62 protein-coding genes, 2 tRNA genes, 1 pseudogene and 1 riboswitch (1 of these 66 only partly in view) are annotated in these 55713 nt (G+C 60.6%); of the genes and pseudogenes, 33 read left to right on the top strand and 32 right to left on the bottom strand.

All coding sequences use genetic code 11. From position 1 onward, the window contains the following. The 12 genes from ppc to CVS30_RS06435 form a co-directional block, all read left to right on the top strand. A protein-coding gene (gene ppc / locus CVS30_RS06490; RefSeq protein ID WP_110484522.1) for a phosphoenolpyruvate carboxylase crosses the window boundary here: on the top strand, positions 1-478 show its final stretch. The gene continues 2342 nt to the left of window position 1, outside the view; the window shows 478 of its 2820 coding nt (coding positions 2343-2820); its start codon lies beyond the left edge, outside the window; the stop codon is at positions 476-478. Positions 479-595: 117 nt separating this feature from the next. Continuing rightward, positions 596-901, top strand: coding sequence for a hypothetical protein (locus tag CVS30_RS06485; RefSeq protein WP_110484521.1), 306 nt, complete (start codon positions 596-598; stop codon positions 899-901). A 176-nt stretch (positions 902-1077) separates the two neighbouring features. Continuing rightward, the gene (locus CVS30_RS06480) at positions 1078-1566 is read left to right on the top strand and encodes an Asp23/Gls24 family envelope stress response protein (RefSeq protein ID WP_281268070.1); all 489 of its coding nucleotides are present in this window, start codon (positions 1078-1080) and stop codon (positions 1564-1566) included. Then, positions 1563-1754 carry a DUF2273 domain-containing protein gene (locus CVS30_RS06475; RefSeq protein WP_110484519.1) on the top strand — a complete coding sequence of 64 codons (192 nt, stop codon included), beginning with the start codon at positions 1563-1565 and terminating at the stop codon, positions 1752-1754. Before CVS30_RS06480 ends, CVS30_RS06475 begins: the two co-directional genes overlap by 4 nt. After that, a complete protein-coding gene (locus tag CVS30_RS06470; protein ID WP_110484518.1) occupies positions 1751-2131 on the top strand; it encodes a hypothetical protein in 381 nt (126 codons plus the stop codon). Before CVS30_RS06475 ends, CVS30_RS06470 begins: the two co-directional genes overlap by 4 nt. After that, positions 2128-2733 (top strand): hypothetical protein, encoded by a 606-nt coding sequence (locus CVS30_RS06465; RefSeq protein WP_146233364.1) that lies wholly within the window; start codon positions 2128-2130, stop codon positions 2731-2733. Before CVS30_RS06470 ends, CVS30_RS06465 begins: the two co-directional genes overlap by 4 nt. Beyond that, positions 2730-3341: a hypothetical protein gene (locus CVS30_RS06460; protein ID WP_110484516.1), complete on the top strand. Its 612-nt coding sequence runs from the start codon at positions 2730-2732 to the stop codon at positions 3339-3341. Before CVS30_RS06465 ends, CVS30_RS06460 begins: the two co-directional genes overlap by 4 nt. A gap of 20 nt (positions 3342-3361) precedes the next feature. Then, positions 3362-3589, top strand: coding sequence for a CsbD family protein (locus tag CVS30_RS06455; RefSeq protein ID WP_220033887.1), 228 nt, complete (start codon positions 3362-3364; stop codon positions 3587-3589). Between the two features lie 27 nt (positions 3590-3616). Then, entirely contained in the window at positions 3617-3874 is a 258-nt protein-coding gene (locus tag CVS30_RS06450) for a GlsB/YeaQ/YmgE family stress response membrane protein (RefSeq protein WP_110484515.1), read from the top strand. A 154-nt stretch (positions 3875-4028) separates the two neighbouring features. Continuing rightward, positions 4029-4547, top strand: a complete 519-nt coding sequence (locus CVS30_RS06445; RefSeq protein WP_110484514.1) for an RNA polymerase sigma factor — start codon at positions 4029-4031, stop codon at positions 4545-4547. After that, positions 4544-5152, top strand: coding sequence for an Asp23/Gls24 family envelope stress response protein (locus tag CVS30_RS06440; RefSeq protein WP_181419711.1), 609 nt, complete (start codon positions 4544-4546; stop codon positions 5150-5152). The genes CVS30_RS06445 and CVS30_RS06440 overlap by 4 nt, the downstream gene beginning before the upstream one ends. After that, entirely contained in the window at positions 5149-5487 is a 339-nt protein-coding gene (locus CVS30_RS06435) for a hypothetical protein (RefSeq protein WP_110484512.1), read from the top strand. Before CVS30_RS06440 ends, CVS30_RS06435 begins: the two co-directional genes overlap by 4 nt. 14 nt (positions 5488-5501) lie before the next feature. Here the strand turns inward: CVS30_RS06435 and CVS30_RS06430 are convergent, their stop codons facing one another. Together CVS30_RS06430 and CVS30_RS06425 are read right to left on the bottom strand one after the other, a co-directional pair. Beyond that, entirely contained in the window at positions 5502-6428 is a 927-nt protein-coding gene (locus CVS30_RS06430; protein ID WP_110484511.1) for a pseudouridine synthase, read from the bottom strand. Positions 6429-6473: 45 nt separating this feature from the next. Further along, on the bottom strand, positions 6474-6947 hold the full coding sequence (locus tag CVS30_RS06425) for a GNAT family N-acetyltransferase (protein WP_181419710.1): 474 nt from the start codon (positions 6945-6947) through the stop codon (positions 6474-6476). 40 nt (positions 6948-6987) lie between these two features. On the opposite strand from CVS30_RS06425, the gene CVS30_RS06420 reads away from it, so the two are divergent. After that, positions 6988-7452 carry an SRPBCC family protein gene (locus CVS30_RS06420; protein WP_110484768.1) on the top strand — a complete coding sequence of 155 codons (465 nt, stop codon included), beginning with the start codon at positions 6988-6990 and terminating at the stop codon, positions 7450-7452. On the opposite strand, the gene CVS30_RS06415 is transcribed toward CVS30_RS06420, so the two are convergent. Beyond that, a complete protein-coding gene (locus tag CVS30_RS06415; RefSeq protein ID WP_110484509.1) occupies positions 7449-7859 on the bottom strand; it encodes a hypothetical protein in 411 nt (136 codons plus the stop codon). The two genes, CVS30_RS06420 and CVS30_RS06415, sit on opposite strands and share 4 nt — an antisense overlap. Continuing rightward, a complete protein-coding gene (locus CVS30_RS06410) occupies positions 7856-8515 on the bottom strand; it encodes a DUF6226 family protein (RefSeq protein WP_110484508.1) in 660 nt (219 codons plus the stop codon). The genes CVS30_RS06415 and CVS30_RS06410 overlap by 4 nt, the downstream gene beginning before the upstream one ends. A gap of 265 nt (positions 8516-8780) precedes the next feature. Between CVS30_RS06410 and CVS30_RS06405 the strand changes: the two genes are divergently transcribed. From CVS30_RS06405 to CVS30_RS06385, 5 genes are read left to right on the top strand one after another with little or no spacing between them, the layout of a single operon-like run. Beyond that, positions 8781-9902 (top strand): Gfo/Idh/MocA family protein, encoded by a 1122-nt coding sequence (locus CVS30_RS06405; protein ID WP_110484507.1) that lies wholly within the window; start codon positions 8781-8783, stop codon positions 9900-9902. A gap of 38 nt (positions 9903-9940) precedes the next feature. Further along, the gene (locus CVS30_RS06400; protein ID WP_110484506.1) at positions 9941-10894 is read left to right on the top strand and encodes a DUF6807 domain-containing protein; all 954 of its coding nucleotides are present in this window, start codon (positions 9941-9943) and stop codon (positions 10892-10894) included. Positions 10895-10896: 2 nt separating this feature from the next. Next, on the top strand, positions 10897-11634 hold the full coding sequence (locus CVS30_RS06395; RefSeq protein ID WP_110484505.1) for a cupin domain-containing protein: 738 nt from the start codon (positions 10897-10899) through the stop codon (positions 11632-11634). A 40-nt stretch (positions 11635-11674) separates the two neighbouring features. Then, positions 11675-12697 carry a LacI family DNA-binding transcriptional regulator gene (locus CVS30_RS06390; protein WP_110484504.1) on the top strand — a complete coding sequence of 341 codons (1023 nt, stop codon included), beginning with the start codon at positions 11675-11677 and terminating at the stop codon, positions 12695-12697. Positions 12698-12750: 53 nt separating this feature from the next. Beyond that, complete coding sequence (locus CVS30_RS06385; RefSeq protein WP_110484503.1) at positions 12751-13467, top strand: polysaccharide deacetylase family protein; 717 nt, start codon at positions 12751-12753, stop codon at positions 13465-13467. On the opposite strand, the gene CVS30_RS06380 is transcribed toward CVS30_RS06385, so the two are convergent. The 3 genes from CVS30_RS06380 to CVS30_RS06370 form a co-directional block, all read right to left on the bottom strand. After that, positions 13460-14287: a DNA-formamidopyrimidine glycosylase family protein gene (locus CVS30_RS06380; RefSeq protein WP_110484502.1), complete on the bottom strand. Its 828-nt coding sequence runs from the start codon at positions 14285-14287 to the stop codon at positions 13460-13462. The two genes, CVS30_RS06385 and CVS30_RS06380, sit on opposite strands and share 8 nt — an antisense overlap. Positions 14288-14504: 217 nt before the next feature. Then, positions 14505-14577 (bottom strand) — tRNA-Val (locus tag CVS30_RS06375). Between the two features lie 110 nt (positions 14578-14687). Continuing rightward, complete coding sequence (locus tag CVS30_RS06370; protein WP_110484501.1) at positions 14688-19511, bottom strand: ATP-dependent helicase; 4824 nt, start codon at positions 19509-19511, stop codon at positions 14688-14690. Positions 19512-19606: 95 nt separating this feature from the next. Here CVS30_RS06370 and CVS30_RS06365 point away from each other — a divergent pair, with 95 nt between their 5' ends. After that, positions 19607-20254 carry a hypothetical protein gene (locus CVS30_RS06365; RefSeq protein ID WP_110484500.1) on the top strand — a complete coding sequence of 216 codons (648 nt, stop codon included), beginning with the start codon at positions 19607-19609 and terminating at the stop codon, positions 20252-20254. A 3-nt stretch (positions 20255-20257) separates the two neighbouring features. Here the strand turns inward: CVS30_RS06365 and CVS30_RS06360 are convergent, their stop codons facing one another. From CVS30_RS06360 to CVS30_RS06340, 5 genes are all read right to left on the bottom strand, one after another. Continuing rightward, complete coding sequence (locus CVS30_RS06360) at positions 20258-20911, bottom strand: DUF4232 domain-containing protein (RefSeq protein ID WP_110484499.1); 654 nt, start codon at positions 20909-20911, stop codon at positions 20258-20260. A 171-nt stretch (positions 20912-21082) separates the two neighbouring features. After that, positions 21083-21781 (bottom strand): YcnI family copper-binding membrane protein, encoded by a 699-nt coding sequence (locus CVS30_RS06355; RefSeq protein ID WP_110484498.1) that lies wholly within the window; start codon positions 21779-21781, stop codon positions 21083-21085. Between the two features lie 68 nt (positions 21782-21849). After that, positions 21850-22515, bottom strand: a complete 666-nt coding sequence (locus CVS30_RS06350; protein ID WP_110484497.1) for a hypothetical protein — start codon at positions 22513-22515, stop codon at positions 21850-21852. Between the two features lie 95 nt (positions 22516-22610). Then, positions 22611-24116: a sensor histidine kinase gene (locus CVS30_RS06345; RefSeq protein WP_110484496.1), complete on the bottom strand. Its 1506-nt coding sequence runs from the start codon at positions 24114-24116 to the stop codon at positions 22611-22613. Further along, positions 24113-24844 (bottom strand): response regulator transcription factor, encoded by a 732-nt coding sequence (locus tag CVS30_RS06340; protein WP_110484495.1) that lies wholly within the window; start codon positions 24842-24844, stop codon positions 24113-24115. The genes CVS30_RS06345 and CVS30_RS06340 overlap by 4 nt, the downstream gene beginning before the upstream one ends. Before the next feature lie 131 nt (positions 24845-24975). On the opposite strand from CVS30_RS06340, the gene CVS30_RS06335 reads away from it, so the two are divergent. After that, complete coding sequence (locus CVS30_RS06335) at positions 24976-25875, top strand: excalibur calcium-binding domain-containing protein (protein WP_245934469.1); 900 nt, start codon at positions 24976-24978, stop codon at positions 25873-25875. An 81-nt stretch (positions 25876-25956) separates the two neighbouring features. Here CVS30_RS06335 and CVS30_RS17935 read toward each other — a convergent pair whose 3' ends face one another. The 4 genes from CVS30_RS17935 to CVS30_RS06315 form a co-directional block, all read right to left on the bottom strand. Next, positions 25957-26097: a hypothetical protein gene (locus tag CVS30_RS17935; protein WP_181419709.1), complete on the bottom strand. Its 141-nt coding sequence runs from the start codon at positions 26095-26097 to the stop codon at positions 25957-25959. Between the two features lie 420 nt (positions 26098-26517). Further along, the gene (locus tag CVS30_RS06330) at positions 26518-28884 is read right to left on the bottom strand and encodes a S8 family peptidase (RefSeq protein ID WP_110484494.1); all 2367 of its coding nucleotides are present in this window, start codon (positions 28882-28884) and stop codon (positions 26518-26520) included. Continuing rightward, positions 28881-29705: an AAA family ATPase gene (locus CVS30_RS18545; protein WP_370800591.1), complete on the bottom strand. Its 825-nt coding sequence runs from the start codon at positions 29703-29705 to the stop codon at positions 28881-28883. Before CVS30_RS18545 ends, CVS30_RS06330 begins: the two co-directional genes overlap by 4 nt. A gap of 691 nt (positions 29706-30396) precedes the next feature. Next, the gene (locus CVS30_RS06315; RefSeq protein ID WP_146233362.1) at positions 30397-30588 is read right to left on the bottom strand and encodes a hypothetical protein; all 192 of its coding nucleotides are present in this window, start codon (positions 30586-30588) and stop codon (positions 30397-30399) included. A 288-nt stretch (positions 30589-30876) separates the two neighbouring features. Between CVS30_RS06315 and CVS30_RS06310 the strand changes: the two genes are divergently transcribed. Beyond that, entirely contained in the window at positions 30877-31746 is an 870-nt protein-coding gene (locus CVS30_RS06310; protein ID WP_146233361.1) for a hypothetical protein, read from the top strand. A gap of 103 nt (positions 31747-31849) precedes the next feature. Here CVS30_RS06310 and CVS30_RS06305 read toward each other — a convergent pair whose 3' ends face one another. Continuing rightward, positions 31850-32113 (bottom strand): hypothetical protein, encoded by a 264-nt coding sequence (locus CVS30_RS06305; protein ID WP_146233360.1) that lies wholly within the window; start codon positions 32111-32113, stop codon positions 31850-31852. 250 nt (positions 32114-32363) lie between these two features. On the opposite strand from CVS30_RS06305, the gene CVS30_RS06300 reads away from it, so the two are divergent. Genes CVS30_RS06300 through CVS30_RS06290 form a run of 3 tightly spaced genes read left to right on the top strand, consistent with a single transcriptional unit; the run spans position 32364 to position 34211 of the window. Beyond that, positions 32364-32936 carry a DUF4145 domain-containing protein gene (locus CVS30_RS06300; protein WP_181419708.1) on the top strand — a complete coding sequence of 191 codons (573 nt, stop codon included), beginning with the start codon at positions 32364-32366 and terminating at the stop codon, positions 32934-32936. Beyond that, a complete protein-coding gene (locus CVS30_RS06295; RefSeq protein WP_110484487.1) occupies positions 32933-33598 on the top strand; it encodes a hypothetical protein in 666 nt (221 codons plus the stop codon). Before CVS30_RS06300 ends, CVS30_RS06295 begins: the two co-directional genes overlap by 4 nt. Positions 33599-33626: 28 nt before the next feature. Beyond that, entirely contained in the window at positions 33627-34211 is a 585-nt protein-coding gene (locus CVS30_RS06290) for a hypothetical protein (protein WP_110484486.1), read from the top strand. Positions 34212-34214: 3 nt separating this feature from the next. Here CVS30_RS06290 and CVS30_RS18385 read toward each other — a convergent pair whose 3' ends face one another. The 7 genes from CVS30_RS18385 to CVS30_RS06260 form a co-directional block, all read right to left on the bottom strand. Then, positions 34215-34340 (bottom strand): hypothetical protein, encoded by a 126-nt coding sequence (locus CVS30_RS18385; RefSeq protein WP_281268069.1) that lies wholly within the window; start codon positions 34338-34340, stop codon positions 34215-34217. 183 nt (positions 34341-34523) lie between these two features. Then, the gene (locus tag CVS30_RS06285; RefSeq protein ID WP_146233359.1) at positions 34524-35021 is read right to left on the bottom strand and encodes a hypothetical protein; all 498 of its coding nucleotides are present in this window, start codon (positions 35019-35021) and stop codon (positions 34524-34526) included. A 334-nt stretch (positions 35022-35355) separates the two neighbouring features. Then, positions 35356-35832 carry a hypothetical protein gene (locus CVS30_RS17780; RefSeq protein ID WP_146233358.1) on the bottom strand — a complete coding sequence of 159 codons (477 nt, stop codon included), beginning with the start codon at positions 35830-35832 and terminating at the stop codon, positions 35356-35358. 1367 nt (positions 35833-37199) lie between these two features. Beyond that, positions 37200-38861: an AICE element replication initiation protein gene (locus CVS30_RS06275; protein ID WP_110484483.1), complete on the bottom strand. Its 1662-nt coding sequence runs from the start codon at positions 38859-38861 to the stop codon at positions 37200-37202. Beyond that, positions 38854-39453, bottom strand: a complete 600-nt coding sequence (locus CVS30_RS06270) for a hypothetical protein (protein WP_110484482.1) — start codon at positions 39451-39453, stop codon at positions 38854-38856. The genes CVS30_RS06275 and CVS30_RS06270 overlap by 8 nt, the downstream gene beginning before the upstream one ends. Positions 39454-39532: 79 nt before the next feature. Then, positions 39533-40051: a hypothetical protein gene (locus CVS30_RS06265; RefSeq protein ID WP_110484481.1), complete on the bottom strand. Its 519-nt coding sequence runs from the start codon at positions 40049-40051 to the stop codon at positions 39533-39535. A 200-nt stretch (positions 40052-40251) separates the two neighbouring features. Then, entirely contained in the window at positions 40252-40476 is a 225-nt protein-coding gene (locus CVS30_RS06260) for a helix-turn-helix domain-containing protein (protein WP_110484480.1), read from the bottom strand. Positions 40477-40651: 175 nt separating this feature from the next. On the opposite strand from CVS30_RS06260, the gene CVS30_RS06255 reads away from it, so the two are divergent. Together CVS30_RS06255 and CVS30_RS06250 are read left to right on the top strand one after the other, a co-directional pair. After that, a complete protein-coding gene (locus CVS30_RS06255) occupies positions 40652-41341 on the top strand; it encodes a helix-turn-helix domain-containing protein (RefSeq protein WP_110484479.1) in 690 nt (229 codons plus the stop codon). Then, positions 41328-42458 (top strand): site-specific integrase, encoded by a 1131-nt coding sequence (locus CVS30_RS06250; protein WP_110484478.1) that lies wholly within the window; start codon positions 41328-41330, stop codon positions 42456-42458. Before CVS30_RS06255 ends, CVS30_RS06250 begins: the two co-directional genes overlap by 14 nt. 57 nt (positions 42459-42515) lie before the next feature. On the opposite strand, the gene CVS30_RS06245 is transcribed toward CVS30_RS06250, so the two are convergent. Beyond that, a tRNA-Ser gene (locus CVS30_RS06245) sits at positions 42516-42605 on the bottom strand. 81 nt (positions 42606-42686) lie between these two features. Here CVS30_RS06245 and CVS30_RS06240 point away from each other — a divergent pair. Next, positions 42687-43859: a DNA glycosylase AlkZ-like family protein gene (locus CVS30_RS06240; RefSeq protein ID WP_110484477.1), complete on the top strand. Its 1173-nt coding sequence runs from the start codon at positions 42687-42689 to the stop codon at positions 43857-43859. Then, on the top strand, positions 43856-44320 hold the full coding sequence (locus CVS30_RS06235) for a hypothetical protein (RefSeq protein WP_245934468.1): 465 nt from the start codon (positions 43856-43858) through the stop codon (positions 44318-44320). Before CVS30_RS06240 ends, CVS30_RS06235 begins: the two co-directional genes overlap by 4 nt. Before the next feature lie 9 nt (positions 44321-44329). Here CVS30_RS06235 and tadA read toward each other — a convergent pair whose 3' ends face one another. Then, positions 44330-44827: a tRNA adenosine(34) deaminase TadA gene (gene tadA / locus CVS30_RS06230; protein WP_281268068.1), complete on the bottom strand. Its 498-nt coding sequence runs from the start codon at positions 44825-44827 to the stop codon at positions 44330-44332. A gap of 22 nt (positions 44828-44849) precedes the next feature. Here tadA and upp point away from each other — a divergent pair, with 22 nt between their 5' ends. Next, entirely contained in the window at positions 44850-45488 is a 639-nt protein-coding gene (gene upp, locus CVS30_RS06225) for a uracil phosphoribosyltransferase (protein WP_110484476.1), read from the top strand. 168 nt (positions 45489-45656) lie between these two features. Here upp and CVS30_RS06220 read toward each other — a convergent pair whose 3' ends face one another. Continuing rightward, positions 45657-46412, bottom strand: a complete 756-nt coding sequence (locus CVS30_RS06220; RefSeq protein ID WP_146233357.1) for an aggregation-promoting factor C-terminal-like domain-containing protein — start codon at positions 46410-46412, stop codon at positions 45657-45659. Positions 46413-46418: 6 nt separating this feature from the next. Beyond that, positions 46419-46607, bottom strand: a riboswitch (cyclic di-AMP (ydaO/yuaA leader). 200 nt (positions 46608-46807) lie between these two features. Between CVS30_RS06220 and CVS30_RS06215 the strand changes: the two genes are divergently transcribed. The 4 genes from CVS30_RS06215 (at position 46808) to CVS30_RS06200 (ending at position 50627) form a co-directional block, all read left to right on the top strand. After that, positions 46808-47314: a MarR family winged helix-turn-helix transcriptional regulator gene (locus tag CVS30_RS06215; RefSeq protein WP_110484764.1), complete on the top strand. Its 507-nt coding sequence runs from the start codon at positions 46808-46810 to the stop codon at positions 47312-47314. Continuing rightward, a complete protein-coding gene (locus CVS30_RS06210; protein WP_245934467.1) occupies positions 47315-48577 on the top strand; it encodes an MFS transporter in 1263 nt (420 codons plus the stop codon). A gap of 612 nt (positions 48578-49189) precedes the next feature. After that, positions 49190-50026, top strand: a complete 837-nt coding sequence (locus CVS30_RS06205) for a winged helix-turn-helix domain-containing protein (protein WP_110484474.1) — start codon at positions 49190-49192, stop codon at positions 50024-50026. Between the two features lie 79 nt (positions 50027-50105). After that, positions 50106-50627: a SixA phosphatase family protein gene (locus tag CVS30_RS06200; RefSeq protein ID WP_110484473.1), complete on the top strand. Its 522-nt coding sequence runs from the start codon at positions 50106-50108 to the stop codon at positions 50625-50627. A 6-nt stretch (positions 50628-50633) separates the two neighbouring features. Here CVS30_RS06200 and CVS30_RS06195 read toward each other — a convergent pair whose 3' ends face one another. The 5 genes and pseudogenes from CVS30_RS06195 to CVS30_RS06175 form a co-directional block, all read right to left on the bottom strand. Then, positions 50634-52676 (bottom strand): YhgE/Pip family protein, encoded by a 2043-nt coding sequence (locus tag CVS30_RS06195; RefSeq protein ID WP_110484472.1) that lies wholly within the window; start codon positions 52674-52676, stop codon positions 50634-50636. Further along, the gene (locus CVS30_RS06190) at positions 52673-53569 is read right to left on the bottom strand and encodes an ABC transporter ATP-binding protein (protein ID WP_181419707.1); all 897 of its coding nucleotides are present in this window, start codon (positions 53567-53569) and stop codon (positions 52673-52675) included. The genes CVS30_RS06195 and CVS30_RS06190 overlap by 4 nt, the downstream gene beginning before the upstream one ends. A gap of 191 nt (positions 53570-53760) precedes the next feature. Beyond that, on the bottom strand, positions 53761-54447 hold the full coding sequence (locus CVS30_RS06185; RefSeq protein WP_110484471.1) for an N-acetylmannosamine-6-phosphate 2-epimerase: 687 nt from the start codon (positions 54445-54447) through the stop codon (positions 53761-53763). A 28-nt stretch (positions 54448-54475) separates the two neighbouring features. Continuing rightward, entirely contained in the window at positions 54476-55408 is a 933-nt protein-coding gene (locus CVS30_RS06180) for an ROK family protein (protein WP_110484470.1), read from the bottom strand. A 114-nt stretch (positions 55409-55522) separates the two neighbouring features. Next, positions 55523-55713: pseudogene (locus CVS30_RS06175) on the bottom strand (dihydrodipicolinate synthase family protein); the annotation flags it as partial.

The following is a 55713-nucleotide window of genomic DNA, read 5'->3' as shown; positions in this document are numbered from 1 at the left end:
TCAGATCGTGCCGGGCTGGTTCGGTGTTGGCTCCGGCCTGAAGGCTGCCCGCGAGGCTGGCCGTGCGGCAGAGCTGAAGGAAATGCTGGGGAACTGGCACTTCTTCTCTTCCACGATCTCCAATGTGGAAATGACGTTGGCTAAGACGGACATGGAGATCGCCGCGCACTACGTGGCCTCCCTCGTGCCCGAACCCCTGCACCACCTGTTCGCCACGATCCGCGCCGAATATGACCTCACCGTGGCAGAAATTCAGCTGCTGACCGGCGAGGGTGAGCTCCTGGACAACCAGCCGTTGCTCAAGCGCTCACTCAACGTCCGCGACCAGTACCTCGATCCCATCTCCTACCTGCAGGTTGAGCTGCTGCGCCGCGTACGCGAGGCCGACATCTCAAATCAGGAAGTGGATGAACGCCTCCAGCGCGCCATGTTGATCACGATCAACGGTGTGGCCGCCGGCCTGCGCAACACGGGATAAGCCCCGCCGCTGCTCGGGAAAAGACGGTGCTTGCGCAAAAGGACGGTGGTAGAACGCCGTCTCTTTGCGCAAGCACCGTCTTTTTTGCGTTGCGCGCGATTCCCCTAGGCTGAGAGCATGCCTTCCTTCCGTGCCACCTTGCAAATCACCGGGCTGCGTCCTGGCAACGCCCCCGAAGCCGTCATGGACATGGCCGTCGCGGTGGTGGGATCCGCCCACGTGGTCGAGGCCAACCAGCTCGATATCGTGGCTGGCATCCCGCGCATCACCATCCGTTTCATGGTGGAGGCTAGCGAGTACGACGCCGAGAACCAGTTCGCGCGTAGCGCCGCCGCCGCTCTGGCCCAGGGAGTCAACGAGGTAGCCACAACAGGGGCGCTGCGTTGTTACCGCCGCTCCGCAGGCAAGTGGCTCACCGTCTAAACCGCACCCGCAACAGCTAAAGTTCCCTACAAAACCGTACCCAATTGCGTATGTGATCAGCGTCACACATAATAGACCGTGAGGAATCTACTGCTCAGTACGCCTTATCTATGTAGGCGCCAACAGGTGCCGAGCTAGAAGAAGTATCAACACGAACCATTACGGGAGTGATTATTTTGACTACTCAGCCTCAGAGCAAAAACCAGGGCACTACTAACAACCCCTCGGCCCAGACAGCGGTTTCTGGCCGCGGCACCACCACGGTGGCCGACGGCGTCGTCGCCAAGGTCGCCGGCATTGCGGCCCAAGACATTCCCGGGGTGTACGCCCTGGGTGGCGGCGCGGCACGTGCGCTCGGTGCTGTCCGCGAAGCCGTAGGTCAGAAGGACCTCACCCAGGGTGTCAGCGTCGAAGTTGGCCAGACACAGGTGGCGGTGGACGTCACCCTCGTGGTGGAATACCCGCACCCGCTGCAGAAGGTCGCCGACGATGTCCGTGACGCCATTTACGCAGCCGTCGAAGACGTCGTGGGCATGGAGGTCACGGAGGTCAACGTCTCCATCACCGACATCCACATCGCCACGGACGACGATGAGGAAAAGTCGGCGCCGAGCAAGCGCAGCGATGACGCTCAGACAGGTCAGCGCGAAGCCCGCGTCTCATGAGTGCCACCCTTGCCGGCATCGCGATAGCGGCAACACTGGCGATCTCGGCCCTGGCATTTGGCTTCTGGGCCATGCTGCTGGTGGCCCTCTTCATGGCCGTGGGTGCCGTGATCGGGCGCAGTCTTGACGGCCGGCTCGATCTGCGCGGTGTCCTCGACGCCCTGCGCGGCAAGCGAACCTCCTCATGAGCGCCGGCACGCTGAGGATTGACAAGCCGCACAACCGCTCAACCACGCGTGCCGGATACACCAGCATTTCCTCCGGCACGATGACGCAGTTGATCAGCGCCATTGCCTCCGATGCCTTCGACGTCCCGCTCAAGGATGTGCGGACGGGGATTCACAGCGGGCCAGGACAAGTTAGCGTCAGCCTCGCCGTTCCCGTGGCCCTGTCACTGGATCCGGGATCGAGCCATAAAACGGACGACGGCGGCACCTTGTTTGAGCGGGCCAGCTCGGCTCGTGCGGTGGTTATCTCTCGCATCGGCGAATTGGCCGGAACCAGCATCAACCGTGTGGACATTCGTTTCACCGGCATCCAAGCAACCGTAGGGAGGGTCCAATGAGAACCATGGAAGCTACTGCTCCGGCACTACTCAGGCGCCTCAACCTGCGGGAAACCCGATCCAGCAGGGCGGCGGTGTCCATTGTGGTGGCTTCCGTCTTGCTGCTGGTCATCGTGTGGCTGGGGCTGGAACAAGCATTGTCGCTGACCGGAAACGATCCTCTGGTGCTGGCTCCGGCCGAGTTGCTGGAACAGGCCGCCTCGCTGGGAACGGCGATCCTGCCCTGGGCGCTGATCGCCGCCGGTGTGGCTGTGGTGCTCTTGGGTATTGCGCTCCTGGCTGCCGCGGTCTTGCCCGGCACTAAGGCGAGGCATGTCCTCGAGAACTCACGCTCCGCCGTCGTGGTTGATAGTGAGGTTCTGGCTGCTGCTGTGTCGCGCACGGCACGCACCGTGGCCAGACTGGCACCGGAACAGGTGGCCAGCCGAGTTGGACGGACTCGGATCGAGGTGGATATTCGGCCGGATGCGGGCAGAACCGTGGACACCAATGCCATTCGCGAAGCAGTTGAACGCGATGTGAAAAGCTACCGGCTTCGGAGGTCACCGGCCATCATGCTCTCGACAGGATTGCAGGGAACACGCGGGGCGGTGGGGATATGAACGGAACCCATCGCGGCCTGAATCGCACCCTATTGGGGCTGATTGGCCTGGTCCTGATCGCATCCGGAGCTAGCTCAGTTCTCGCCGGGACCAGCAGGGGATTCGCCCAACGCTGGACCAACGGCGGAACCGGGCTCTGGGCCGGCATCCAGGAACGGCTGGATGCGGCCCGGATCCCGGGCACTGAAACGAGCTGGTGGACCCTCGCGGCGTTGGCACTCTTGGTGATTGTCGCCGTGCTGCTCGTGTGCTGGATCGCCTCCCAGGGGACGGGGCGCAGCAATCACGTGGCCCGGCTCGAGGGAAACGATGGCGAGACCGTCGTGGACACAGCCGTTGCCGCCCAGGCCATCAAGGCCGCACTCAGTGGGAATCCACAGGTTCTGGCGACGTCGGTGCAGTCGTGGCGGACCAAGGGCGCCGGACAGGGAACGGGGCTGAAAATCAGCGTCCAGACTCGAAAAGGTGCCTCGCCCGCTGAGGTAAGTGACGCCGTCGAACATGTTGTGGAAAGCCTAGATCATCTTCTGGGCGTCCAGCTTCCCGTGCTGGTCCGGATCCGGGCCGGGGCACGAAGTAAATTTGCCCGCACACAACGCGTGGCATAACGAGCAAATAGGAGAATACCGTGGGATTGAATGACAAGATGAGTAACAGCACCGAAAAGGGACTTGGCCAGGCGAAGGAAGAAGCTGGCAAACTCTTGAACGATGAGGAGCTGCAGCATGAGGGTCGAGCTGACCAGGCATCTGCCGGGGTCAAGCAGGCTGGCGAAAAGATCAAGGACGCCGCGTCTGAGATGGGCGAGAACATCAAGAGTGCCGCTCAGAAACTCAAAGACGGCTTCACCAACTAAATAATCTGAACGTAATAGGAGAACACCATGGGTTTCTTTGGATTTATCATTCTGGGTTTGATCGTCGGAGCCATTGTTAAGGCGATCATGCCGGGCAAGGTTGGCGGCGGCTGGGTGACCAGCATCGTCTTGGGCGTCGTGGGCGCCATTGTTGGTGGCTGGCTCGGGTCGATCATCTTCAACACCGACCTGGGCACGTTCTTCAACATCAAGACCTGGCTCTTATCCATCGGTGGCGGCTTGGTCGTCGCCGCAGTGTACGGCGCCATCCGAGGCCGCAAATAACACGCCCTCAGGGCTGGCAGACGCGAACGCTCTGCCGGCCCTGAGTTGCGATTACGCTCATTCGAGCTCCACACAGCCTTGACGAGAGAAAGGGCGTAAGCCGGTGACACCTGCGCAAGATTTGCCGCATAAACTCGCAGACGCCCCAGACCACATGCTCGCAGAACGCGCAGCTGATGGGGACGCTGCCTCCTTCGAAACACTGGCCCGCAGGCACGGGCCGCTCATGCGTGCCTATGCTCGCCGCCTGACCCGCTCGCATGATGAAGCCGACGATGTGGTCCAGGAAGCGCTGGTCACGGCGTGGAAAGACATCGGGACTTTGCAGGACGGTGCCGCAGTGAAAGCCTGGATGATGCGCATTGTCGGGCACCGCGCTATTGATGCCGGGCGCCGTCGTAAGAGTCATGACAACCTCGATGACCAGGCCGACCCTGCCGACCGAAAACCCACTCCCGAACAAGCCGCGGTGGCAAGCTCGGCGCGGGTGGCGCTGAACCATGCCCTCGCGAGGCTGCCAGAGGAACAGCGAAGATGTTGGGTTTTGAAAGAATTCGGTGGTCAGTCCTATGACGAGATCGCCGAAGCGCTGGGAATTAGCGCTGCTAGTGTGCGCGGTCGTTTGGCCAGAGCACGAACCATGCTTGTGAAGGAAATGGAGGAATGGCGATGAACCCCAAGCAAGATTGCGGAAGGCGCATCGAAGACCTCAGCGACTTCCTTGACAGCGGCATCTCCGCCGATGCCACACATATTGCACATTGTCCTCAGTGTCAGGCGCGGCTCGCCGGGCTCAGAATCCTCAGTACGGCCGCTCTTGATCTCATGTCCGACGACGAAGCCCAGGTCGTTGCCGAGGGTACCGGATGGCTTGACGGCATGTTGACGAACCTCCGTATGGAGACTCGCGCTGGACGTTCCATTCCGCTCAGCAGCGGTCCCTTCGAGGAGCTCTCGGAAACCGAAGGTGCCGTGATTGCCATGGTGCGCGCCGTGGGAGATTCCATGGGTGGTGTGTTGATTGGCCGATGCCGTTTAGTCGGTGATGTCACGGTGGCGGGAGCCGCAGTAGAGGTAAATATCAATGTTTCGGCACGCTATGGATATCAGCTGCCGTCGCTGGCTCAGGAGCTACGGGAAGCCGTAGCGGCTGAGCTTTTGGTGCATACGGAACTCAATATTTTGGCCGTGAACGTGGCCTTTACCGATCTGCGGCCGCCACTGGAAGACTCGGTAGAAGAGCTGGCAAACGACGTGAACAAGGACGAGCGGCCATGAGTCTTGAAGAGCAGATCCATCAGCGCGTGCTGGGCCTTGACGGCGTCGGCACGGTGTATTTAGCGGACCCTGTCTGGCTGACCGCAGTGAAGCAGTTGGGCACGCTGATAGCGTCTGGTGAGAGCAAGGCTCCCGCACCATTTGTGGTGTGCGTGGAGGAGGAAAGCGAAGGACGCTCCTTGCTGACCGTCAAGGTCAGGATCGGGACGGATGGTTCCGTCCCGGCCCCTGCCATTGCACGATCCGTGGCCAGCGAAATTCGATCCTTAGTGGGGGAAGCGCATCCCCACAAGGAAGTGAAGGCGATTGTCGAGCTCGCGGCGTTAGGCGTCTAACCCCTCGCCCGTGGCTACTTGTGGTTGGGGAACTCCGAAAGCTCCAACTGGGAGAAGAACTTCACGGGCTCACGAGTGAGCGGATCGTTGAAGGAAATGGTGTGCGCCAAAAGCTGCAGCGGCTTCGTGTAGTCGTCGGGAGCTTGCTCGTGCAGGACCGGATAGAACGGGTCGTTGAGAATCCCGATGCCCTGTGCGGCAAGGTGGACACGCAACTGATGCGTCTTCCCGGTGTGCGGTTGCAGATCGTAGAGGCCAAGGGTCTGTCCCGAGACCGGGTCCACCCGGGTGTCCATGAGCTCGATGCGGGTTTCGGCATTGGGCTCACCCTCGACCTCTTCGGCCAGCAGATACGTGCGGGATTTGATCATGCGGCTGCGCACCACGAGCGGAAACTCCAGCTCGTCGCTGACAGGAGCCACGGCACGGTACGTCTTTTCGATGCGACGCTTTTCAAAAAGGGTCTGATATTTGCCGCGGGTTTCCGGGTCAGCAGAGAACAAAAGAACACCGGCCGTCATACGATCCAGGCGGTGGATCGGCACCAGATCGGGTAGATCAAGCAAGACCCGCAGGCGAACTAGGGCTGACTCCTGCACATACATGCCGCCCGGAGTGGTGGGCAAGAAGTGCGGCTTGTCGACAACCACTAGGTTCTCGTCTTGATGAATGATGGACAGCTCCACCGGCAGACGCTTCTCTACGGGAAGCTCGCGGTAGTACCAAATGAACATGTGCTCGGTGAGTGGAGTCGTGGGTGTGACGATTTCGCCACCCAGCGCCTGGACCTCGCCGCGAACAAAGCGGTCGATGATTCCGGCGGGGTCAACATGGCTGAACTTCTCCAACACATAGTCCATGGCAGTGGCCCACGGGCCTTCGTCGGGCATTCGCACGCGGGTCGCATTGACGCCATTGCGCACGGGAAGGGGAGATTTCATCACCTTTCAAGGGTACCGAGGGTTCCACCTCGCGCAGACCAGCGGCTAGCCCAGCACCTTGACCATGCGGCGTTCACTTCGGCCTGAAGCAGCATCACGGTGCAGCTCACCGCTGTCGATGAAGCCCGTGCGCTGGTAGACGCTAATGGCACGATCGTTATCGCTGATGACCCACAAATCCACTGATGGTCGGGAGATCCCGTGTGCGAATTCTTCAACGCTGGCAAGCAAGACCGCGGCCACACCGCGACCCCAGGCATCGGGTGCCACCGCCAGATAAAAGATTTCCAAGCATTCTGCACGCGGCGCAAAAAGGGTGAAACCCACGGCCTGCCCGCCCTGAGATGCCACGATGAGCTCGGCACCTGGAACCCTGAGCCGGCGCTGAACCCCCGGCAAGACCTCCTCGGCAGAAGCCGGCGCGGTATCCTCATCACGACGAGCCTTCGCGAGTGCCCAGATCTGTGCGGCTTCATGTGCGGCCTCGTGGCCGGAGGTCAAGGTCAGTGCGGCGGTCACCTCAATATCGTGCCACAAGAATTGCTGACATACTCGGAGCATGACCGTCGTCTTTGAGTGCCGAACCCGGAGCGCCATCCCCAGAGCGCAGCTGTTCGACGCCTCTCGCAGCATTGATGCGCATACGGAATCAATGGCTCATTCGCACGAACAAGCCATTGCTGGCGTTACCTCCGGGCTGATTTCTCTGGGGGAAGAGGTGACATGGAAGGCCTGGCATTTCGGCCTCCCCCTACGCATGACAAGCCGCATCACTGAGCTGGACGCTCCCCACTCCTTCACCGATGAACAAATCAAGGGACCATTTCGGAGATTCAAGCACGTCCATGAGTTCAGTGACGATCCTGACGGGACAACGTTGATGACTGACCGCGTCGAGTTTCAGGCACCGTTTGGTCTCGCAGGACGAATAGTGGAACGGCTGTTCTTGGCTCGATATTTACAAAAGCTCATCGAGACACGAAACCAATATCTCGTGGAGGATCGCTCTCAGCGAGAAGCCTAGTTGGTGGCCTTCTTGAGGAGCTCAACGAGATGTGATTGATCAGCCTTGCTCAGCTTCGTGACGGCGAAGGACGTCGGCCACAAGTTACCCTCGTCGAGGCTCGCATCGGGCTGGAAGCCAATCGTGGCATAGCGAACCTTGAACTTGGCTGAGCTCTGAAAGAACACGATCACCTTGCCATCAGCGTTGGCATACGCAGGCATGCCATACCAAGTTTTCGCGCTGAGGCTCGTGTGCTCCTTAACCAAGTCATGAAGGGTTTGGGCAAGTTCTTGATCTGTGCCGCTCATGTCGGCGATGGCAGCCTCGCAGGCAGCCTGGAGATCGGCTCCTAACTTAGCGGCCTTTGCCTCGGCGGCAGCCGCGCGCATGGCGGCCTTTTCTTCTTTACTAAACGCGGTTGTCATGGGTTTGTCCTTTCGATGATTTTCTTGGCCCAGGGCAACCAGTGCCCCTCGTTTGGCAATGATGTTCGGGCGCGTTTCACGCGCTCCGCCGGAAGATCCTTAATGCGCCCGCGGCCCGATCTCATGCCAAATTCTTCTTCATTAAGTTTGTACTCGAGCCACTGCCCTGGCCAACGATCGAAGGTCTCGCTGTACCCGCCGAAGACGATGGTTCGTACTGTCCACTCGAGTTCTTCCGCCACGGAATCAACCCCTTCGTCGCAGGCGTCGCAGCCGCATGACGGGAAATGAAAATCATGCAGAACACCGGCATGAATGGCGACCCCCGGGAACTGCGTGAAGACGAAGGTCAGCGGCGCTGCACCTTGATTGCGCGGAATAAAGCGCACGGCTCGGGTCGCCGGAGATGCTTGACGGACGAGATCAGCAGCCAGCTCGAGGGACTCTTCCACCACGACATCGAAGCTCGATTCCAGCCAAGCAATCAATGCGTCGGCAACGTCGTGCAACGGGGCGAATCGGTGAAGATTACTGGTCACGGAATAGGAATCATCCGCCGGTGATCCCTCGCCCCAGCGATGCCCATACGTGATCGGGTCCCCATTCCCGTCGCGATAGTCCTCTTCGGGAAAGCTGGGACGCTGATATCCGCTCATGCCACTGAGCCTATCCGCCTCGTCTGGAATTCGGGAGGCAGCTGACGAGGCCTCTGCAATGCCTATTCTTTGGTTTCCAGAAACTATCAGATAGTTTTGTGTACTTCTTCGATCAAAGACCCTTGACTTTCAATGATGATTTTTCCTACCGTTGATCAGGATGAACACAACAAAGGCGAAATTTGTCTAGAAATTTCTCAAAGGATCTAGAAAGTTTCGTCAATTCTCATATACAAAAAGACGCTGCAATGACGGAGAGTATTTGATGAGGACGTACAAGATCGCCCTGGTGGGAACAGGTGGAATTGCCGCCATTCACGTTGCCAACGTGGCTCAGGCAGGGAGTCGGGCAGAAATTGTCGCTGCCTGTGATGTCGATGCAGCCCGACTCGACTCATTCAGTGATGAACACGGGATTGCCGGTCGCTACCAAAATCTAACTCAGCTGCTGGCCGAGGGGAAGCCAGATATTGTCCATCTCTGCACTCCGCCCATGATGCATATTGACCAGGCCATTGAGTGTCTTGAAGCGGGTGTGCACGTCCTGTCCGAAAAGCCTCCAGCACTCAGCCTTGCCGACTTTGACCGACTCGAAAACGCCCAGGCCGTGGGCGGTGCACAGTTCTCTTGCGTCTTCCAGCACCGCTTCGGTGATGCCTCGGCTGCCGCTCTATCGCTCATTGGTGGTCAGGTTTTCGGCCGGCCGTTGGTGGCCCGATGTGACACCCTTTGGTACCGCCCGGACGCATACTTTGACCTTCCCTGGCGGGGTACGTGGAGTGCCGAAGGCGGCGGACCCACGATGGGTCATGGAATTCATCAGTTTGACCTTCTCTTGCACCTCTTGGGACCGTGGCAGGAAGTCACCGCTATCGCCAGCCGGCAGGCTCGCGCCACCTCCACCGAAGATCTTTCGGCGGCGCTGGTGAAGTTCGACAATGGGGCCGTTGCCACAGTCATTAACTCACTGCTCTCGCCGCGGGAAACCTCAGACATCAGGATTGACTGCGAATTCGCCACCGTGGAGCTCAGCCACCTCTACGGTTACTCGACAGATAACTGGACGATCACGCCTGCCCCCGGACATGAGGAAGCCGTCGCAGCGGTATGGGAAGAACACTCACTAGCTCGCGGCAGCGGCCACTTGGCGCAGTTTATTGCCATGTACGACGCACTCGACGCGGGTCGACCGCTGCCGGCCGGGGCAGAATCTGCTCGCCAGACACTTGAATTCGCAGCCGCTATGTACGCCTCCGCCTTTACGGGTGCTTCCGTCCGTCGTGGCGAGATTGTTCCCGGGCATGCCTTCTATGCCGGAATGGACGGCGAAGGTCTAGGAACCCGTGTCCTAGATGAAACCGCGCTGACGCTCGCACTTCCCGCCTGATTCCCCATCACTGTCACTCAAATAACAGGAGACTGTCAATGACCAGCCCCGTAGCAACGATTTCTCAGGACACGAAGCTCAGCTACTCCGATGACGGTGCCGCGCTGACGTTCACCGCCGGCGGACAGCAGATCGCCAGCTATACCTACCGTCCCACCGATGCCCAGTATGAAAGCCCCCGACCGTACTTTCATCCACTCACCACATTGGGCGGCGACGAAGTAACTATTTTCCGACCGTGGGATCACGTTTGGCACAAGGGCCTCTCCTTGTCGTTGCCCAACGTGGGAAAAGACAACTTCTGGGGTGGAGCCACCTATACGAGGGCCACCGAATACGCGGACCTCGAGAACAATGGCGCCATGAAGCACCAGGCATTTAGCGCGATCGATGATGATGGCGTAGGGATTACGGCAGCAGAAGAGCTGGTGTGGAGTTCACAGGGCGGAGCACCCGTCATCGCTGAAAAGCGACGGTTCAACATTCAGCTCCTGGATGTTCCCGGGGTGCAGGCCTGGGCGCTGCTTTTCGAGACGGAGATGAGCAATATTTCTCCCGAGGACATTGTTATCGGCAGCCCCACCACCGAGGGGCGCGATAATGCCGGCTATGGCGGATTGTTCTGGCGTGGACCGCGCTCCTTCACCGGCGGCGAATTCATCTCCTCGGCAGGAAGCGGGCACGATGAACTGATGGGCACCCGCTCGGAGTGGATTGGATTCTCCGGCCGTCATGACGACAGCTGCAACTTCTCCAGCATCACCTTTGTCGAGGATGGCGCCAATCCGGGTGCTCCGAATCAGTGGTTCGCTCGCTCCTCCATGTTTGCCTGCCTCGGATCTGCGCCGTTCTTCAGCAAAGAAGTTGTTCTGAGCGAGGGCCAGCCGCTCACCTACCGCTACGCCGTCGTCATCTCCGACGGCCAGCTGGACGCGGAATCAGCCAGCGCTCTTTCTGCCGCAGCCAAGGCTGCCTTGGGCGACTGGGCCTAACCGTGACGGTGACCAACTTCCCTGGCGCAACCGCGCTCTCCGAGGTCAGTATTTACAACTGGCCTAGCTCGGATGGTGCTGCTGGCGGTACTCCGCATCTGCACACAGCGTCTGCTGAAGCCTATGTGGTGCAGCAGGGGAGAGGGCGCTTGGAAACCCTGGACTCCAGGGGCTTCAGCACCACCGCGCTGGAACCAGGCGTCGTTCTGTGGTTCACGCCCGGCACGATTCATCGCGCCATCAATGACTCGGGCGATCTACGCGTTCTGGTGGTGATGCAAAACGCGGGATTGCCGGAGAACGGAGATGCTGTCATGACATTTCCGCCGGAGCACCTCGCCGACGCCACAAGCTATCACCGTGTGTCGGCCTTGGAACAACACAACGCCGACGTCGAAGACTCCTCTGCCGAGATGGCCGCGCGAGGTCGGCGAGACTTGGCGCTCGAAGGGTACTTTGCGCTGAAGCAAGCCGTCATGGAATCGGGCCCCGGTGCCTTGACGGCATTTCATGAGGCGGCCGCAAAACTTGTCAGCTGGCAGACCTCGGATTGGCAGGAGACCTTAGCCCAAGGAGCCGAGCGACAGTCCGCGGTAACACGGCAGCAGTTACAGTATCTAGAATCGGCCGAAAGTCATTATTTGCAGGACGGGCGGATTACGATGGGGCAGCGGCAGCCGAATAGGATTTATGGCATGTGCGGACGAATCCAAGCATGGGGACTTTCCGAAAACTTGTAAGGCTGGGGGCGAATCCCCCGGCAGAAAATAGGGGTCCAAGGTGACTAAGCAGGGCACAGGGCGGGCAACGATCAGCGAGATTGCTCTCGAGGCTGGCGTATCCGTTCCTACCGTTTCCAAGGTGCTCAATGGACACGCCCACGTGGCGGCGGAAACGCGCGCTCGTGTGGAAGAAATCATTGCTCGGCGCGATTATGCGCGACGGCCAGCACGCCGCCGCAAAAAGGCCGGACTGATCGACCTTGTTTTCCCGGGCCTGAAATCGGAATGGGCCCTTGAAATCATCGAGGGTGTTGAACGAGTCGCTCAGGATGCCGGATACGGAACCGTGGTCAGCAGCCTTTCCCTCGACGGTTCTAGGATTCAGCCGTGGCTGGCCAACATGGCAGAACGTAAATCCGACGGGCTGCTCATGGCCGTGTACGAGCTCAATGCCAAGCAGATCCAACGCATCAAATCGTTGGGTATTCCTGTTGTCTTGATCGACCCGGTGGGTCAGCCTGGCCCGGATCTCATGACCGTTGGTGCCGCGAACTGGGAGGGCGCTTTCTCGGCAGCCGAGCATCTTTTGGCCTTGGGACACCGCAGGATCGGCATGATCGGTGGACGTCCGGATCTGCAGTGCAGCAGCGCCCGAGAAGACGGGCACCTCGCCGCATTGCGTCGAGCGGGCCTGGTCATGGACCCGGAACTGGTGGTCCCGGGTGACTTCTCCCGCGAGGCAGGTGAAGCTGGAGCCCGCAAGCTCCTTGAGTTGGCCGATCCGCCCACGGCAATTTTTGCTGGAAATGATGAGCAGGCTTTGGGTGCCTACCGTGCGGCCCGAAAAGCCGGGCTGCGTATTCCCGAAGACCTGAGCATTATCGGCTTCGATGACATCCCCGCGGCGGATTGGATCGAGCCCGGACTGACTACGGTACGCCAGCCCGTGGTGCACATGGCAGAAACAGCGATGCGGGCACTCCTTAGGTACCTTGACGGGGATGAAGAGCTCCCGCAACGGATTGAGCTGGGCACGGAGCTTGTGATCAGGGGCTCAACGGCACCGCCCGCGAAGGCCTGACCGCCACCAGCGCAACGAACTGAATTAAACGACGAGACCCTGGACGGCAGATCATGCAAGTAACAGAGGGCCACCGCGCCACCTGGCAACCCACACCTGACCCACTGTTCGTCCCCGGAGGCGCTCACAACCCCACGGCGGAGCCGCTCGCTGCGGCCCGCGGTGAGGGGAACGTCATGGCCTTGACGTTCGACGACGGCCCCAACCCGGGTGCGACCGAGACACTTTTGGACTTCCTCCAGGAGACAGACATCGTCGCGACCTTTTGCGTGGTCGGGGAGAACATTCTGGCTCCCCACGGGATCCCGTTGCTGCGGCGCATCATCTCCGAGGGGCACACGGTCTGCAATCACGGAACCTCCTACGCGGATATGGGTTCGTGGTCTCACGAGCAGGTCGAGCAGGACCTCAAGGAAAACCTGCGGATCATCCGGGAGGCTGCGGGTGAGCCGAAGCTGCCGGTGCCGTACTTCCGCGCACCCAACGGTAGTTGGGGCGTCACGGCAGAGGTGGCGGCGGCCCTGGGAATTCAGCCGCTTGGCATTGGCAATGTCATCTACGACTGGGATGGCAACGATCTCAGCCTTCCCACCCTGACGGAGCAGCTGCGGGCCGCCATTGCGCCCGGCGCCGTCGTTCTGGCACACGATGGCGGAGGAGATCGGACAAATACCGTAGCGGCCGTCATCGCCGTCATCACCGAGAAGCAGGCAGGCGGCTGGCGCTTCACCCTTCCCCAAGGCGGTCTGGAAAGCCCCGAGGCTAGCTAGCCGGCTGCTCGGAACCACCCTGGCATCGCGGACACCAATATATATCGCGGGCGGCATGCGTCGGAAATACCGGGTCAGCCAGGGTGTCGTGGCGGATGAGCGAACCGCAGCGTTTACACGGCTTTCCGGCGAGCCCATAGACCCACATAGCGGCCTCACCGCGGGCAGGACCGCCCGTCGTCGACCGCTGCGGGCGGTCCTTATTCGCCTCTAACAGGCGTTTCGCCAACTCCACCAACCGAGGCAGCTCGGGAACATCCGCCACCCTCGTGGCCGGGTGAACTCGGGCGAGAAAACACAGCTCATTGCGGTAAATATTGCCGATTCCCGCGAGATTTCGTTGATCCAGCAGCGCCACTCCAATGGCTCGCCCGGGCTCTGCCAAAAGGCGGCGGAGAGCTTCCTCCGCATCCCAATCGGGCCCCAGGAGATCCGGGCCAAGATGTCCGACGGCGTCACTGACCAACTCTTCCGGCATGACCTCCAGCGTGCCCAGGGAGAATCCGACGGCGGTGGCCGCCGCAGTTTCCAAGACGACCCGTGCCGTGAAGGCCGGGCGCCGCCATCGTGCCCGGCGGTCTCCGGGGAGCGCCGGATAAATATCCCAATGACCCTCCATGGACAGGTGCGAATGAATGACGTGGCCTGCCACGAACATGAGCAGATGTTTGCCGCGCGACTCGACCCGGGAGACGAGCTGCCCGCTGAAGTCCACGGTGGCAAAGGAGGGCACCCGGAAATCACTGGAGAGCAAACGCTGCCCCTCGAGCACGGCACGCAGGTCACGGGCTTGGCGCCAGACAGTATCGCCCTCAGGCATGGAAACGTCCCTTCGTCTCGGCATTCTCGAGCGGCAGGGTGGCTGCGCGGGGGCTCACCCCGTTGACCTGTCACATAACGCCCGAAAGATCATTCTAAAGGGCATTATGTGACCACTCGACGAGGAAAGAGGCGCAGCGCCGGGCATCCTAGATCCGCGAGCTCTGGGAAAGCAAGAAGCCTGCATCGCAGCTGCGATACAGGCTTCTTCTTTGTAGTGGGTCCTACCGGGATCGAACCGATGACATCCACGGTGTAAACGTGGCGCTCTACCAGCTGAGCTAAAGACCCTCATCCATATTGGCGGGAGGTTTTTCTCCGTACCAACAGGCAATGACTATACAGATACTGGTACATCAGCACAAATCCGCCCAGCGTGTCGGCAGGTACGGCCAGAGTTTTTAGGAGCGGATCCGTACGCCTCGCGGCGAACTATAGGCGCCGGAGGACATGAGCGCCGCGGCCAGGGGCGTGCCCAAAATCTCTGCCCCGTTGACCTTTTCCATGGCCAACTTGTCGATCGCACCGCGCTTGACCACCTGCACGAGCGCCGCCGCGGCAAGGGAAACGTGGGATTCATCGTCGCTAAAGCACAACAGCGTACGGCCGCCGCGCTCCACATACAGGACCAGTACGCCGTCGACCATCACGACCAGGGCTCCAGCCTTGCGCCCCGGACGATGCCCCGAATCCAGCGGGGGCCAGGGCAGCGCCGCGCCATAAGGGTTCGCCGGATCCGTAGCGGCCAGCGCCAAGGCCTGCGGCGCGCGTACTTGCAGGGCGGCGTCCTCGCTGAAGGTACGCAGGCGGTCGACCGTGGCGGACACGGCAAATTGGGCCGCGCCCAGATGCTCGATGAAGTAGCCGCGGCGGCACTTTCCGCCTTCCTCGAGCCGCGCCAGCACCTTGTACATGAGCCCGAAGCCGCCCGGCAGTCCGTGATTCATGACGGAGCCGCGCGTCACGACCCCGTAGCGATCCAGAAACAGCTCGGCGAGAGCATGGCTACGGAGCGTGGTGTGGGCGCTGGTGAGGGTCTCCGCATCAGCGAGCGGCAGCAGGCTCCAACGCCCGGCGCCCAGAGGCGGGGCGCCACGTTGGACCCCGGCGGCGCGGCCCGGCAGCCTCCCATAGCGACCGGAACGCGCGGGGCGCAGCCGCGACGGGGGAGCCTTTTGCTTGTGCGCCGTATGCCCGCCCGCCAGAAGCGCCCGGACCGGTGCGAAGGTGTCGTTGCCGATCCGGCCAGCCCAGAACAGCTCCCACAGCGCGGCGGTGAGTTCGTCGTCGGTGGCCAGCGCGTCGAGCCCCGTGGCCGTCATTTCCCGCAGCTGGTGGAAGAAGTACGCGCCGCCGGTACCCAAGGCATCCAAGAGCTGCTGTTGGAGTTCCGTGGCCGTGAAATCGGGGCTCGGATTGAGCGTGAGCTCGGCCGATTCGGCGATGTGCAGGCTCAGCCAACCGTCGTTAGAGCCCAGCGGCCCGGCGCCGGACACAATGACCTCGCCCGTGGCCGTCAGCTCATCCAACATGGCGGGGGAGTAGTCGGCCACGCGCGCGGCCAGCACGAGCGGCTCCCACGCGGACGCCGGAATTGGCACCCCGGCGAGCTGATCCACCACAGTCAAAACGCCATCCAAACCGCGCAGTGCCGGGGCGTTTGAGGCGGCCGTGATGTGCTGCCACGCCGGCAAGAACCGCGCAAAGGTACTCGCATCGACGGGCTCCACCTCGGCCCGCAACGCCGCCAACGACCGGCTACGTAATTGCCGCAGAACCTGAACGTCGCACCATTCCGAGGCGCCGTTTTCCGAGCGCTGTGGCAAAAATTCACCCTCGGTCACGCGCCGATCGGCTGCCAGCCTGGCCAGCCCGGAAAGGACGACGGCGACACCTAGTCCCAACCTCGCGGCGAGTTCTGGTGCGGTGAAGGGTCCGTGCGTGCGCGCGTAGCGTCCCAACAGATCACCCAGCGGATCGGCCAAGGGCCCGATGAACGCCAACGGAACGCCCATGGGCAGGGGGATGCCGAGGGCGTCCCGCAACCGTGCCGCGTCCTCGATCGCGGCAAAGCGTTCCTCCCCGGCCATCTTGATCCGCAGCGCCCGGTTTGCGGACAGCAGCTGCTCTAGGTGCGCCGCTGACTCAGCCAGATGCTCAGCCGAGCTGGCCGCATCAGGTGCGGGGCCGGCGTCGTCCGTCTTAGGGAGCTGGGAGGGCAACGTGGTGGGGACGAGGCGGGCGGCAACCTCGGCCACCGTGAGTGGGCCCAGCAGGCGCAGCAGATCGGCCACGCCTTCCATGCCGCGGGCGCGACGATCGGGAGTTAGCCGCTGGAGCTGGGCCTGCGTGGTGGCGATAACGGTGGGGTCAAGGAGCTCGCGGAGCTCGGCCCGGCCCAGCAACTCGTCCAGCAGTGCGGGGTCGAGGGAGAGGGCAGCGGCGCGGCGCTCGGCCAGCGGCGAATCGCCCTCGTACAGGAAGCTCGCCACGTAGCCGAAGAGCAGCGAACGGGCGAAGGGCGAGGGCTCGTTGGTGGTGGTCTCCACGATCCGCAGCTCTCGCCGCTCGATCGAGGAGGCGATGGCCTTGAGCGCGGGCAGGTCGTACACATCCTGCAAACATTCACGCACGGTCTCGAGCACGATGGGGAACTGCGGGTACTTCCGGGCCACATCGAGCAGCTGGGCCGAACGCTGACGCTGCTGCCACAGGGGTTGACGCTTGCCCGGATTTTGCCGCGGCAGCAGGAGCGCACGAGAAGCACACTCGCGGAAACGGCTGGCAAAGAGCGCGGAACCGCCCACCTCGGCCGTGACAATGCCGTCGAGCTCCTCGGGGTCGAAGAGGAAGAGGTCCGCGCCCGGCGGCTCGTCATCCATGAGGGGAACACGCAGCACGATGCCGTCGTCGGAAGCCATGGCGGAGCCGTCCAGGCCATAGCGTTCGTGGAGCCGGGCGGCGACCGCGAGGGCCCACGGGGCATGGACCGGCATGCCGAAGGGACTGTGGAGGACCACACGCCAATCGCCGAGTTCGTCGTGGAACCGTTCCACCATGAGGGTTTTGTCGTCGGGGACCTGGGTTGTGGCGGCCTTTTGCTCGTCGAGGTAGCCGAGGAGGTTATTGGCTGCCCACTCATCCAGCCCGGTGGCCGTGCAGCGGGCGAGTGCCTTCTTGCGTGGGGCGGCACTGACCTCGCGGATGAAGGCGCCGAGCGCGCGGCCCAGCTCGACCGGACGGCCCAGGGAATCACCCTTCCAGAACGGCAGCTTTCCGGGCTGGCCAAAGGCGGGGGAGACGAGGACCCGGTCAAAGGTGATGTCCTCGATTTTCCAGCTCGTGGCGCCGAGGGCGAAGACGTCGCCCACGCGGGATTCGTAGACCATCTCCTCGTCGAGTTCGCCCACGCGGCGCCCGCCCTTGTTGGCGGTTCCGGTCGCGCCCGGCTCCTCCGACCCAACGATGAAGACGCCGAACAGGCCCCTGTCCGGGATGGTGCCGCCGGAGGTCACGGCGAGCCGCTGGGCGCCGGGCCGGCCCGCGATGGTGTTGGCGGTGCGATCCCAAATGATGCGGGGGCGCAGCTCGGCAAATTCGTCGGAGGGATAGCGGCCAGCGAGTAGATCCAGAGTGGCGTCGTAGGCCGAGCGGGGCAGGGCCAGGAAGGGGGCGCTGCGCCGCACGGTCTCAAACCAGGCGTCAACATCCAGCGGTTCCAGCGCCGTGGCCGCAACGGTTTGCTGCGCCAGAATGTCCAAAGGATTCGCGGGGATGGCGAGCGGCTCAATCTGCCCGGCCAGCATGCGTTCCACCGTGACGGCAGAATGCAGCAGATCCGCACGGTGTTTGGGGAACAGTAGGCCCTCGGAGATTTCGCCTACCTGGTGTCCGGCGCGACCCACGCGCTGCAGTCCGCTGGCGACGGAGGGTGGAGACTCCACCTGAATCACGAGGTCCACGGCACCCATGTCGATGCCCAACTCCAGACTCGAGGTGGCCACCACGGCACGCAAGCGCCCCGACTTGAGATCGTCCTCGATCAGCGCTCGTTGCTCCTTGGATACCGAGCCGTGGTGTGCCTTGGCCAGAACATTCGGGGCGCCCGCGGTAGATCCCGCCTGCGCCATCATTTCCGCGGGTTGCCGCTTGGGCGTCTCGACCGGCTCGACCCGCGGGACCTCGCTCGGCGGTGTCTGAAATTCGAGCCGCTCGACATAAATTTCGTTGAGCCGGCCCGTGAGGCGCTCGGCCAGCCGCCGAGAATTGGCGAAGATGATGGTGGACTTTTTGGCCAGAATCGCGTCGACTATCTTTTCCTCGACGTGCGGCCAAATGGAGGCATTGGGCGCTAATCCGGACGCGGGGCCGAGGTCATGCGCGCTGGCCAGGGCAGGCAGCTCGGTCATATCCGCAACCGGCACCGTGACGGTCAAATTCCACGTCTTTGTGCTGGCCGGGGCCACAACAGTGACAGGGGCATTGCCGCCCAAGAAACGGGCCACGGTGGAATGCGGTTCCACGGTTGCCGAGAGCCCGATGCGTTGCGCCGGTGTTTCCAGCAAGGCGTCCAGGCGTTCTAAGGACACGGCGAGATGGGCGCCGCGCTTAGTGCCGGCGACGGCGTGCACCTCGTCGATGATGATGGTGTGCACATCGCTGAGGGTTTCGCGCGCCTTGGAGGTCAGCATCAGGTAGAGCGATTCCGGCGTGGTGATCAAAATGTCCGGCGGATGACTCAGAAGCCGGCGGCGTTCATTGGCCGGGGTGTCGCCGGAGCGAACCCCCACACTGATCTGTGGAGCGGAAACGCCCAGCTGGGCCGCCATTTGCGTGATGCCGATCAAGGGTGCCCGAAGGTTACGCTCCACGTCGACACCCAAGGCCTTCAAGGGGGAGATATAGAGCACCCGGGTACGGCTTTTCGTCGCCGTCCTGGACCCACCGCCTGTGGGGCCGGCGGGTGCGGAGGAGGTGTCCGGCGTCGTACCGGGGGATTTGGCGATGAGACCGTCAAGGGCCCACAGGAACGCGGCCAGGGTTTTTCCGGAGCCGGTGGGGGCAACGACGAGCGAGTGCGCGCCGCCGGCGATGGCCTCCCAGGCGCCGAGCTGTGCCGGGGTGGGCGAGCCGAACGCGCCAAGGAACCACTCGCGCGTGGGGGCTGCGAACGGGCTCATTGCGGTTGCTGCTGATGTTCCTGCCACGGCTCCATCATGCCGCATACCCACCCACATTGTTGCGCCGCGGTGAGATCAACGCCGCCGCGGTAGGAGAGTGTCAGTGGCAGGCGGTAATCTATCGGTAGGAGCGGCAAAGATTGCCGAAGCTGGTCCGGTGGAAATCGCGCGCCTCGCTGCACTCCGAGTTGGTCGTTTTTTGGGGGAGGGCAGGCACGGTGCAGACACGGCATATTGGGAATAACTGGGTTCCACTGCTGTACCTAGCGTTGCTCTTTTTGTTCAGCAGTGCCGTGAGCATGATGACGCTGCGCGGGAACGGGGCCTCGGCGCTGTTCTTCGTGCTCAGTTCCGTGCTGGTGGGCGGGCTGAGCGCATACTGGCTCTGGAAGAATCCTTCGTGGTGGCTGGCCCCGCGCAATCACTATCTGTATCTGCTGGGTGGCATCGCCGCCGGCATTCTCCTGACGGCCATCGCGCCATTTCTCAACGGCGCAGGACCCTGGTTTATTCTGGGTGCGGCGCTGGGCGTCTACGGCTACTTTGAACGTCTGCGTTTGCTCATGACAGTGGGCGGCGCCGTGGCCGTGACGGGAATCCTGGCCATGGTGATTCGCGCTGATGTGTGGGGCGGGGTGCTGCAGTTACTTTCGGCCGCCATCTTGGCTTTTGGCGCCAACAAACTCTACGTCCTGCGCAATGGCCGACGTCGCGAGGCCCTGGACAGCGATCCAAACTTCATCGGTTCCTTCGAGGAATTCGATCCCGAGGAAGCACTCCGCCCCTAAACCCTAGGGTTGAAAAGCGCCGATTGTCAGCAGCGTGATCTCGGCATTGCTGCACGCCGTGAGCTCCCGCGGGATCTCTAGGCTGTCCGTTGCGCTCGGTGGATAGACCAGCACGGCACCCGTCTCCACGCGTTGGCAATCCTGATAATTACCCGCCTGCGTGTAGCGCAGCGTCGCGGTCGCGCTCTTGCCGGGAGTCAGCGTGATGGGCCCGTTTGAGGGCAACTTGGCATCCCTGACCGCCGGCGCCCCAACAAACTCGGTGCTGCCCGCCGGGACGAGCGAAACGCCCGGGTAACCATCCAAAATACATGCGGCGCCCGAAGTATTGCTCAGGACTAGGGACATATAAATACTCCCAGCCGCTCCACCTCCGGTACTGTCCAGGGCACCCGTGAGCGACGCCGCGGTGCAAAGCGGCGTTTCCTGCGGCGTGCTTGCCGTGGTTTCCACGGCCGACGGCGTCACCTCCGTCGGTACCGCCGCGGAAGTTTCGATGGGGCTTGGCTGGGTAACGGCGGGCGCGGTAGTTGCCGCCAGCGGTTGGTCCTGGGCCCCGCACGAGACCAACGACGCGCCCACTCCGAGCAAGGCCACCATGGTGAGGAGCGTCCCTCGGTGGATGCGCTTGGCCGGGGACCGCTGCTCAATAGTCATGCCCCCACTTTTGCGTGCATGGAATCCGGAGTCAATCCCCCTCGCCGGGCCGCTCCCATTCCCGCACCAGCCGAGGTAGCCGGTCACCGCCGAGAATACGGTCAACACGATTCTCGGCGCTAACCGGCTACTTCAGCCCTATGAACGGCGCACTGCGCACCGCCTTCGGGGTTAGGCCTTGCGCGAGGAGCGCATGAACGCCAGCCCGCCAAGGATCAGCCCAGCCAAGCCCGCACCCAGGCCGAGCCATGACGCCCAGGAGGTTCCGGCGTCGGCCGTTTCTTCAGAAGCGACGGCCATTGCACCGTGGCCGTCATGACCGTCGCCCGCAACTGCCGGGGTGATGGTCAGCTCCGGGGCGGGAGCCTCAACCGAGTCGTGATCGGCGCCGGCTGCCGGGATTTCCTTCCAATCGGTCTGCCCCACTTCGCAGTTCTGCAGGGTGGGGAAGTGGAGGGTGGTGCCGGCCGCGTCGGGGAGCTGCAGGGAGAGCGTGAAGGTATCGCGCTGCCCGTCCAGAAGCGGGGTCTTGGCCGTGTACGTGATGGAGGCGGTACGCTCGCTGACCTTGCTGCCGTTGGCGAGGGTGCGCGGGGTATCGAGCTTCTGCGTTGCCTTGCTGATGGTCCAGTTCGGGTTGACCGTGGGGGTGGCGTCATTGAGCTCGTCCGGCAAGGTGATGGTCAGCGACTTGGTGGCCGATCCGTCGCAGCCATGACCCACCGCGAAAGTGACCAGGGAGTACGCTCCGGCGGCCGTTTCGCTGGGGGTCGCGGAGACGTGTGCGGATGCGGCGCCGAGGCCAAGAAGCATCAGTCCGGCGGTGGTGCCGAGGGCTGCGGAGGTCTTGAGGGTACGGGAAAAACGCATGGGGTAGTGCCTTTCGAACATGCAAAAAATTACAGGGAAATGGCACCCTGCGAGGAGTTCGAAGGGTGCTAAGCGAAGATTGCTGTTCGGAAGGGAGGACCCCGACGCGTATCGGGGCGTAGATTCCGCCAGGGCAGGCGGAGGAGTGGGCGCGGGATGATGCCGATCCCGGTGCTTTTCACCGGAACAATAAGCACGACGGCGGCACATCGGAAGAGCGGTCGGAGCCAGTGGGCGAGGGACCAGAGGGCGCTTTCGCCGTGGGCCAGCAGGGCAGCGGCGGCGAGGGTAGCGACGATATGCGCGACCATCATCCAGCCCGAGATGGCGCCGGTATGACTCAGAGTTGCCAAGGCGTCGACGTCCGGGGTCCCGGTCGCAGCAGCCTGCGCCAACATGGCTGAGGCGTGGGCCTCGGCCGACATGGCGTGGTGGCTCAGCGCCAACGATGTGGCTGAGCCAGCCGGCTCCGCCGTAGGCATGCCATGAGAGAGGAAATCGAACGCTTTATGCAGCACGATTTGGCTGCTGCCCAACAAGGCGAGCATGACGGGCAGTGTCAGCTGAAACTTCGTGACGATCGTGGAGCACATGATGTGCAAGGCCAAGATGGCCAACATGATGGGCCACAGCGGCAAGGTGCCGCCGGCCACGACGTGCGCCCCGGCCGCGAGGCCCAGAACGGTCGAACCCACCAGCGTGGTTCGGAGCAGCCTAAAGGGAGCGGGTGTCACGGGGCTCCCTTCGCATCAGCTAACGGAGCAAGCTTATCGAGGAATATGGGTCCCGCGCACCTTCGGCCCGTCCGGCCAGAAACCCTCCGGCTGGACTATTTTGTTTCAGGCGGCGGCGGTGGGCCGGGGATCCGTGGGCGTCCCGGGAGTCTCACGGTGAAAGTGGTGTTGCCTAGGGTGCTGCTCATGCTGACGGATCCACCATTGGCCTGCACGAGTCCTTGCACAATGCTTAGCCCCAGCCCGGTGCTGCCGGTGGTGCCCGTTCGGGCGGTGTCGGCGCGGGAGAAACGGTCGAAGATGATCTTTTGGAACTCCGGATCGATGCCCGGGCCGTTGTCGCTGATCTCAAGGAGACACGAACCATCGGCCTCCTTGGACAAGGTGGTGTGGACGGCCGTTCCGGGCGGCGTGTGCTTGGCCGCGTTGGAGAGCAGGTTGAGTAGGATCTGCCGCAGCGTGCCGGCATCGGTGCAGCTGTCCACGGCTTCATCGGGGACGCTAAACGTCCATTCATGATCCGGTGTGGCAACCTGGAGATCGCTGACGGCCTCCATGACGAGCGGGCTCACATTGCTGGTTTTGGTTGCGGGGGTGTTTTGCGCGGCCCCGTTGCGGGTCTCATCCAGCCGTGCCAGCGTCAGCAGGTCCTCCACGAGGCGGCTCATCCGGATCGACTGATCCTGCACCCGGCCCAGGGAGAGTTGCCCGTCCTCGCTCAGCGGCTCGGTCATCGACAGCAGTTCGGCGTAGCCCCGGATGGCCGTCAAGGGTGTGCGGAGCTCATGGCTGGCGTCGGCCACGAAGCGCCGCAGCTTCGTCTCGCTGAGTTGCCGCGCTTCCAAAGCGTGCGAGACGTTATCGAGCATGGCGTTAAAAGCGCTGCCCACATTCCCCACCTCGGTGCCTGGGTGGGCCACCGTGTCCGGGACGCGGGCGCTCAAGGCGACCTCTCCGGCGTCGAGCCTGAGCGTGGAAACCTTGGTGGCGGTCTCGGAGAGCTGCGCGAGGGGGCGGAGATTGCGGCGGATGATGGCGGTTCCGGCCCAGCCCAGCGCCATGAGTCCGGCCAATGAGACGAGCCCGATCGAGAGCACGAGCGTCGAGAGCGTCTGCTCCGTGGCGGTGCGCGGAAGGCCGGTGATGAGGATGCTGCCATCGGGGGCGGCCTGCGCTTGCAAGCGGTAGTCGCCCAGAGTCAGCGTTTTGTCGACGAAGCTGCCGTCGGTGGGGAGTGCGGCCAGGACAGTGGCGTCGGCGAGGGTCAGCTGTTTGCGAGTGCCGTCGGAGGCCAGGATTCCCGCGTAATGGACGACGGCGTCACTCAAGACCGCGCTCAACTGGCCAGCGCTGGTGGCCCGGGCATCGAGGGGGTCGCGCTGGGTGGGCGAGCCCGTGTAGTAGGCGGCGGTGCGGACGGAGGCCTGCTGGACAGCGGTGTCGAGCTGGCTATTGGCCGTGACGCTCAGGGTTGTGTAGGCGACCAGGCCCACGAGGGCGCAAATGACCGTCAATAGCGCCAGCATGACCACGACGAGCCGGGTGCTCAGATGCCAGGTACCGGGGTGCAGGACCTTGAGCTTGGTGAGCGCTGGGGTCATGGCTTGATCACGTAACCGGAACCCCGGACCGTGTGGATCATGGGTTCGCGATCGGCGTCGATCTTCTTGCGCAGGTAGGAAATGTAGAGCTCGACGATGTTGCTTTGGCCGCCGAAATCGTAGTTCCACACGCGCTCGAGGATGCGGGCCTTGCTGACCACATGGCGGGGGTTTTCCATGAGGAATTTCAGCAGCTCAAATTCGGTGGCCGTCAGTGAGATGTCGACGCCGTCGCGTTGCACACCCTTGGTGTCCTTGTTGAGCGTCAGATCACCCACGCTGAGGTGGGCAAATTGTGGGGCCGTGACGCCGGAACGCTGCACGATGCGGTGCAGGCGCAGGATGACTTCCTTCATGCTGAAGGGCTTACTGACGTAGTCGTCGCCGCCGGCTTGCAGGCCGAGCACCTTGTCCGAGACCTCGTCCTTGGCCGTGAGGAAAAGCGCGGGCACCTCGGGGAAGATGGTGCGGATTTTTTGCAACAGTTCGACGCCGTCCATGCCGGGCATCATGATGTCCAGAACCAAAACATCGGGAAAGAATTCGCGGGCCTTCTTCAGCGCCGCGAAGCCGTCGTGGGCGGTTTCCACCCGCCACCCCGTCATCTCCAGGCCACGACGCATCAGATCCGCCAGCTCGGGCTCGTCGTCAACGACCAGGGCTCGGATGGGCTGACCGTCAGCTCGAGTGAGCTTGGGCAGTGCTGATGCAGGAGTCTGAGATGCCATACGTTCATTCTCTGCTATCCAACCCGAGGATTGCTGGATGGTTCCCGAACGTTGCCTGTGTCTTAGACTGTGCGAATGCCGACCATGGCAGTTCTCAATGAAAGCTAGAGAACCTTGTGTGGAGGAGAATCGTGGCTACAAATTTTACTAGGCGGACCAGCAAAGTTGCTTGGCGTCCGACGAAGTCGTTTTGGATCGTCTCGGCGATTTGGCTTTTGTTCCTGATCATCGCCATCTCCACCGGTGGGTTTGGTGCTTGGCTGGTCATGTTCGCACTGTTTTTCGTTGTGACGGCACTGTATTCTCTTCTTTCTGGTCGCCGCTCGTGGCTTGGGTTGCCACATCGGAAGGGAGCAGGTGGCGCGATCGGAGGCGGTGTCGTTGCCTTGATTATTGGTGCGATGTTGGTTCCGCCGGCAGCCGTGGAGACCAGCACCATTCAGCCTCTTGTCGCTCTCCCAGCTACGACCACAAGCAGTGCTTCCGCGTCTCCCAGTCCAACGCCGAGCCCGACGCCGAAGTATGTGCTGCTCGAAGAGTGTTTCTCTGGCGGACAGGCTGTCACAGAACTGTCGGTGAGCTATGTTTGCACGCTTGATGACAAGGGTGTTCTCGTCTGGATGACGGAGAAGGATTCCAAGGTTCTCGTTGCGCAGCGAGCCGACGATAAGAAACGCGCGGATGAGAAAATCGTCGCAGAGAAGGCTGCCGCCGATAAAGCTGTGTCAGACAAAGTCGCAGCCGATCAGCTCGTAGCCGAGCAAGCTGCGCAACAGCAAGCCGCCGCGGCTCAAGCCGCACAAGTTGAGGCCGACCGAGTCGCTGCCGAGCAGGCTGCGCAACAGCAAGCTCCCGCGATTCAGCCGCTCGTCCAGGTACCTGCAGAAGTTCCGGTTGAGGCCCCTGCAGCTGCTTACTATCCAAACTGCGATGCGGCTAAGGCCGCTGGTGCGGCACCCATGTATGTGGGTCATCCGGGGTACCGGCCCGGACTGGACCGGGACAAAGACGGCATTGCCTGCGATAAGTAGCTAGGCACCATGCCGGTCTGAAATGCAAAGAGGCGCCCATCGAAATCTCGATGGGCGCCTCTTATGCGTTGTGTCGCGTGATTACACGACGAAGAAGATCAAAAGGCCAAAACCAACGACGCCGATGATGGTTGAAGCAACGCCAATGATGCCGCCAGCCAATGCACCGGGAGTGCTCTCAGAAGAATGCGCTGACGTCTGTGTTTTGGTTTGAGTACCCAATGGTTTCCTTTGTTCAACGTCCGGGTGGACCGGGCCGGGAGAATGGATGCGGAGCCATCACGATTTGGCGGCACGCAAAAAAGTTCGCCGAAGGATCGGCGCTTATCCAAGCTTACCAAGTCTGGCCGCACTAGGGCCGAGTGAGACCTTCGGTGCCCGGGAAATGCGGTCAATGACCCGAACTATTAAAGAGGAAAGGCGCCTACCTCGCTGATAATTCAACGATGTAGGCGCCTTCCACATTGGCGGTGACGGTGGGATTTGAAACCCTTAGTTCGCGCAGGTCACGGTCATGATCCGCGAAAACACGACGTTTTCAATCATCCTCAGTCACTCTAAATCAGATCAAATCATGGGCAAGTGTGGGCAAAATGTGGGCAGAATCGGTTCCCGAAAGCAAGTAGGCAGGTGGCGTCGGGTTTACTCTTGCCAGATAGAAGCTTGATCCGAACGTAAGCCAAGTCGAGCGCGTGCGCGGCCTGCCGGTTGAAGCGACTGAAATTGGACAACAGCATCGTCATAGAGCTTCCCAGCTCCAGATGTATCGGAAACCGTGATCAGCATTGCAAAAGGCAAGGTGCTGGGCGACTTATCCAGTTGACCTCGGCTGCGAGTGAGGTAGTTCAGCTCGATACGAGGGTCTTCAACTTCGCCAGGACTTAGACTGAATCGGTAGTGCCTCAGTGTTTCCCATTTTCCGCTCTCTCGCAGATTCACTTCCGACGAACCTCTGGAAGCGCCCAATGTCTTCGTTACTGGTTCTTGGCTCTCACGCCAGCCCGCCTGGATCAGTTGGAGGGCTTCTTGGCTTCGCCTATCCAGTGTTCTTCCGTCGCCGTTGTGGGGCGAAGTAAACCTGTGCGTAAACGCATGTGGCCGCAATGCGAGGTCAATTGATGCGCTCGTGTATTCAGTGGCTTCGGTAGGTTCCACCGGTGACAAATAGGCCAGCGTAATTCGCACTTCCAGTTTCCCGACCATACCTCGCGGTATGGGGAGCTTGTATGCCGTAAGTTCCCCTCGTTCAGTGGAATCCTTGTAGAGTACGTGAGTCTCATCGGCTGAGCAGGTTAGGACGTCCAGGAAGTCACTTGGAATTCGTCCGTATCCAACTTCGCTCTGAAGCTGTAGATGCCTTGTCTTAGGACGTTCGGCAAAATGTACTCCGAAAGCCCTCAAAACATTGGCATTTACTACCGGCAAATTGATTGCCAATTCGGACATGGCATGTGTAACCAAGGGTGCTGCGAAGCTAGTACCCGTCGCCTCCAGGAAAGTGCCATCGGCGGCCAAAATTGGGAATTTCTGCGCTTCCGAACCGCCAAATTGGAGCCCTAGTGGCTGAATCCTACTTCCCCAACGGCCTGGCCCGACAGACGAGTATGAGGCTCGTTTCCACGGAGCGGTCGGTGTTGGGGAATCACAAGCTCCTACAGAGAATCCGTTCACCATATCGCCCGGAACTTGGACCCGGTCGCGTCCGGAGGCTGAATCTAAGTGGCCGTCATTGCCAGCCGCAACAACGAAAAGTACGTCACGTTCCCAAGCCAGAGTGTCCAATTCGCTGGTCCACCTATTGGGTTCCGAATCGTCTTGAACGGGCAGAGTCGGTCCTAGACTTAGATTGATGATTTTGTGCTCGTCAAGTGACACAACATCCTTGATTTGATCAAGGACCCAGTATCCGAACATATCGTCTGGAATTGGCGGTGGAGGCAAAACTCGGAAGCTATCAAGCGGTAGAGGTGGAGTTGCAGCATGTTGGCCGTGTTGAATAAGACCATAGAGTGCAGCGCCAGTAACGGCGGTTCCATGCAAAAGAGAATCTGGGTCAGCAACTTGTCCGGTCAGGTCAAATGATGCTGCAACCATGTGGCCATTGATGTTTGCCACATCATTCAACCCGCCATCAAATACCGCAACTTTGAAAGAGTCGTCCCTCGTTGCGGTGGTTTTTGGTCCATGCCAGGCAGCGGAGGACCTCAAACCGAATAGCGGCCGTGGAGGAATGGCTGGCATTGGCCTAACGATCCTCAATGCATTGAAGGCGGATAACTCTTCCATTGAGCGTTTTGAAGCTCGCACGGGAACGAATGTCAATCCACCAACTCTTCGAACGAAGTCGAGTTCAATTTGACCTCCAAAACTCTCTACAGCTGACCGCCATTGAGCCACTGTTTCTTCAGTAGCTGCTTCGAGGGCGTTACCGCGCAGGCCAATGGGATTTAGTACGGTCTCCCACAGAATGACCTCGTCCAGGTCTGTTTCGACGGCTTCGACTGCACGCGTTAGGACCTGCGAGGGGAGCGAAAACTCGTCGAGTTTACGAATTTCTTCGAATGCGGCCCGTTCTGTTCTTGTTTGTCCCCGTGATTCAACGAGGACTTCAAGCGCGGCTAGTGAATCGTTCGGCACGGCTAACACTAGCCGGCGAGTGATCGCTTCTTTGGATGTCGACGACGTGCGGTAGATACCTTTTTCTGCTCTTGATCCGACCGGCATGGCCCCGAGCTGGTTCAGTAGCTGGCCTGGAAATGACGAGGCAGCCAAGTAATTTGGCAGCAACTTCGCTTCGATAAATGTGTGTCCTGGTAAGCGCATTTCAGGGCTGAGGCCCCCAACCTTGGCTCGAACCGATTGAACCTGTGGGAGAAGTATTTCGCGGGCTTCACCTGCGGTTTGGGGCTCGAACTTATCTCCACCGCCGGTTGGTGGCTTTTCGACGGGCGTTCGCAAGGCTTCGCCTTTATATAGAAGCGGGCGTCTCGGCAGGTTTTGTTCAGTCATTTAGGTTCCCCACTATCTAGGCGACGGACAGCATTGGAGACCGTAGGATGACTCACGCCTGACAGGTCTGCAATTCTTCGTAACGATAGCCCATATTCTCGGTAGAGCCTGTGCCAGAGTATGGTGCGTGGTTCCCCGCCATTAGGCTGTTGCTTTAAGAGTTCCGTAAGCAGGACTTTTTCGAAAGACGTATTCTGGAGAACGCTTCTCCTCGCGGCCCTTTCCGCAAGTCTGACCAAGTCTGACGGGGAGCTTCCCTCTGTAATGTCGGCCACGGCACGCACCATGGTTTGAGCAAGTTCACCGTTAGTCGCACTATTAATTAGTACCTCCCGCTCGGCACGGCCTGGTAGTGGGAAATTCACGATTCGATCGAATCGCCGCCCAATCGCTGGATCCAATAGTTGAGGATGATTAGTAGCGGCAATCAAGAAGCTTCGGTTGTCCCATCTATCCAGCTCTACGAGCAGTACATTGACGATCCGTTTGAGTTCACCCACGTCACCGTCGTCGTCGCGTGCCTTAGCGAGGGCGTCAAACTCATCAAGTAGAAGTACGCAGGTGTTGGACTTTGCAAAGTCCAACACGGACCTAATGTTTCGCCCGGAGGTTCCCAGATAGCTCGAAAGTACAGAGGCTAAGTCCAGAGAAACCAGTGGCAATCCGACCTGGCTGGCAATCCACTGACTGGCAAGGGTCTTACCCACGCCAGGGGGGCCTGAGAATAACACTGAACGAGAGGGCTCGAGCCCTCTTAGTGCCAGAAGAGTCTCGTTTTTTCGTTCGAGTACAATTTCGTCAAGGTCTTCCTGTACAGACATTGGCAAGACTAGGCTCGCTCCGTCAGGTGACTCGTCCAGTTGGACCAACGCGCCTGCACCTCCAGCTTCCATCGGTAGCGTATCTGCCGAAAACTGGAGGCCCTGGCTGCGGGTAGAACTGATTGCCGAGTGCAATTCGCGGCGAAAAGCTTCAACGTCCACGATACCGTCCGGGACTCTTCGTATGAGTTGGTTTGCCATCTTGCGGACAGCGCTGGGGCTCCCTTTCATGCCCACCCTGGCCAAGTCCACCAGTGCTGCTTCGATGGAATCGCTAGTGTGGAAAGAATTGCTAGGGAGAGTCTGCATGCTTACCACCTTACGTCTCTAGTAGCTCAGAATCAGCATTCTTCGATGGTAAGAGACGGGTCTGACATTGGGTGGATCTAGTGTCAAGCGTGATTCTACTCGCTGCTCGGCATCTAGGTCTCAGCCGCACTATCACTAGAGACAGAGCCGCCGGCACCAGCGAGAGTCAGCGACAGCAACAGTTCCAGCAGCAGGAGAAGGTCCCTTGGTGCCAGGGCTGGGGCCAGATCCAGCAGGGCTGGAGCATGACCAGGGCAGCCGGCAGCGTCATTAGCGCGGGCAACGCCAGTAGTGGCGCGGACACCGGCCGAAAATTGAACAGCGGTCTAGGATCTTACCCTCGGAACTGACAAGTGCGGCATCAATGCGGCGCCAGTTACTATCAGGATTGATGGGCAGAGTGTTGGAGGAAGGCGGAGGGGCTTTGTGCTGCCAGAATGGTGCGATGAGCGAAAGTTACGTCGGTGCCCCGCGGCCCCGTGTCCTTGTCCTTGGGCTTACCGATGACGAAGTCGAAAGCCTCCGCCCACTCGCTGGCAGTTTGCGAGTAACGAATAGTCTGTACGATGTCCATGCAGAAGAGCATGATGTCCTTGTAATTACAGATGCCAATTTCAGCGAGGGCTCACATAGCTTCCACCGGCGCATTGTATTTGCGGCAGCGCCGGAATTAGAACCCACAGGAACGTCTATTGTGCCGTCGTCGGGAACCAGTGGAAGCTATCGAAAACCCACGAAGAGTCGCACACAATTCAAACCGAGTCTCGACATAGAGGTCACGGCATTCTCGCGCCAGCATGGCATAGAATCGCTCGTTGACCGGAGTTGTGTCCCAGAAGCCGGGGCGTCCTACACGGGGTTCATGACACCGGTATGGCCGGCGTACACGACGCATGAGCTGGTGAGGGAACGTCTCTCGACGCCTCTCGTTCTCGCGGCTGTCCTTGAAAAGGATAAAGATGGCGCTGTGCACGACTCGGCCGTCTGGCTGCCTGATTGTGCCAGGTCAGCATTGAATGAATGGGTTACCTTCGCTTTTTCCCGCTGGCGTCTTGCCGAACCTGCCGTATTTCCGGAGTCGGCCGAATGGACAAAATCAAATGACTGGGCAGCAATGGACGAGATTGAATCGCGGCGCCGGCTTGCTGAGTTCGACGAAGTGCAGGCGAGCCTTCGCGAGCAAGCTGAGAAAGAACGTCTACGACTGACAAATGCCATCGCAACAGCCGAGCAAGATGGTCAGTCCTGGCGGGATCTTGTCTCTGAAACCGGTGACCCGCTCGTAGCCGCAGTCAAACATGCCCTGGAACTTTTCGAATTCACGGTAATCGACTCGGACGATCTCCCTCAGCATAAGGGGAAGAAACGCGAAGATCTGCGCGTGTTGGACGGGGACTGGGTAGCGCTCGTGGAAGTAAAAGGATATGGGCGCGCTGCAAAGTCCAATGATTTGCAACAGGTTTCCAGCGCGAGCGTAGCGTTTGCAGTAGCCGAGGGCCGTGCACCGGATGCCCTCTGGTACGTGCCAAATATCTATCGGGACGTTGATCCCGCTCAGCGTGAAGTGGCCTTGGTCGGGCGTGAGGATGACCTTGTGACATTTGGCGAGAACCACAATGGGTGCCTTATCGACACTCGAGATTTGTTCGTGCTGCGACAGGGCGTCGTACTCGGCCAGATCACACCGGCGGCTGCGCGTGAACAGCTCAAAACTGCTGTTTCACGATACTAGATCGACGCTGGGGCATCGGCTCTAACAACTACGGCCAACACCAACAAGGCCAGTAGAACCATGCCAACGGCTGCAACGCTGATCGGAACCAAGAACCTTGGCGTCAACATTCCGACACCAGCTCGACCACGGCCACCATTATGGCCAGCTCGGCAACGGGCACGAAGGCTAGCAGCTCCGTCAAACGCGGGCGTAGCACTGCAGGGGCGCCAGCACGGCCAAGGTAATGGATCGCGGCCAGAAGCAACAGGGCGCCAACAATTGCAGTACCGTCACGATCACCCGCACGACCAGCTCCGCCATCAACCAAGGCGGGGCCAGCAACGGCACGGCACCAACAACAGCTCCCCACCAAGGGTTCTGCCAACGACGGTGCCGCCAACAGCAGTGGTGGGGCGGCGAAGACAGTTAGTTCGGTCAGAATATGCGCGGGTGACCGGCATTCGTCCCCCTAGCTAGGCATCCCTAAGATAGGGGAACGGGGTCGTCCCGTGGAGTATGAGGGGACTTTTATGGCTTCGCGTGTATGTGGTTATTGTGGGGTTCACGCCCACTTCACTCCCGCTGGGGAAACGTCAGTTGTACATGATGAGGAGACCGAAGGTGCAATCATCTACGTGCAAGCAGCTTTCAGTTGCGCCGCTTGTAAACTGCTCAGCCTGGGATCAACAGATATCTTCGCCGGGTCTTCAGAATGGGCCTACGAGCTTGTAGCGGGAGAAGAGGTCAAGTACTGGTCCGCGATTGGTGTAGAAAGCTGGCTCCCCGACAACGGCGGGCCAAAGATCGCCAATCTACCAGCTACCGTCCAGAAGGCCTCGGAGGAAGCCTTCAAAAGCTTCAAAGCTGGACAGCACATGGCGGCCATCCTGATGGCGCGCACCACGATTGAAGCTACGGCTAAAGCGCACGGAATCGACAAGGGAACGCTTGCATCAAAGATCAAGAAGATGCATGACCAGCACCTAATCCTTGTCTCCACCAAGACTGCTGCTGATGCGATCCGGGACTTCGGAAATGACATGGCTCATGGAGACCTTGACGTGGCCGTGGCTTGGAGCGACGCCCGCGACTGCGTTCAGCTCATGGAACTCATCTTGCGCGAGGTCTTTGAATTGCCTCACTTGGCGTCGCAGCTCGAGGCTCGCGCTGCCAAACGCAAAGCCCAGTCAGTACCGGCAGAGCAGTGAACAGCGACGAGACGTGGTTGCTCTACCTCTTCAGTGGACTTTTCGGTGCGGTCATCAGCGGAGTTGTGGCTGCCATAGTGGCAGTACTTCTGTTGCGAAAGACGAACCAACATGTGTCCAGCGAAGCCGTCAAGAACATAACGGAGCAGCGACGACTGGCTGCATTGGAGACCAAAGCGGCAGAAGCGCGCGCTGACAAAGCTCTCACTGCACAGCGGGAAGGGCTTGAGCTTCAATTGTCAGAGCAGAAACGGCATTCCAGTTTGGCTCGCAAGGTAGATGCGGCGGCAGAGCTTGCGAGCACGATCAGGGCCATACCCACCCTTCTCGATGGGAGCACTACAGCCTCAAACGCGATCAACCGTTCTGGCCTCCAGGCAAGATCAGCGGCTTTGCGGTGGATCATTGAGGACGATGACATCGACCTTGCATTGTGTATCGAGGAATTCATAGTTGAAGTCGTCACGGCAACACTCAAGCTTGACGCCATTCGCCCCGTCGAATACTCCGCAGGTTCCCGATTTCACCATCTGACAGTGATGTCCAATGATTTTGCAAACTGCATTGTTCACGTGGCAAAGACGGCGGTGAGAGACGATCAAGCGCGACCGATTCGGTATCTGGAAGAGCTAATTGAGAAAATGCGGCAGGAACTCGGATAACGACCAAGACTAGGGGTTGAAGACAAGAGTGTTTTGGAACATCACAGCAGACAACTGGGCAATACTTTGGGGCGCCATCATCGCCGGCGGATCAGCAGCCCTCGTGGCAATGATCGTACTTTGGCGCACGAATGCCCATCAGGCAAAGCTCTCTCGTAGGCAATTGGATGAACAGCGAAATCAAGGCCAGCTAGCGCGGCGAATTGAAGCGCTGTCCGAGGTGTCAGCAGTCCTCACCTCCATGGTGATGCAACGGGACGCTGACTTCCACCAGCTGGCCGCCCTGGGCACGGAGGGGAATGCCGCCGTTATGCGTTGGCGCCTAAACAATGGCGATGCTGGTATTGCCGTTTCGCTGGGGCGCCTAGTTGGAGATGTTTCCGTAGCCAGCATGTACTACTCCGGGCACGCGACACCTGGCGGCAAGCTCCCTGGAGCACTTCTCAACGTAGGGGTAACGATTCACGACCTGAATAAGCTTGTAGTGACCTTGGCGACGGAACAGGAACCGACCGAAACCGTGGCGGACGGCCTGAAGGAACTTTCGGCCGATTTTCGAGAAGAGCTCCGAAAGCATGGAGTGGCAGGGCGAGCCGACGAATCGTTGCAATGACGCTCAGAACAGGGCCAGCTGCTGTGGCGGTGCGGTGATATCGATGCATTCGATGGGTGTGTTTTCCATGAGCATGGTGTAGTCGTTGGGCCCCAGGATAGGGAGAAGCCGGTGCGGGGTGTTTTCCATCCAGGATGCGCGACGGTTGGCCGCCCTTGATGTCGCGGTACGGGAACAGGCGGGGGACGCCAACTGCGGTGCGGCCGTCGATGCGCCATGGGAGGTAGTCCATGGCGGCTGGTCCTCCGGTTATCCAGTTGCCGTCGTTGCGGATTCGTTCCACGCGGGCCGGCATATCTGTCGTTTGTGCCATCAGAACAACCTGGCTTCAATCTCGTCCCGTTGCGCCGTTGCGCCGTTGCGCCGTTGCGCCGATGCGGCCACCAGGGCGGCCCGGACCGCAGCGTCCAACGGGCACCAGCTTGACCAACAGCACCAGCGACCACGGTGACCAACGGCGGCGACTGACCAGGGCCAGCACCTCAGCAACGGCAACAGCTCGACCAGAGCCAGCAGGACCATGACAGAGCAGAACCGTTGGCACCAGCACCAGCACCAGCACCAGAGCGAGAGCAGGGCCAGCACCAGCAGCGGGAGCAGGACCAGCGTCAGCAGCGCGAGAGCCAGCAAAGCCAGAGCCAGGGCGGGAGCAGGACCGCCGGCACCAACAGCGAGAGCCAGCAAAGCCAGAGCCAGGGCTGAGTCAACAGAGCCAGCAGGAGGGCAGAGCCGGCACCAGAGCGGGAGCCAACAGATCCAGCAGGACCAGGGCAGGACCAGCGCCAGAGCCAGGGCCAGCAGGTCCAGCATGAGCAGGACCAACAGCGAGAGCCAGAGCAGAGCAGGGCAGAGCCGGCATGACCGTTGGCACCAGCAGCGGGAGCCAACAGATCCAGCAGGACCAGGGCAGCGAGAGCAGGACCAGGGCAGAGCAGGACCGTTGGACCGCCGGCACCAGAGTCAGCGGGAGCCAACAGATCCAGAATGACCAGAGCCAGCACCAGAGCAGGGCAGAGCAGAGCGGAACCGCCGGCACCAGAGTCAGCGGGAGCCAACAGATCCAGCACGACCAGGGCAGCGAGAGCAGTACCAGAACCAGAGTCAGAATGACCAGAGCAGGACGGTTGGACCGCCGGCACCAGAGTCAGCGGGAGCATGACCGCCGGCACCAGCAGCCAGCAGCCAGAGCCAGCGGGAGCAGCGGCCAGAGCAACAGCGCCGGCATGACCGGGGCAGAACCGTTGGCACCAGCACCAGCAGGAGCAGGACCAACGGCGAGAGCCAGAGTCAGAGTCAGAGCGGGGCCGTTGGCACCAGCAGATCCAGAGCAGAGCAGCCGGCACCAGCAGCGGAGTAACAGTGCCGGCGCGACCAGGACAGGACCGTTGGCACCAGAGCCAGCAGCCAGAGCCAGAGCAGGGCAGAACCGCCGGCACCAGATCCAGCACCAGAGCGGGAGCAGAACCGCCGGCACCAGATCCAGCACCAGAGCGGGAGCAGGACCAGCAGCCAGAGCAGGGGAGAGCAGCCGGCACCAGCAGGACCAGCGGGAGCAACAGCGCCGGCGTGACCAGGACAGGACCGTTGGCACCAGCACCAGCACCAGCACCAGCACCAGCACCAGCAGCGAGAGCAGGACTAGAGCCGCCGGCAGGAACAGAGCGTGACGGCACAGTAGCCGAGTGGTGACGGCAAATCCATAGCACTGTCACGGTATAACCGCAGGTCAGAGCCACGCCATGACTCACTGACGGCAATGACGGCGATTTAGGGAAAGTCACTAACCGGGGCTCCGCTGGTCCTGCCCTGCTCCCGCTGGTCCTGCCCTGGCTCTGGCTCTGCTCCGCTGCTGCTGCCGCCGCTCTGCCCTGCTCCCGCTCCGCTCCACTAAAAGCATCCAAATACGGCAAGCGTCCAAAAAGTTTTCCTGTAGTGGATTGTTCGGTTGCATGAAAGTCCAAAGAAAGCCCGGTTTGCGTTTTGAACTGATCGTCGCCTACTATGAGTGACGTTGCCGAACTTGCGTTCGGTTGGTTTGTCATGCCTAAAAATAAAAGAAGAGAAAGGCCGAAACCCTCTACATTCTCAGTGTTTCAAACCCCTTTTTTTATTTCACCCTGGCTCTGGATTCGGGTTTTTACTGGGGTTTACTTTTTTCTTTTTTTGCAGTAGGGGAGGGAACGAAGGTGGGCACCGGGATTTCCATTTCGGATCGAATCAGAAAAAGAGGCCCCTCTCGCCGGGAATTCCTCTATCTTGGGTCCTTTCCTGAAGTGCCACTCTGCCCTCCTTGTTAGCCCATCAAGGCGACAGTGCGGCTCTATGGCCCAGCTGTCAGCGTGACAATCGATAGTGCCTTAGCGGGGCATCGGTACGACCAGGGCCAAGCTCACTGATCCTTGAACGACACCAGCATCTAATCGTGTAGGTCCGGCGGTGCTGTTAGTTCTTACCTAGAGACTTTCCTTGAATCGCCGTCATTGCCGTCAGTGAGTCATGATGTGGCTCTGACCTGCGGTTATACCGTGACGGTGCTTTGGATTTGCCGTCACCACGCGTCTACTGTGCCGTCATGACCAGAGTGAGCAGGGCCAGCACCAGGGGTGTGAGCGGGGCGCTGGGTTGCTTATAGGCCATTGGTCTGTGAACAGCATTACCGCCGAACCCTGAGGGTGCCGGCGGTGCTGTTAGTTCTTACCTAGAGACTTTCCTTGAATCGCCGTCATTGCCGTCAGTGAGTCATGATGTGGCTCTGACCTGCGGTTATACCGTGACGGTGCTTTGGATTTGCCGTCACCACGCGTCTACTGTGCCGTCATGACCAGAGTGAGCAGGGCCAGCACCAGGGGTGTGAGCGGGGCGCTGGGTTGCTTATAGGCCATTGGTCTGTGAACAGCATTACCGCCGAACCCTGAGGGTGCCGGCGGTGCTGTTAGTTCTTACCTAGAGACTTTCCTTGAATCGCAGTCATGATGTAACCGAGAATCGCTACTCTTTCGGGAATAGCTCTTTCGGTTCCTGGCATAGCGGGTGGACAATAGCGCCACTCTTTACGGTGTTGATGCTCATTTCACCGAAGCAGGTCTGACAGATTGGAATATCCGTTTTGCTGATCGTGTAACGCCTAGAAGTCGATGTTCTATGTGACATGACAGAAATTCCAATGCTCTTGAGTGGTGGTATGTTCCGCTTCAGAGCGCCGCCGGCAGCACCAGGCGTCTTAGGCCAAATTTGGGGGCGAGGATGGGGCGAAACCTTCTCAAGCAATTCTGTAGTGGTGCCTGTCCACACTCCGCAATCTTCGATTAAGTCCCTGATGGCTGCGGCGAACAGATTTCCCTCGATAACATCTACTGCCGCTTCTGTCGTGGTTTTCAAATAGTCCTCCAAGGTAGTCCAGCCCGTAACCTGATCCAGAGCAGCCAAAACGCGGGCGAAGTCAGCCATACGCGGCATCTCTTCCAGCTTGACATTGGGCAAAATGCCTATGACCCCGGCCAGAAGATCAAGGATCGCACCGTGGGAAGATCTGCGGATTGAGTCAAACTCATTCTTTACTTCCTTCTCTGTGCGGCGTCCATTCTCGGGTATTGGATCTAGATCAACGCGCAAAAGTCGGTCGCTGACATCACCTTGGAGCGAGCCAGGGTCAATGCTTGTAATGACGATAGGGCGTTTGAAATGTAGAACCGTGATGTCCGAGTCACTGTAGTTTTCCCTTTTTATGTAGCCGTCTCCAGTGACCGCTTTGCATAGTGCATCTTGGAACCAGGGTTTGAGGGTTGACACGTTATCCAGGCCAATAATGGGAGCGTTGTAAGCGGTTGTTGCCCAGTCATCAACCTTGTCTGGAATGTTGGAAGTAGCCGGGGATGGGCTAATTAGCTGTATTAGCAGCTTCATAGCGCTGGTCTTAGCAGTTCCTTGCTGGCCAATTATTCCTAGAATTGGGTGTGGAATGTCATGTATACAAGAGGCAACTAGCCAGCCAATCAGCAACCGGAAACCACTTTCAGGAATATTGATCAGTTTTCTAAGCCCTTCTAAGCTTCCCCCTTGCTGGGGATGTGGCATAGGAGAAATAAGTGCAGAGCGTCGAAAAAGAACTGGTGAGGTTGGCAGCAATTTCCAGCCGGTGGGAGTAACGGCTATTGTTTGGCCGTCTGGGGTACCTAGGTCAATGTATAGAGTGCCTGTAGCGGCGTCGTCCGCGAAACGGAGAAACACGTGTTCATCTGCGGCGGCCATAGCGTCGCCTTCGAGAACGCTCATCATTTCCTGTAGGGCAGTTGATGACGCCGTTCTTTTCTTCTGCGCATAGTAGAGCGAAGACAATTGCTGACGAAGACCGCCGGCTGTACCTTTTAGCGGCAGAGCTAGGCCCGGCTGGTCATGCTTGACGGCATAGATTTTCCCTTCGGGGCTTTTAGCCATCCGGTAAAGCGCCTTAGCCATTTCAACAAGTTCTGCCGACTGAGTAGGTGCGCGCCCCTGCTTTTGCTTTGCTGGTTCGGCGGGTGCGGGATCATTCAGCACAACATCTCGGTACGGATCGTCCAAGTAGTCCGGCGGCTCGCTCTCGCTTTGCTCTCGCTGGTCAAATTCGGGATCGTATGGCGGTTCGATTGGGGACCATGCGCCGTCAGTCATTGGTGAACTCTGGCATTCCATGCGTTTCGATAATCTCGCTAAGGAGCTTCATGCATTCGGGGCCGGACAGTGACATGGCCTTTCTTGTATAGGAGTCTTGAAACTTAGTTTTCTGTGCATATTGACCCTCTAGTAGTCGGACCATTTCAAAGCCAATGCTGATGGATGGATACCCGTATTCGGTTAGCCACCGCACACCATTTGTTATGACTAGTGGCCGGTGGGCAACTTCAATGGACCGGGGTTGAGTGCGCGGGGGCGACATTGACGCCAGGGCTAAGCATGAAATTTCGTCACCGCTCTTGATTAGTCCGGTTACCGCCATAAAACCGCGCCGGTCGAGGCCATCGACGATCATCCTCTTGATTTCGGGGACTGTGGCGACACCGGTGGAAATTTCTATGACCGCCGGTTCAGTGCCGATATTCCTAAAGATGCTAACGGTCCATCTTTGAGAGCCAGAGAATTGGCGGACGGCAAATACTGGGTAGAGTCCGTCGTTTTTTGGGCGGCAATACTTGGACAGAGATTGCATGGATATGACGGACACGTGCTGACGTTCTGTGATGGGGTGGGCATCAGTGTTGGTCATCGTGACCTCCGGCTAGCCTGAATGTCCATCCAGATCCACATGCCAAGGTACGACGCAATAGCGGTGCACAAAATGAGCATTAGTTACCGCTCTCTGGGGTTCGGTCCTGCGAAGGGATGGCGTTAGAACGGGCTACTATTTCGCCGGCGGTCTGTAGGGCTGCGGCAAGTTCGGCGGCTCTGATTGCAGAAATATTTGTTTCGTCGATTTCTACGGTTAGCCGTATAGCGCCGCGTTGCACTGTCCCGCGCTGGAAAACGTCAATTTGGGTTACCGTCACCGTGCTGTCGTGCGATTCTGACCACGGCAACAGATCCAACTCATGAATGCGTGACGCGGCCCCGTTGGTTTCTTCATGGAACGAATTGGACCAGGAACGGTTAGAAACTCCGCGAGTGCTTGCGGCCCACTCTGGCGAAACGGTTAGTTCAACTTCCATGGCGAAAGCGTGGAAGTCTGGCCCCATTGCGGACCAAGGGGACACCAGCAGGAAACCGATTGAGTGCAGGGCGTTACTGATTCCGAACAATGCATCGTCCGTGTTGCCAGGATCGAAAAAGGTGAGTTCATCTTCAAGATTGGTTGCACTGATACTCACGGTCCACCAGAAACCTGTTATGCCGTATCGCGTGCCGTACGAGGAACAAGCCGAAACTTTGGCAGGGCCAGCGGCATTTTCTATTTGGTCTGCCGGCGGTGCTGAGCAGTAGTAGCACTTGCCAACGGGGGCTGAATTCCAGCCATTAGGCCATTTGAATTCATGCTTACCTGTGCCGCTGTTCGGGCACTCTCGCGCGTTCACTTGGCAACTCGCGTATCGGTGCGGGAGAAGGAATTGGCATCCAAGTACTGTTCAACGTCTCGGAGTCGGTAGAGGACCTTCCTGCCCACCTTCACGAAATTTATGCCGCCGCCGTTGTACCTCAGGTTTGCCAGAGACGCGGGGGTGGTGTGCAGCAAGTCGGCAGTCTGCTGAGGGGTGAGTACCTCAAGATCGGTGTTGCTATGGGTTGACGCGTTCAATCAGATCAAATCCTCAAGTAGATTATTAGTCGAGTTTCGGTAACACTGTTGATTATTGAGTAAGTGCGCAAGGGTTGTCAAGTCGAGCCTTAGACTAAATTACGTACAAGACACGCCTTGATACTTTATATTGTGCAAGCTGTCAAGTAGACGGATATTTGGCTACTATCAACGTGTGAGCGAAGCAGAGAAGTTGGCAGAAGTAATGGGCAGAGAAGCGAAGCGGCTGCGCCTAGAGGCGGGTTTGACGTTGGAAGACGTGGCTCGCGATGCCCGGTTGAGGGGTCTCAAGTGGTCGACCGCCAGGGTCGTGGAATTCGAAAACGGCAAAATTCCGTTAGCACTAGGCACGCTCTTGATCGTCTGCGAGTCCCTGGGTTGGAGTAAGTCCATGACTCGGCGCCCAGTGAAACTGTCTGACTTGGTGCCTTTATCGGGATCGGTCCAACTGAACGCCGATTTCTCTACAGATGCTGCCGTGGTCAAGGGGATTCTTGAAGGTCAAGAGGTGCAGTTGTATGGGCCTGAAGAAGTGCAAGAAATGGAACAGCGGCACGGTGAAGCCATGGACATAGTTGTGGCGGCCCAAGATCTGGCACCCAAAAACTCGAGCATGCTCATGATGAGGATCGAGCAGGAGCATGGCCTTGCTGAAAAGCGCCTTGCAAAATCTCTAGGAATCAACAGCGCTGAACTGGTTGCCTGTGAGGCCTACTTGTGGAAGCGGTCCATGAGTGCGGAGCGTGCCCAGCGAGCAGAAGATAACGCTTCAGCCCAAAAGCTCGGGAGGATCACGCGGGAACTCAAGGCTGAAATCAAAGACCACTTTGAGTCAATAAGAGGTTCGCGCAATGGCAACGATTGAGCCTTATACGACTGCCGCCGGCAAGCGTTACCGGGTGCGCTATCGGACACCAGCACGTAAACAAACAGACAAGCGTGGCTTCAAGACGAAGCGGGACGCTGAAGCATTCGCGGCAACGGTTGAAGTGTCCAAGCTGCGTGGTGAGTACATCGACGCAACGGCGGCGCGGCTGACGATTGGTGAACTTGGCGGTGAATGGTTGACCAGGCAAACACACCTGAAGCCGTCATCTTTTCGGCCGGTGGAATCTGCTTGGCGTCTCCACGTTGAACCGTTCTGGGGTGTCCAGGCTGTGGCGGATATTCGAAAGACGGCCGTGCAGCAATGGGTGTCAGAGCTGACTACTGGCGATGGGAAGGGACGTAAGCCCAAGAGTGCAACAGTTGTGATTCGGGCCTATGGCATTCTGGCAAGCATTCTAGATTCCGCTGTGGATGACCGGCGGATTCTCAGTAACCCTTCGCGCGGTGTGAATCTTCCGCGTAAGACTAAAAAGCCACACGTCTATCTGACGCATGAGCAAGTGCACGCGCTAGCCATGACTAGCAAATATCCAACGCTTGTTTTAGTGCTGGCTTACTGTGGCTTGCGCTGGGGTGAAGCCGTGGGCTTGCGTGTAAAGGATCTGGACATGCTGCGCCGGCGTATCAACGTCACGGAAAACGCTGTTGAGGTTGGATCAAAAATTGAAGTAGGCACACCCAAGAATCACAAGCGCCGCGCCGTGCCATTCCCACAGTTCCTAGGGGACTCTCTGGCTAAGCAGTGTGAAGGCAAAGACCGTGATGCGCTGGTATTCCCAGGCGGCGACGGTAAGCACCTGCGGTCAGCCCGCGTGCACGAGGATAGGCAAAGCTGGTTTGGTGGAGCTGTCATTAGATCCGGGATTCCCCGAATTACGCCGCATGATTTACGGCATACAGCGGCAAGTTTCGCCGTGAGCGCTGGGGCAAACGTCAAAGCAGTGCAAAGAATGCTCGGGCATAGCAGCGCCGCAATGACTCTAGACACCTATGCAGACCTGTTTGACGATGACCTAGACGCCGTAGCTGACGCGCTACATAAGGCGGTATCACTTTCAAGTGTGGGCAAAATGTGGGCAAACGCCGAACTCTAGAAACAGCTAAGGCCCCTACTTCCCTTATGAACAAAGGGAAGTAGGGGCCTTGCTACTTGGCGGTGACGGTGGGATTTGAACCCACGTCAGGCTCTCACCTGAACAACATTTCGAGTGTTGCACCTTCGGCCGCTCGGACACGTCACCAACGCGTCAACCTTACCGGGTCAAAGCCCAACAACAAAAACGAGACCACACAACAGTGCCGCTATAGGGCAAGATGAGCTCATGGACAGTGCAACGCAACGTGCCTGGAGCTGGCATAAACAAGGTCTTGACGGCACTCTCGCGGGCGCCACAGCCGCGGAAGTGCTCAGCGCGGCGGGATGGGCCCGATCAATCGGCGGAGCCAATCCATATCTCACGCTCTTCGCCAGAGCAGGCATTCGTCGCGAACAGGCCGACGCCGACATGGCGGCACTGCGCATTCATGAACTTCCGACGGCCCGCGGCTGCACCTATGTTCTCGGGGCAGACGACTTCCCTTGGGCGTTGTCGCTGGGCCAAGGGGCCGCGGAGGCGACGGTGAAAGTCTTAGATAAGCTCGGCGTCGACCGTTCCGAGGTCAAGGCACTCGAGGCGCAGACGCTCGAGGTGCTTCGCAGCGCCGGACAGGCGCTGGATCCGAAACAGCTCAAGGACCAGCTGGGCGATGCCGTGCGCAGTCTGGGGGAGGAGGGCAAGAAGAAGGGCGCCTCGACCACCCTGCCCACCGTGCTTGGATTGCTGCAGGCGGACGGTCGGATTCGGCGAGTTCCCAGTAACGGCCGGCTCGACCAGCAACGCTACGCCTACACGGCTTGGGGATTGCCCGCAGCCAGTGAGTCGCCGGAGGAAGCCCGCGCCAAGCTGATGGAGAAGTACCTTGGCTGGACCGGTGGGGCGACACTCAAGCAAACCCAATGGTTTACGGCATTCACCGTCGCACAAACGAAGGCCGCGCTCGCAGCCGTGGGTGCCGTGGAGCGTGAGGGGCTATGGATGCTGCCCTCCGATGTCGACGCCGCGAGCGCCTTCACCGCGCCCAAGGAAGAGCAGATCCAGCTACTGGCGGGAACCGACGCGCTATTCCTGCTGCGCCGCAACGCCGCCGACCACTTTGCCGAGGAGGACAAGGACCGCCATCTGCTCAGCGCCAAACTCGCCCTGCAGGCCGATCTGCCGGACCACCCCATTGTGGATCGCGGCCGCATCATCGGCCTATGGCAATACGATCCCGGCGCCGAGCGCATCGCTTACTGGACGTTTGGGGCGCCGACGGAGGCCGTCATGCAACGCATTCACGAGGTCGAAGATTTCATTCGCGAGGACCTAGGCGACTTCCGCTCCTTCAGCCTGGATTCGCCGTCGAGCAGGCAAAAACAGATCGACGCGATCAACGCGGCGAGGAGCACGTCATGAGGGCGGCGCGGTGGTTTGCGCTGGTCGCCGCAGCCACGCTGGCCGGAGCAAGCATGGTCTCGTGCTCGCAGGGTTCCGATTCTCAGCCCTGCATGCCTCCCAAATTTTCGCTCAGCCAGGATGCGGCGAGCCCCGGCGAGAGCATCACGGTGAGCGCGGCCGACGCCAGCTGCGATCCCCGGTATGGAGAGGGAGCTCAGATTCAAGTGGAAGTCATGGACGGTTCCGGCATTAAAATCGTCGACGAGCTCGCTCCCATGAACGACGCCGGCGGGTTCAGTGTGCAGGTAGAGATCCCCGCCTCTGCCGTCCCCGGCCCTGGAATGGTGTCGGCCTACCCCTACAACATGGACTGGTGCGATGACACGGGAAAGAACAACCGAGTGGGTGCCGTGGGCGCGCAAGACATCACGCTGGTGTCCTGCGTGATGCCGACCAAGCCCCTGCAGATTGAGCCGTAAAATCCTGCCCTAGTGCCGGTGTCCGCCGAAAAATTCCTTGAGCAGGGCGGCGCATTCCTCTTCGCGCACGCCCGGAAACACCTCGACCCAATGGTTGAGGCGGCGTTCGCGCAGCACATCAAACACTGACCCTGCCGCGCCGGCCTTCTCATCCCACGCCCCGAAGACCACCCGCGGAATTCGCGCCAACACGATGGCCCCGGCACACATGGTGCACGGCTCCAATGTGACCACGAGCGTGCAGTCCGCAAGCCGCCATTCGCCCAACTTTGCGGCGGCCTCGCGGATAGCAACGACTTCGGCATGCGCCGTCGGATCTCCATGGGCTTCGCGTTCGTTGCGCCCCAATCCGAGGACTTCACCGTCGGGTCCAAGCACGACGGCGCCAATCGGCACATCGGCCGTGGTCAAGGCGCGCTGTGCTTCCGTGAGTGCAATACCCATCCATTGGGCATGAAGTGCCGTGGTAGTGGTCTCGATTCTGGGGAATTTCGGGGTATTGGGCACGGCTCAATGGTAGCTTTTATTCATGCGCGTATTCGTTGCGGATCATCCGCTTATTGCCCACAAGTTGACCGTTCTGCGGGACAAGAACACTCCGTCCCCCGTTTTCCGTCAGCTGACCGAAGAACTAGTCACGTTGCTGGCCTATGAAGCGACACGTGAAGTGCGTGTAGAGCCGGTCAACATCGAGACCCCGGTAACCAACGCCATCGGTACCGGCTTGGTTAAGCCCACGCCGCTCGTTGTGCCGATTCTCCGCGCTGGCCTGGGCATGCTCGAGGGTATGACCCGCCTGCTGCCCACCGCTGAAGTTGGCTTCCTTGGTATGGCTCGCAACGAGGAAACCCTCGAAGCCATCACCTACGCAGAGCGCCTTCCCGAAGACCTCACCGGTCGCCAGGTCTACGTCCTGGACCCGATGCTGGCTACCGGCGGCACCTTGATCGAGGCCTTCAAGTTCCTCTTCGACCGCGGCGCAGCAGACATCACCTGCATCTGCCTCCTCGCAGCTCCCGAGGGTCTGGCCAAGCTCGAAGCCGCTCACGGCGATCGCGACAACGTTCACGTTGTTCTCGCATCCATCGATGAGGGCCTCGACGAGAACTCCTACATTGTTCCTGGTCTTGGCGACGCCGGAGATCGCCTCTACGGCGTCGTGGACTAACACTTACGCGAAAAATGCCACCGTTAGGCAATCTCGCTATAGGTCGGCCTATAGCGAGATTGCCTAACGGTGGCATTTCTGCGTTGCGGGGTGATTTCAAGCCCCCAGAGTGCCCCGGTTGGACCCCGGAAACCCGCAGGAACCCGCGGAGCGCCCAGGAACCCGGTTTTAGTACCAGTTCACGGCTTCCGAGTGCGCCCAGGCACCGCACGGTGTGGAGTAGGTCTCCGTGATGTAGTTCAGGCCCCACGTGATTTGGGTTTCGTAATTGGTGAGGTAGTCGGCGCCAACGCTAGCCATCTTCTCGGCCGGAAGCGACTGCACGATCCCGTACGCTCCGCCGTCGGGGTTCAGCGCAGTGGTGCGCCAGTTAGATTCCCGTTCCCACAACTGGGTGAGGCAGCTCATTTCGCCAGCGCCCCAGCCGCGGGCGCTCACCTGTGTGGCGGCGTACGCTTTTGCTGCTTCGGGATTGTCCACAGCAACGGGCGGAGTCGTCTCAACCGGTGCGGGTGCCTCAGCTACCGGGGTAACCTCCGCTGCTGCGGCCTTGACCTCGGCGACCGCGGCGGGAGCCGTCGGCGTGGCCGAGGCAGTTGCCTTCGTGGCCTCCGCGACGGAGAGTCCCGAGAAACTGATGGTGGCATCATCTGCGGCCGAAACGGCGCTCGGTGCGGCCGTCGCGTCGGCGGCGGAAACCAGACTTGCCAGGCTCGGATCAACCGACTGGCCCACTTGTTGTGCCAAGGAGCCAGCCACGACGAGTCCGCCAACGACGGCTAGTGCGGCCATGTATTTGGCGGTCTTGGTCACGGGGGACGGCGCGGCAGCGGCGTGGGACCCCTTGCGAGGGGAGCGCCCGAGAATCGGCTGGCGGCGTTGTGGTTCGGCGCGGCGTCGGCCGCGCTGCGGTGCAGCGGTCATGAATGTATTGCCTCTCTACGCCTGCGAGGTGAGCTGTCGGGAACGGACTAGAGAATCCGGCCAGCGGTTCATCAGGAACGTAAAGCTGCTGATGCGCGTCGGCTTAACCCCAAGGGCTTCCATGCGGAAAGGCCCGTAAATATTGGGTCCCCCGTCTCTGCCATGCGGGTGGAGGAAGATGGGCGGCGGCAGAGCTCGGCGAACCGTCCCTCGGTGCCAAAAACCGTAAATGGTCAGCGGGCACTTTACTCAGGCTAACGGAAGCAAATCCAATTGTCACATTTTGGTAACAACCTTTGTAGCAAGTGAGCGGCGCAACATTTACTTAGCAATGCTAACGATCTATGCTGGAGAACAGACGATACGAAACTTTTGATGTAGATAGCGCAGCGATCATGAACGAAACTTTTCCTCCCTCCAGCACAGCTCCCACCGCCAGTACGACGTCGGACCCCTCCTTGGGTGCCCCACGTAAACCTCCCCGGCCCATCGGCGCTGGCCCCTTGGCCGCCGAACTGCGAGTGGCCGTCATGCGCACCTCGCGCCGGCTTCGAGCGGAAGCAGCCACCCGAGAAATTAGCCCCGGCCAGTATTCGGTTTTGGCGGCCGTGATGGATGGACCCAAAACCGTCGGGCAGCTTGCCGCGCGAGAACAGATCCAGGCGCCATCCATGACCCGGATCGTCAATGCGCTGGCCGAGGCGGCCTTTGTGAGCCGCGAAGAAAACCCCGACGATAAACGCCAGGTGCGCGTGCGCGTCACGGAGTCCGGCTCCGCGGCGCTGCTCCGGGCTCGGTCGAAGCGGACGGAATGGCTGGCCCGAAAGGTCGCGACGCTGACGCCTCAGGAACGCGCCACGCTGCATGAGGCCGCCCTGATCCTGCAGGAGATGAGTGCCTAGATGCCGTCGATGTTCAGTGCTCTCAAAGTTTTCAACTACCGCCTCTGGGTAACCGGGGCGCTGGTTTCTAACATCGGCACCTGGATGCAGCGCGTGGCCCAAGACTGGCTCGTGTTGACGATTCTGACCAACAATTCAGGCACGGCCGCCGGGATCACGACGGGGCTGCAATTCCTCCCCATCATCTTCCTTGGACCCTATGCGGGACTCCTGGGAGACCGGGTCAACAAGCGCAAATTGCTGCTGCTGACGCAGACGGCCATGGGTTTTTGTGCGCTTTTGTTAGGAATATTGGTCGTCACAAACACTGTACAACTCTGGCATGTGTATGTATTGGCACTCCTTTTGGGTGTGGCCAGCGCCTTCGATGCGCCGTCACGCCAGGCCTTTGTCTCGGAAGTCGTCGGAAAAGCCGACGTCCCCAACGCCGTCGCCCTTAACAGCGCCTCCTTCAACCTGGCCCGCCTCGCAGGCCCCGGTGTTGCCGGCCTGGTCATCGCCATGGTGGGCACGGGCCCGGCGTTCCTCATCAACGCGGCCAGCTTCGTGGCCGTCATCTTCTCCATCTGGAAGATGCGGGTTCACGAGCTCATCCCGCCGATCAAGGTGCCGCGCGCCAAGGGGCAGATTCGCGAAGGGCTGATGTACATCCGCCAGCGGCCGGATCTGCTCATGATCATGATCCTGGTGTTTATCGTGGGGACCTTCGGCATGAACTTCCAGATTACCAACGCCCTCATGGCCACCACGGTCTTCAACCTGGGGCCGGGGGAGTACGGATTGCTGGGCTCCGTCATGGCCATCGGCACCCTGGCCGCCGCACTCCTCGCGGCTCGCCGCAAGAAGACCCGGATGCTGTATGTGGTGGGCGGGGCGCTGGCCTTCGGGGTCACCGTCGGCGTGGCAGCCATCATGCCGAGCTACTTTTGGTACGCCGTGGCACTGGTTCCAGTGGGGCTTGCGGCCTTGACGTTCATGAACGCCTGCAACACCACAGTGCAGCTGACCACCGACGCCACCATGCGTGGCCGCGTGCTCGCCGTCTATATGGTGGTGCTGCAGGGCGGAACGCCCATCGGGGCGCCGCTGGTGGGCTGGATTGCCACAGAGTTTGGGGCGCGCTGGTCGCTCGGCCTGGGCGCCGTGGTGGCGCTTGTGGCGGGATTCGCGGCCTTGATCTTGATGAATCGCCGCAATCACGTCCGGCTCCGCGATCAGGTGCGTAACTTGCGACCCTCGTTCATGGTGCGTGAGCTGCACTAGGAGTCACTTGGCGCGAGGAAGCGTAAGCCGGCCCCGGCGCGTCATGCGCATTAGGTAAACAGCTGTTGCTATACCGGCATATTCTGCAAGAAAGCTGAGACCGGGCTGCGACTTGCCGAGCCCATCATAGACATGCATTGCAAGACTTTGAACTAACTCATTCAAAATCCTGATTCCACAGAATTTATGACAGCTTATAACGTCACATAGATCATTTTGTTTGACATATTGATGAAATGGCTCATCAAGTGAGAGCAAGATGACAGGGTGGCATTGGTCACAAATTAGTACACGATCCCACATTGTGGACATTTTGGGGCTATGTTACTTGCAAGTTCGCTTTGTTACGTAGGACACTGGCTAGTGTGAACACCCACTCAGTGAATCCTGCAGCCGCAGTACTCGTCGACGTCACCATGACCCGATGCAATACACGTGGTTGTCGAATGCAGGCCTAACGCACAACCCTGGAGCTCGCGCACTAGATGGCGTGAGGAAGTACCAGTCTTGGCCCATGGGCCCGCCTCGCGAAGAGGCATAAATAGTTCTGGAACCTCAGGACTCATGGAAGCATTCGCGCCGTTGAGTACGGCCATACAGCTAGGTAGTTCAATGTCAGTAGCATCTGGATACGTCCACATCTCCGTCCGTAATGCAGCCCGCGCCGTCGCCCGGAACACCGGCACCGCAGCCCGCGCCGCTCAGCTTGAAACGCCCGGATATGGCGCCAGCTACCGCCCCGAAGCGGTCACGGCGGCCAGCCGTTTGCGCTCCGTTCCCACCCATGACGCCACCCCCATGACGGCGCCCACCCCGGTGATTGCCGGCGGCGACAAGTTGCGCGGCGTCAGCCCCGACAATGTTGCCCGCGGCTTTGTTTTGTACGTTGGCGTTGACGAGGACACGGCCGCAGCCGCCGGAACCTCGCTGGCCAAGCTCGCTCAGGATATTCGGGCCTACGCGCAGAACATCGTGCCGCAGGCTCAGAGCTACGCGGCCGTCGCCATCGCACCCTCGGATGCCGTTGGAACGCCGCTTGACGTGGTCCGCTCCACCTTCGGTGATCCCACGGTTTCCGCCCGTCCCCGTCAGGAAGCTGTGCGCGTCACCGCCGTTGATCAGCGCCCCACGGGTGTCTTGATCGACCTGGCCCGCCGCGAAGTCCACCTCGATGGCGACACCCTGAACCTCACGTTCAAGGAATTCGAGCTGCTGAACTACCTCGTGGAGAACGGCACCCGCACCGTGGGTCGCGATGAGCTCCTCGAGGGCCTCTGGTCCAACGCCGATGAGGTCCCCAACGAGCGCACCATCGACGTTCACATCCGTCGCCTGCGCTCCAAGCTCGGCCGCCTGGCCAACACGGTCCGCACGGTCCGCGGTGAAGGCTACCGCTTCTACGAGCACCCCGAAGTGGTCGTCTGGGCCGCCCCCGAATACTCGATCTAGCAAAACTGACGACGGCGTTCCCCGCACCTCGGTGAGGGAAACGCCGTCGTCCGTCTTTAACTGTCACTAAACTAAGTGAATGAGCGAACACCACATTAAGCGTCTGATTCTGATGCGCCACGCCAAGGCCGCGTTCCCGTTGGGCGTGGAGGACCATGACCGCCCGCTGGCCCAGCGCGGTCACACCGAGGCTCCGCTGGCCGGCAAATGGCTGCTCGAGCACGATGTGGTGCCGGACTTTATCCTGTGCTCATCGGCGCTACGCACCCGCCAGACATGCACCTGGGTGTGCCAGCAGCTCGGCGACAAGGCCCCCACGCCCAAGCTGGAATCGGGGCTGTACGCGGCCGGGCCCACCTCGATGCTCTCGGTCATCAATCACGTGCCGGAAACCGTCAACACACTCATGGTCATCAGCCATATGCCGGGCATTCAGTCGTTGGCATTGCGGCTGGCCTCGCGGGACTCGGACCAGGACGCCTATATGGAGCTGGCCTCCGGTTTCCCCACGAGCGCCTTTGCCGTGCTGGAACACAGCGGCGACTGGGCGACCCTTGACGGACAGGATGCCCAGCTCAACAGCTTCGTGGTGCCCCGCTAGACGCTCCTAGGATTCAATCTCCGGCATAAGCGTCTTGAGCGTCCACGTCTTCTTCTTGGCCACGGCGGCCCAGGCGAAGACCAGGCCCAGCAGCAGGTAGCCCAGCAGCCCCAGCACGATCGGTACCAGTGGCGCAAGATCGGCCCCGTAGACCAGGTGTCGCATGCCCTCCACCACGTGTCCCATGGGCAGAATCTGGTGCATGATGTGCAGCGGCGCCGGCGTGGTCTGCCACGGGAAGGTGCCGCCGGAGGAGACCAGCTGCAGCACGAGCAGGATCAGCACCACGAACTTCCCCGGGGTCCCCATGAGCGCCACGATGCCTTGAATTAGCGCCGTGAACGCCATCGACGCCAGTAACAACAGTCCCAGCGTCAGCCACGGATGGCTGGGTTCTAGCCCCAGCCCAAAATGTACGACGGCGTAGAGCACCACGGCCTGGACCGTCGCCACAGTGGCAAACGGCAACCAGCCGCCCACTGCGATCTTCCACGCCGGGGCGTTGGAGGCTAGGGCTCGGACGGTCAGCGGGCGCATGACCTGAACCAGCATGAACGCACCAATCCACAATGCCAGCACTAGGAAGAATGGCGCCAATCCGGAGCCGTAGTTCGCGGCCTGGGCCTGGGAAATCGAGTCCACCCGGATGGGGTTGGCAATCACGCCGGCAGCGTTTTGCTTGTCCTTATCGTTCGGGTTCGGAACCGATCCGGCGCCATTGTGCAGCTGCGTCGAGAGCTCCGTGGCCCCCGTGAACAGCTTGCTGGAACCGGCCTTCAAATCGGCTGCACCCGAATCCAGCTGCCCCGCACCGGCGGCCAGCTGATTGGCGCCGTCCAGGGCGGAACTCTGGCCCTCGGCCAGGGTTTCGGCACCTGTGGCGAGTTGCCCGGCCCCAGCGTGAGCCTGCATGATGGCGGAGGTGAGGGCCGGCGTCGAGCTTGCCAACGTCTTGGCTCCGGAAGCGACCGCGGCCGCACCGTCAGCCAGTTTTTGCACATCAGCGGCGTCGGCCGCAAGCTTGCTCTTGAGATCCGTAATTTGCGGGCTCGAGTTCGCTGCATCGGCCGCCAGCGAGGCCCCGATGGCCTTGGCCTGCTCGGGCGTGATGGTGCCGTCGGCCGCAAGGGCGCCAAGCTTGTCAGAGATCCGGGTGGTCACGGCCGTGTCGAGGTTCTCGGCCGACTTGATGGCCTCCTGCACCTGGCTATTCAAGGTTGCCGTGCCCGCCGCGACGGCCGCGGCCCCATCGGAGAGCTGCTGGGTGCTGTCCGGCAGGGTGGTTGTCTGGCTTTCCAGCTGGCCCAGACCCTTGTCAAGGGAGGCGGCGCCGGACTGCAGGGAACGCGTGCCGGTGAGTAGCTCGGTTTGCCCGGAGACCAGGCTATTCGTTCCAGTCAGCAGCTCGCCCGTGCCGTTCTGGAGCGTCCCCACCCCGTCATTGAGGGTTCCGGCGCCATCGGCAAGTTGCTGGGCGCCGTCGGCTGCCTTCACGAGTTGGGCATGGATGGTGCCATAGCCCGTCAGCAAGGAATTAGCGGTTTGCTCGCCCACCTGCTGCGACACCGATTCGTGGACCTGCGTCGCCACCTTATCCACGATGGAGGTCAGGAGATAGTTGTTCGCGTCGCTGGTCGTCACGCTCATCATGGCCTGCGTGGCGGCATCAAAGTTCTCCGGTGAGGCAAGGTTCGCCGAGAAGTCTGCCGGGATGGTCAGGGCGAAGGCGAATTCGCCACTGCGCACACCGTCGCTGGCTTCCTCCGGGGTGTCAACGCGCTGCCAATCAAATTTATGGCCGTCAATGAGGGTTTGGGCCACATCCTCGCCCACCTGCAGCTTCTTGCCATCCTTGGTCACGGCGCCCTGGTCTTGAACCACGACGGCGGCCTGCAGCTGATCGAGGTTGCCATACGGATCCCAGTTGGCGTAGAGATACACGGCGCCATAGAGCAGCGGAACCATGACCATGGCCACGATGGTGAGCTTGGGCAGAATGCCGCCGGTCATGCGCTTGAGTTCAGACAGGGCTAATCGGAAGACGGTCATCGGATTTCCTCTTCCGGTTCAGTGGCTGCCTCAGGGGCGCTGGTGTCGCTCGTTGCAAGGACTTGGCTTGCGGGATCGGGATCGGGATCCGGGGCTGGCGTGGTCTCGAGAATGTCCTGAACAAGATCATCGTCCTCGGGGAGTATCGCCGGGGTGTCGTCCGCGGACTCAACTACAGTGCTAGCGGCCGAGGGGGTCTCGACGGGAGGGACGACGTCGTCCGGGTCCTGAAGCAAAAGATCATTGCCGGCCACGGCGGCGGCACCATCCCACTCGTCGGGGAGGTGGCCCACAATGCCCACCACCACGAGGGGTCGCAGGGGAGTCTCGGCGTTGGCGTCAGGGCCGCGGCCCATGGTGCCGGCCGCGAGCTCTTCCAGGAGGGGCAGCCAGGCGCCGGTGTCGGCCGTGTGACGATCGGGGGAGTCAACCACCACAAGATCCACGTCTCGATTGGCCAAGGCCAGCTCCAGCTGGAGTTTCAGGAGCCGGTCCGGGGCCAGTTCCTCGATCCACTGCTCGAGAATGTCGCGGAAGCCGTTCTTGACCAGCCAGGCCGTGGGGCGGGTGCGATCGCGGAACTTGAAGGGGACCAGCGCGAGGTCCTCGGCGGCTAGGGACCGCACGGTGAGGTGATTCTCGGGGGCATTGACGTCGGGGGCATCGATGATCGCGCTGCGGCGGCGCAGGGAGCCCAAGGACGCGTCGTGACCGATCGAAACCGTGCCGGAAGTTGGCTTCATGCGTCCGGTCAGCGCCAAGGCCAGGGCGGTGCGTCGTTCCTGCCCGTCGGCCTGAATCAGGAGCACCTCAGAACGGTTAGCCGCAATCGTCGTGGCGGGCAGCAGATTGTGGTGCCGGCCATTGATGTGGAGCTGATGAGTGGTGAGCATTGACAGCGTTCCTTTAGAGGTGAGTGGCTATACCAAAAATATCAGAACTGACCGGTCAGTCCAAGAAATATGATGCGACTCATTCCCGCGAACCGAAAATGACAAAGAGCGGACAGTCGCAGGTGATGTTCGCTAAAACATTACCCGTGACTGCCCGCTCTTGGTCTGTGTGTCGCTGGCAGACCGCGTGATTAGGCGGTCAGTGCGTCCTTGAACCAGCCGGTGATGGTTGAGGGGTGGGTGATGGCGGTGCCAACAACCACGGCAAACGCGCCGGCGTCCAGGGCCGCGCGCGCCTGGGCGGGGGAGTGGATACGGCCTTCAGCGATGAGCGGCTTGCCCAGGTTAGCGGCGGCGATCTCGGCAAGGAGTTCCAGATCCGGGCCGTCGGTCTTGGGACGTTCGCCCGAGTAACCGGCCAAGGTGGTGCCGATCAGGTCGGCGCCGGCCTCGGCGGCAGCAACGGCGTCGTCAAAGGAACCACAGTCAGCCATGACCAGGGAGTTGGAGTTGGCGTGGATGCCCTCGATGGTTTCGGCCAGGGTCAGGCCGTCCGGACGGGGGCGGCGGGTGCCGTCGATCGCGACGATGTGCGCACCGGCGCTGGCACAGGACAAGGCGTGGCGCAGCGTCGGGGTGATGAAGACGCCGTCGTGCCCGTCCTTCCAGAGGCCGATGACGGGAACTTCCACTGCGGCACGTGCAAACTGGATGTCGGCGATGCCCTGAACACGGATCGCTGCGGCGCCACCGATGACGGCGGCTGCCGCGATCTGTGCCATGGTGCGGGGATCGCGCATGGGCTCGCCCGGGTAGGCCTGAGCAGACACAACAAGCTGTCCGGCAAGTGCGTCAAGGTTGGTCAATTTCAGCGTCACTGTAACTCCTAGTAAAAAATAGAACTAATTATTTCGCAAACATCAATGAAGCTGCTCCGACAATGGCGGCGGTGTTACCCAACGCCGCCCTGACGATAGCCACAGAGGCCAGAGGAGCGAGCAGTTCCGCCCGTGCTGCGGCTTCCATCTGGTCCCACCAAAGGTTTCCCGCATCGGCTAAACCGCCCGAGACGACAACCACTGCTGGATCAAGGATATTAATCAATCCTCCCACTGCCTGGCCCGCCGCTGTGGCAGCCGTGGCAATCACGCGCAGCGCCAGCTCGTCGCCAGCCTTGGCCGAGTCGAACACGGCCCGCGTGTCGATCAAGGAGGCGTCGCCACCCTCGCGCAGGTAGGCGGCGTGAATGGCCGGGCCGGAAGAGATGGCCTCCACATGGCCAGAATGCCCGCAGGAGCAGGGCAAAGGGGCGCCGTTGTGGACGGCAAGCGGTGAGGCAAAGTGGCCAACGTGTCCGCCCACGAAGTGGTGGCCCAGCAGCGGCTTGCCGTCAACAACAAAGCTGCCGCCCACGCCGGTGCCAAAGGCAACCATCAGGGCGGTCGGTGCGCCGGCGCCTGCTCCGTGCCAGGCCTCGCCGAGGGCGTGGGCGTGGACGTCATTGACGACGGCGGCCGGGAGTCCCAGCCGCTGCGTCAGGCCCGCCGTGATCGCCGTCCCGGTCCAGCCAAGGATGGCGTCGGTCGAGGAAATGACGGTGCCTTCGCTGGCGTTGATGACGCCTGCGGAGCCCACACCAATGGCGTCCACCGTGGCGCCCATGGCGGTGGCGCGCTCAAGAAGTCCGGAAACCATCAGGGCGATGGCATCGAGAATGGCCTCGCCACCATCCCTGTTCAGGGTGGGAATCTGGTCCGTGATCAGCACCGAACCGTCTTCGGCCACCACTCCGGCCGCCGTTTTGGTTCCACCCAGATCAATTCCAACTACATACCGCATGAAAGAGTCCTTCAAAGTTCCAGAGGATTAAAAAAGAATGCTCCCCAACCGGGTTCCTAAGGCCCAGCCCGCGAGGGGCCACGGCCTGGAACAAGGTTGGGGAGCGGGTGAAGATTAGATCAAGCCCGTGCGCTCAAGGATGACCTTGATGGCTGCGGTTTCGTCTTCGTCCAGGGAGAGCATGGGGGCGCTCATGACGTTGGTCTTGATGATGCCCATCAGAACCAAGGCGGTCTTGAACGCGCCCAAGCCGGCTGCGTTACCGGAGAGACGGCCAGCCTTCGGGGTGTAGACGATGTTGAAGA

This window comes from Arthrobacter psychrolactophilus, assembly GCF_003219795.1.
Classification (GTDB): domain Bacteria; phylum Actinomycetota; class Actinomycetes; order Actinomycetales; family Micrococcaceae; genus Specibacter; species Specibacter psychrolactophilus.
This window is presented reverse-complemented; position numbering and strand designations above follow the sequence as displayed.

Coding starts and splice junctions, on each gene's coding strand:
- CVS30_RS06485 (WP_110484521.1), top strand. CDS start 596: ATGCCTTCCTTCCGTGCCACCTTGCAAATCACCGGGCTGCGTCCTGGC.
- CVS30_RS06475 (WP_110484519.1), top strand. CDS start 1,563: ATGAGTGCCACCCTTGCCGGCATCGCGATAGCGGCAACACTGGCGATC.
- CVS30_RS06470 (WP_110484518.1), top strand. CDS start 1,751: ATGAGCGCCGGCACGCTGAGGATTGACAAGCCGCACAACCGCTCAACC.
- CVS30_RS06465 (WP_146233364.1), top strand. CDS start 2,128: ATGAGAACCATGGAAGCTACTGCTCCGGCACTACTCAGGCGCCTCAAC.
- CVS30_RS06460 (WP_110484516.1), top strand. CDS start 2,730: ATGAACGGAACCCATCGCGGCCTGAATCGCACCCTATTGGGGCTGATT.
- CVS30_RS06450 (WP_110484515.1), top strand. CDS start 3,617: ATGGGTTTCTTTGGATTTATCATTCTGGGTTTGATCGTCGGAGCCATT.
- CVS30_RS06445 (WP_110484514.1), top strand. CDS start 4,029: ATGCTCGCAGAACGCGCAGCTGATGGGGACGCTGCCTCCTTCGAAACA.
- CVS30_RS06440 (WP_181419711.1), top strand. CDS start 4,544: ATGAACCCCAAGCAAGATTGCGGAAGGCGCATCGAAGACCTCAGCGAC.
- CVS30_RS06435 (WP_110484512.1), top strand. CDS start 5,149: ATGAGTCTTGAAGAGCAGATCCATCAGCGCGTGCTGGGCCTTGACGGC.
- CVS30_RS06430 (WP_110484511.1), bottom strand. CDS start 6,428: ATGAAATCTCCCCTTCCCGTGCGCAATGGCGTCAATGCGACCCGCGTG.
- CVS30_RS06420 (WP_110484768.1), top strand. CDS start 6,988: ATGACCGTCGTCTTTGAGTGCCGAACCCGGAGCGCCATCCCCAGAGCG.
- CVS30_RS06415 (WP_110484509.1), bottom strand. CDS start 7,859: ATGACAACCGCGTTTAGTAAAGAAGAAAAGGCCGCCATGCGCGCGGCT.
- CVS30_RS06410 (WP_110484508.1), bottom strand. CDS start 8,515: ATGAGCGGATATCAGCGTCCCAGCTTTCCCGAAGAGGACTATCGCGAC.
- CVS30_RS06405 (WP_110484507.1), top strand. CDS start 8,781: ATGAGGACGTACAAGATCGCCCTGGTGGGAACAGGTGGAATTGCCGCC.
- CVS30_RS06400 (WP_110484506.1), top strand. CDS start 9,941: ATGACCAGCCCCGTAGCAACGATTTCTCAGGACACGAAGCTCAGCTAC.
- CVS30_RS06385 (WP_110484503.1), top strand. CDS start 12,751: ATGCAAGTAACAGAGGGCCACCGCGCCACCTGGCAACCCACACCTGAC.
- CVS30_RS06380 (WP_110484502.1), bottom strand. CDS start 14,287: ATGCCTGAGGGCGATACTGTCTGGCGCCAAGCCCGTGACCTGCGTGCC.
- CVS30_RS06370 (WP_110484501.1), bottom strand. CDS start 19,511: ATGCGGCATGATGGAGCCGTGGCAGGAACATCAGCAGCAACCGCAATG.
- CVS30_RS06360 (WP_110484499.1), bottom strand. CDS start 20,911: ATGACTATTGAGCAGCGGTCCCCGGCCAAGCGCATCCACCGAGGGACG.
- CVS30_RS06355 (WP_110484498.1), bottom strand. CDS start 21,781: ATGCGTTTTTCCCGTACCCTCAAGACCTCCGCAGCCCTCGGCACCACC.
- CVS30_RS06345 (WP_110484496.1), bottom strand. CDS start 24,116: ATGACCCCAGCGCTCACCAAGCTCAAGGTCCTGCACCCCGGTACCTGG.
- CVS30_RS06340 (WP_110484495.1), bottom strand. CDS start 24,844: ATGGCATCTCAGACTCCTGCATCAGCACTGCCCAAGCTCACTCGAGCT.
- CVS30_RS06330 (WP_110484494.1), bottom strand. CDS start 28,884: ATGACTGAACAAAACCTGCCGAGACGCCCGCTTCTATATAAAGGCGAA.
- CVS30_RS18545 (WP_370800591.1), bottom strand. CDS start 29,705: ATGTCTGTACAGGAAGACCTTGACGAAATTGTACTCGAACGAAAAAAC.
- CVS30_RS06315 (WP_146233362.1), bottom strand. CDS start 30,588: ATGGACATCGTACAGACTATTCGTTACTCGCAAACTGCCAGCGAGTGG.
- CVS30_RS06310 (WP_146233361.1), top strand. CDS start 30,877: ATGACACCGGTATGGCCGGCGTACACGACGCATGAGCTGGTGAGGGAA.
- CVS30_RS18385 (WP_281268069.1), bottom strand. CDS start 34,340: ATGGAAAACACCCCGCACCGGCTTCTCCCTATCCTGGGGCCCAACGAC.
- CVS30_RS06285 (WP_146233359.1), bottom strand. CDS start 35,021: ATGCTGGACCTGCTGGCCCTGGCTCTGGCGCTGGTCCTGCCCTGGTCC.
- CVS30_RS06275 (WP_110484483.1), bottom strand. CDS start 38,861: ATGACTGACGGCGCATGGTCCCCAATCGAACCGCCATACGATCCCGAA.
- CVS30_RS06270 (WP_110484482.1), bottom strand. CDS start 39,453: ATGACCAACACTGATGCCCACCCCATCACAGAACGTCAGCACGTGTCC.
- CVS30_RS06250 (WP_110484478.1), top strand. CDS start 41,328: ATGGCAACGATTGAGCCTTATACGACTGCCGCCGGCAAGCGTTACCGG.
- CVS30_RS06240 (WP_110484477.1), top strand. CDS start 42,687: ATGGACAGTGCAACGCAACGTGCCTGGAGCTGGCATAAACAAGGTCTT.
- CVS30_RS06235 (WP_245934468.1), top strand. CDS start 43,856: ATGAGGGCGGCGCGGTGGTTTGCGCTGGTCGCCGCAGCCACGCTGGCC.
- upp (WP_110484476.1), top strand. CDS start 44,850: ATGCGCGTATTCGTTGCGGATCATCCGCTTATTGCCCACAAGTTGACC.
- CVS30_RS06220 (WP_146233357.1), bottom strand. CDS start 46,412: ATGACCGCTGCACCGCAGCGCGGCCGACGCCGCGCCGAACCACAACGC.
- CVS30_RS06215 (WP_110484764.1), top strand. CDS start 46,808: ATGAACGAAACTTTTCCTCCCTCCAGCACAGCTCCCACCGCCAGTACG.
- CVS30_RS06210 (WP_245934467.1), top strand. CDS start 47,315: ATGCCGTCGATGTTCAGTGCTCTCAAAGTTTTCAACTACCGCCTCTGG.
- CVS30_RS06205 (WP_110484474.1), top strand. CDS start 49,190: ATGTCAGTAGCATCTGGATACGTCCACATCTCCGTCCGTAATGCAGCC.
- CVS30_RS06200 (WP_110484473.1), top strand. CDS start 50,106: ATGAGCGAACACCACATTAAGCGTCTGATTCTGATGCGCCACGCCAAG.
- CVS30_RS06195 (WP_110484472.1), bottom strand. CDS start 52,676: ATGACCGTCTTCCGATTAGCCCTGTCTGAACTCAAGCGCATGACCGGC.
- CVS30_RS06190 (WP_181419707.1), bottom strand. CDS start 53,569: ATGCTCACCACTCATCAGCTCCACATCAATGGCCGGCACCACAATCTG.
- CVS30_RS06180 (WP_110484470.1), bottom strand. CDS start 55,408: ATGCGGTATGTAGTTGGAATTGATCTGGGTGGAACCAAAACGGCGGCC.